This is a genomic window from Paenibacillus sp. Soil766 (assembly GCF_001428105.1).
Lineage (GTDB): Bacteria > Bacillota > Bacilli > Paenibacillales > NBRC-103111 > Paenibacillus_E.
Genome location: NZ_LMSJ01000012.1, coordinates 184436 through 242106 on the forward strand (window position 1 = coordinate 184436; position 57671 = coordinate 242106).

General features: G+C 46.4%; 38 protein-coding genes and 1 pseudogene (1 of these 39 cut by a window edge). 30 read left to right on the forward strand and 9 right to left on the reverse strand.

Annotation, left to right across the window (positions count from 1 at the left end):
- Window positions 1-563 precede the first annotated feature (563 nt).
- The 6 genes from ASG89_RS10225 to ASG89_RS10250 all read left to right on the forward strand — a co-directional run bounded on the left by ASG89_RS10225 (window position 564) and on the right by ASG89_RS10250 (window position 8311).
- On the forward strand, window positions 564-1931 hold the full coding sequence (locus ASG89_RS10225) for an ABC transporter substrate-binding protein (protein ID WP_235549696.1): 1368 nt from the start codon (window positions 564-566) through the stop codon (window positions 1929-1931).
- An 88-nt stretch (window positions 1932-2019) separates the two neighbouring features.
- Entirely contained in the window at window positions 2020-2886 is an 867-nt protein-coding gene (locus tag ASG89_RS10230) for a carbohydrate ABC transporter permease (protein WP_057310480.1), read from the forward strand.
- Window positions 2883-3710, forward strand: coding sequence for a carbohydrate ABC transporter permease (locus ASG89_RS10235; protein ID WP_057310481.1), 828 nt, complete (start codon window positions 2883-2885; stop codon window positions 3708-3710). Before ASG89_RS10230 ends, ASG89_RS10235 begins: the two co-directional genes overlap by 4 nt.
- A gap of 17 nt (window positions 3711-3727) precedes the next feature.
- Window positions 3728-5287 carry a family 78 glycoside hydrolase catalytic domain gene (locus ASG89_RS10240; RefSeq protein ID WP_057310482.1) on the forward strand — a complete coding sequence of 520 codons (1560 nt, stop codon included), beginning with the start codon at window positions 3728-3730 and terminating at the stop codon, window positions 5285-5287.
- Between the two features lie 234 nt (window positions 5288-5521).
- Window positions 5522-6868 carry a 4-aminobutyrate--2-oxoglutarate transaminase gene (gabT, locus tag ASG89_RS10245; protein WP_057310734.1) on the forward strand — a complete coding sequence of 449 codons (1347 nt, stop codon included), beginning with the start codon at window positions 5522-5524 and terminating at the stop codon, window positions 6866-6868.
- Window positions 6869-6886: 18 nt separating this feature from the next.
- A complete protein-coding gene (locus ASG89_RS10250; RefSeq protein ID WP_057310483.1) occupies window positions 6887-8311 on the forward strand; it encodes an aldehyde dehydrogenase family protein in 1425 nt (474 codons plus the stop codon).
- A gap of 117 nt (window positions 8312-8428) precedes the next feature.
- Here the strand turns inward: ASG89_RS10250 and ASG89_RS10255 are convergent, their stop codons facing one another.
- From ASG89_RS10255 to ASG89_RS38195, 5 genes and pseudogenes are all read right to left on the reverse strand, one after another.
- Window positions 8429-9775: an LLM class flavin-dependent oxidoreductase gene (locus ASG89_RS10255; protein ID WP_057310484.1), complete on the reverse strand. Its 1347-nt coding sequence runs from the start codon at window positions 9773-9775 to the stop codon at window positions 8429-8431.
- A gap of 40 nt (window positions 9776-9815) precedes the next feature.
- Window positions 9816-10904 (reverse strand): aliphatic sulfonate ABC transporter substrate-binding protein, encoded by a 1089-nt coding sequence (locus ASG89_RS10260; RefSeq protein ID WP_057310485.1) that lies wholly within the window; start codon window positions 10902-10904, stop codon window positions 9816-9818.
- A gap of 37 nt (window positions 10905-10941) precedes the next feature.
- Window positions 10942-12294, reverse strand: coding sequence for an LLM class flavin-dependent oxidoreductase (locus ASG89_RS10265; protein WP_057310486.1), 1353 nt, complete (start codon window positions 12292-12294; stop codon window positions 10942-10944).
- A gap of 25 nt (window positions 12295-12319) precedes the next feature.
- A pseudogene (locus ASG89_RS10270) lies at window positions 12320-13674 on the reverse strand (LLM class flavin-dependent oxidoreductase).
- A 56-nt stretch (window positions 13675-13730) separates the two neighbouring features.
- Entirely contained in the window at window positions 13731-13865 is a 135-nt protein-coding gene (locus ASG89_RS38195; protein WP_268795608.1) for a hypothetical protein, read from the reverse strand.
- A gap of 204 nt (window positions 13866-14069) precedes the next feature.
- Between ASG89_RS38195 and ASG89_RS10275 the strand changes: the two genes are divergently transcribed.
- The 10 genes from ASG89_RS10275 to ASG89_RS10320 all read left to right on the forward strand — a co-directional run bounded on the left by ASG89_RS10275 (window position 14070) and on the right by ASG89_RS10320 (window position 22590).
- The gene (locus tag ASG89_RS10275; protein WP_057310487.1) at window positions 14070-14849 is read left to right on the forward strand and encodes an ABC transporter ATP-binding protein; all 780 of its coding nucleotides are present in this window, start codon (window positions 14070-14072) and stop codon (window positions 14847-14849) included.
- A 28-nt stretch (window positions 14850-14877) separates the two neighbouring features.
- Window positions 14878-15756, forward strand: coding sequence for an ABC transporter permease (locus ASG89_RS10280; protein ID WP_057310488.1), 879 nt, complete (start codon window positions 14878-14880; stop codon window positions 15754-15756).
- 53 nt (window positions 15757-15809) lie between these two features.
- Complete coding sequence (locus ASG89_RS10285) at window positions 15810-16811, forward strand: aldo/keto reductase (protein ID WP_057310489.1); 1002 nt, start codon at window positions 15810-15812, stop codon at window positions 16809-16811.
- Window positions 16808-18118 carry an LLM class flavin-dependent oxidoreductase gene (locus ASG89_RS10290; protein WP_057310490.1) on the forward strand — a complete coding sequence of 437 codons (1311 nt, stop codon included), beginning with the start codon at window positions 16808-16810 and terminating at the stop codon, window positions 18116-18118. Before ASG89_RS10285 ends, ASG89_RS10290 begins: the two co-directional genes overlap by 4 nt.
- Before the next feature lie 262 nt (window positions 18119-18380).
- On the forward strand, window positions 18381-19019 hold the full coding sequence (locus tag ASG89_RS10295; RefSeq protein ID WP_235549697.1) for an FHA domain-containing protein: 639 nt from the start codon (window positions 18381-18383) through the stop codon (window positions 19017-19019).
- A 19-nt stretch (window positions 19020-19038) separates the two neighbouring features.
- Window positions 19039-20331 carry a UDP-N-acetylglucosamine 1-carboxyvinyltransferase gene (gene murA, locus ASG89_RS10300; protein WP_057310492.1) on the forward strand — a complete coding sequence of 431 codons (1293 nt, stop codon included), beginning with the start codon at window positions 19039-19041 and terminating at the stop codon, window positions 20329-20331.
- 58 nt (window positions 20332-20389) lie between these two features.
- A complete protein-coding gene (locus ASG89_RS10305) occupies window positions 20390-21160 on the forward strand; it encodes an arylamine N-acetyltransferase family protein (protein ID WP_057310493.1) in 771 nt (256 codons plus the stop codon).
- Between the two features lie 77 nt (window positions 21161-21237).
- Complete coding sequence (locus tag ASG89_RS10310) at window positions 21238-21747, forward strand: shikimate kinase (RefSeq protein ID WP_235549698.1); 510 nt, start codon at window positions 21238-21240, stop codon at window positions 21745-21747.
- A gap of 56 nt (window positions 21748-21803) precedes the next feature.
- Window positions 21804-22106 carry a hypothetical protein gene (locus ASG89_RS10315; protein WP_057310494.1) on the forward strand — a complete coding sequence of 101 codons (303 nt, stop codon included), beginning with the start codon at window positions 21804-21806 and terminating at the stop codon, window positions 22104-22106.
- Between the two features lie 13 nt (window positions 22107-22119).
- Window positions 22120-22590 carry a hypothetical protein gene (locus ASG89_RS10320; protein WP_057310495.1) on the forward strand — a complete coding sequence of 157 codons (471 nt, stop codon included), beginning with the start codon at window positions 22120-22122 and terminating at the stop codon, window positions 22588-22590.
- On the opposite strand, the gene ASG89_RS10325 is transcribed toward ASG89_RS10320, so the two are convergent.
- Window positions 22587-24200 carry a glycoside hydrolase family 26 protein gene (locus ASG89_RS10325; protein ID WP_057310496.1) on the reverse strand — a complete coding sequence of 538 codons (1614 nt, stop codon included), beginning with the start codon at window positions 24198-24200 and terminating at the stop codon, window positions 22587-22589. The two genes, ASG89_RS10320 and ASG89_RS10325, sit on opposite strands and share 4 nt — an antisense overlap.
- Window positions 24201-24365: 165 nt before the next feature.
- Window positions 24366-25877, reverse strand: coding sequence for an alpha-N-arabinofuranosidase (locus tag ASG89_RS10330; RefSeq protein ID WP_057310497.1), 1512 nt, complete (start codon window positions 25875-25877; stop codon window positions 24366-24368).
- 147 nt (window positions 25878-26024) lie between these two features.
- Between ASG89_RS10330 and ASG89_RS10335 the strand changes: the two genes are divergently transcribed.
- A complete protein-coding gene (locus ASG89_RS10335) occupies window positions 26025-26927 on the forward strand; it encodes an ArsR/SmtB family transcription factor (RefSeq protein ID WP_057310498.1) in 903 nt (300 codons plus the stop codon).
- A gap of 61 nt (window positions 26928-26988) precedes the next feature.
- Here the strand turns inward: ASG89_RS10335 and ASG89_RS10340 are convergent, their stop codons facing one another.
- A complete protein-coding gene (locus tag ASG89_RS10340; protein WP_235549699.1) occupies window positions 26989-28599 on the reverse strand; it encodes a response regulator in 1611 nt (536 codons plus the stop codon).
- A complete protein-coding gene (locus tag ASG89_RS10345; protein WP_057310500.1) occupies window positions 28583-30424 on the reverse strand; it encodes a sensor histidine kinase in 1842 nt (613 codons plus the stop codon). The genes ASG89_RS10340 and ASG89_RS10345 overlap by 17 nt, the downstream gene beginning before the upstream one ends.
- Window positions 30425-30487: 63 nt before the next feature.
- Here ASG89_RS10345 and ASG89_RS10350 point away from each other — a divergent pair, with 63 nt between their 5' ends.
- The 13 genes from ASG89_RS10350 to ASG89_RS10410 all read left to right on the forward strand — a co-directional run.
- Window positions 30488-31930, forward strand: coding sequence for an ABC transporter substrate-binding protein (locus ASG89_RS10350; protein ID WP_057310501.1), 1443 nt, complete (start codon window positions 30488-30490; stop codon window positions 31928-31930).
- Window positions 31931-32039: 109 nt separating this feature from the next.
- Window positions 32040-33575 carry an ABC transporter substrate-binding protein gene (locus ASG89_RS10355; RefSeq protein WP_057310502.1) on the forward strand — a complete coding sequence of 512 codons (1536 nt, stop codon included), beginning with the start codon at window positions 32040-32042 and terminating at the stop codon, window positions 33573-33575.
- A gap of 169 nt (window positions 33576-33744) precedes the next feature.
- Window positions 33745-34668 (forward strand): ABC transporter permease, encoded by a 924-nt coding sequence (locus ASG89_RS10360; protein ID WP_057310503.1) that lies wholly within the window; start codon window positions 33745-33747, stop codon window positions 34666-34668.
- A gap of 12 nt (window positions 34669-34680) precedes the next feature.
- Window positions 34681-35646, forward strand: coding sequence for a carbohydrate ABC transporter permease (locus tag ASG89_RS10365; protein WP_235549700.1), 966 nt, complete (start codon window positions 34681-34683; stop codon window positions 35644-35646).
- A gap of 36 nt (window positions 35647-35682) precedes the next feature.
- Window positions 35683-37698, forward strand: coding sequence for a hypothetical protein (locus ASG89_RS10370; RefSeq protein ID WP_057310504.1), 2016 nt, complete (start codon window positions 35683-35685; stop codon window positions 37696-37698).
- A 235-nt stretch (window positions 37699-37933) separates the two neighbouring features.
- Window positions 37934-38593 carry a prolyl oligopeptidase family serine peptidase gene (locus ASG89_RS10375; RefSeq protein ID WP_057310505.1) on the forward strand — a complete coding sequence of 220 codons (660 nt, stop codon included), beginning with the start codon at window positions 37934-37936 and terminating at the stop codon, window positions 38591-38593.
- Window positions 38594-38734: 141 nt separating this feature from the next.
- Window positions 38735-44605, forward strand: coding sequence for a sugar-binding protein (locus ASG89_RS10380; RefSeq protein WP_057310506.1), 5871 nt, complete (start codon window positions 38735-38737; stop codon window positions 44603-44605).
- 65 nt (window positions 44606-44670) lie between these two features.
- A complete protein-coding gene (locus ASG89_RS10385) occupies window positions 44671-46458 on the forward strand; it encodes an S-layer homology domain-containing protein (RefSeq protein ID WP_057310507.1) in 1788 nt (595 codons plus the stop codon).
- A 349-nt stretch (window positions 46459-46807) separates the two neighbouring features.
- Entirely contained in the window at window positions 46808-48241 is a 1434-nt protein-coding gene (locus ASG89_RS10390; RefSeq protein ID WP_057310508.1) for a DHA2 family efflux MFS transporter permease subunit, read from the forward strand.
- A gap of 98 nt (window positions 48242-48339) precedes the next feature.
- Window positions 48340-48957: a GNAT family N-acetyltransferase gene (locus ASG89_RS10395; RefSeq protein ID WP_057310509.1), complete on the forward strand. Its 618-nt coding sequence runs from the start codon at window positions 48340-48342 to the stop codon at window positions 48955-48957.
- Between the two features lie 380 nt (window positions 48958-49337).
- Complete coding sequence (locus ASG89_RS10400) at window positions 49338-55751, forward strand: Ig-like domain-containing protein (RefSeq protein WP_057310510.1); 6414 nt, start codon at window positions 49338-49340, stop codon at window positions 55749-55751.
- Window positions 55752-55842: 91 nt separating this feature from the next.
- Complete coding sequence (locus ASG89_RS10405; RefSeq protein WP_057310511.1) at window positions 55843-57279, forward strand: sulfatase; 1437 nt, start codon at window positions 55843-55845, stop codon at window positions 57277-57279.
- A 32-nt stretch (window positions 57280-57311) separates the two neighbouring features.
- Window positions 57312-57671, forward strand: the 5' end (the start) of a protein-coding gene (locus tag ASG89_RS10410; protein WP_057310512.1) for a sulfatase-like hydrolase/transferase. The gene runs 1122 nt beyond the window's last position; 360 of the gene's 1482 nt are visible here — the first part of the coding sequence; it begins with the start codon at window positions 57312-57314; its stop codon lies beyond the right edge, outside the window.

Sequence of the window (57671 nt, forward strand, 5' to 3'; positions counted from 1 at the left end):
ATAATGTGCGCAAGGAAGGTCACTCGGCCGGCCGTCGCACGCTAGCGCACAAATAATGTGCGCAAGGAATGTCACTCGGCCGGCCGTCGCACGSTAGCGCACAAATAATGTGCGCAAGGAATGTCACCCGGCSGGCCGTCGCACGCTAGCGCACAAATAATGTGCGCAAGGAAGGTCACTCGGCCGGCCGTCGCACGCTAGCGCACAAATAATGTGCGCAAGGAAGGTCACTCGGCGGGCCGTCGCAAGCTAGCGCACAAATAATGTGCGCAAGGAATGTCACCCGGCCGGCCGTCTCAAGCTAGCGCACAAATAATGTGCGCAAGGAAGGTCACCTGGCCAGCCGTCGCACGCTAGCGCACAAATAATGTGCGCAAGGAAAGTCACCCGGGCCCGCGTATCAACGCGGGCTTCGAGTCGTTCACCACAGATTTCAACCTAAAAAAAGCCGACATCACCAAAGAATGCGGCAATTGTCGGGATTTACGAAAACGCTTACGATACAAACAGAAAGCAAATATAACAAGAAAAGGGATGAAGACAGAATGGTCAAAGGGCAAAAGATGTTACAAACAATTGGAGCTACAACAACAACAGCTTTACTAATAGGAGTTCTAGCAGGTTGCAGTAACGGAAGCACTACAGCAAGCAGTTCGGCAAGCCCAGCAGCAACCGCAGCAGCAACTGCAGCATCAAGCACTGTACCAGCTTCCGAGGCGCCAGCTAAGAAAGTAACGATTTCACTTCTCGTTGATAATGCGCAGGATACGGTCACGAGTGCCAAGGCGTTAATTGAAGCTTTTGAGAAGAAGAACCCGAACATTCACGTTGAACTAGAGACGCGTCCTGGTGGTGGCGAAGGTGATAACTTGGTTAAGACGCGTCTTGCTACTGCTGAGATGACCGATGTATTCTTCTATAATTCCGGATCGCTATTACAAGCATTGAATCCCGATCAGAACATTCTTGATGTAACCAATGAGCCTTTTATGCAAACGGTTATCGATTCCTTCAAACCAACGGTCACTTACAAAGGGAAATTATACGGGGCACCAAACGGAGCTACGATGGGCGGCGGTTGGTTCTATAACAAAAAAGTGTATGCTGATCTTGGTCTTAAAGTACCTAAGACTTGGGCTGAATTGATTGCTAACAATGAGAAGATAAAAGCGGCAAATATCACGCCAGTAATTGCACCGTATAAAGATGATTGGACATCCCAACTAGTCGTTCTAGCTGACTTCTATAATGTGCAGGCACTTGATCCTAAATTTGCTGATAACTATACAGCTAACAAAACAAGCTTTGCGAAGTCACCTGCAGCACTCAGAAGTTTCGAGAAATTGGAGGAATTAGCGAAGAAAGGGTATATGAACAAAGACTTGACGGCAACCAACTATGATACAGGTTTGAAAATGCTGGCAGAGGGTAAAGGCGCGCAATTGCCGATGCTGACATTTGCTATCCCGACACTTGAACAGAATTATCCGGACAAAATGAAAGATATCGGTTTCTTCGCACAACCTGGTGATAGCGCAGATAGTAATGGTTTGACCGTTTGGATGCCAGGCGGCGCGTATATTTACAACAAAAGCAAACATATTCCTGAGGCTAAAAAGCTCGTTGAATTCTCCATTTCCCAAGATGGGTTGGCGGCGACTGCAGCGGTATCCAAACCAACAGGTCCTTATGTTGTGAAAGGTGTTAAACTTCCAGACAACGTAGCTCAAGTTGTGAAAGATATGATTCCTTACTTCGATTCAGGCAAAACAGCACCAGCGCTCGAGTTCGTATCTCCCGTTAAAGGGCCTAGCCTTCCGCAAATTACGGTTGAAGTAGGAGCAGGGTTCAAAACGGCGAAAGAGAATGCGACTGTGTATGATAAAGACGTTGAGAAGCAAGCGAAGCAGCTGGGACTTCAAGGTTGGTAATCGTCACATAGAGATAGACAAATAAATAGTGTCGGCCTTGCGATTTCCCTAGCAGGGCCGGCCTAATTTGTGGAGAGGTGGGAATGCGATGACCAAAATAATGAAGCGGACGTATACTTACGCATTCATTTTGCCCGCAGCAATCATATATTTCGTTATTTTTATAATACCTACTGTGATGTCATTCTTCTTCAGTTTAACTAGATGGACTTTACTGGATTGGGAATTTATAGGACTTAATAATTTCATCAGCTTTTTTCAGGAGCCGGCACTTACCATTGGGTTCAAAAATACGCTTATCTATGCGGTAGTAACGTGCGTGTTGAAGGTTGTAATTGGGTTGCTGTTAGGTGTTTTCTTAACTTCAAAAATAAGAGCTAAAGGCTATTTAAGATCGGTGATTTTTTTTCCGACACTATTAAGTACCATTGCCGTTGGAATTACCTTCAGCATGATGATGCACCCAACAGAAGGAATTATTAATGCAGCGCTTCAAGCGGTAGGGATGTCAGGACCTGATTGGTTAGGAAATAAGAGCTTTGCGCTACTATCTGTTGCTTTAGTTGATGTGTGGAAAGGTGTAGGGTTCGCAACGGTCATCTATATTGCCGGCATCCTTTCTATTCCGGAAGAATATTACGAAGCGCTTCAGATTGATGGAGGGCATGCGTTTCATAAATTTTGGAACATTATCGTTCCGCTGAGTCGGCCAGCAACAAATTCCGTTATTATTTTATCCTTCATCGGTGGTTTAAGATCTTTCGATCTTGTGTGGGCGATGACGAAGGGGGGGCCTGGGTTTACAACGGATCTGATCGCTTCCATTATATACAAGCAATATCAAGGTGGATTCTATGGACTTGCTACAGCGGGTAACGTGATTTTGTTCCTTGTTGTATCCGCGCTCGCATTCCCCCTTTACATGTATCTGAATCGTTCAGAGGTGAATTTATGAAAACAAGAAAATCCTTTTGGCTGGAGGCCCTATCGATTGGTGCGACCGTTATCCTATTTTGGGTGCCTTTTTACTTTGTGATTGTCAATGCGCTCAAAGATAAGCAAGAGGCATCGCTATTAAATTTAAAATGGCCTACCTCCATTCATTTCCTCGAGAATATGCGAGAGGTCATCACAGCAAGGGATTACATGCTGCTTCGTGCCTTTTATAACAGCTCCCTGTTGACGATTTTATCGATTGCGGTTCTCATTCTGGTGTGTTCCACGGCGGGATTTGTGATGCAGCGCAGGGTAGATAAAGCGTCCCCTTGGCTTAACTTTTTTGTATTATCGGGCCTAATTATTCCGCCTGCCATCGTGCCGACAATTTGGGTGTTAGATGGTCTAGGATTGTTCAAAACGATGACAGGGCTTGTCCTTGTTGAAGTTGCGCTAGGGTTCCCATTCTGCGTATTGCTCTACAAAGGTTTCATGGCGGCCATTCCGAGAGAGATCGATGAAGCAGCGATTGTAGATGGTTGTGGTGGCGGGCAATTGTTTTTCAAAATGATTCTGCCACTTCTTCAACCGGTAACGGCTACGATCGTCGTTACGTCATCTGTAGGTATTTTCAATGATTTTACGAACCCTTTGTATTTCTTCCCTGGGTCCAAAAATGCCACGGTACAATTGACCTTATATAACTTTCAAAGTCAGTTTGTCACACAGTGGAATCTGCTTTTCATGAATATTTTACTTATTACAATTCCACCGCTGTTGTTGTTCATTTTCTTCAATAAGAAAATTGTAGCCGGCATGACGGCAGGTTCAGTTAAGGGATAAGGGGCGTGTATGGCCAAATGAATGTGAATCGAAAATTTGTAGAAGCTGCAGAAGCATTACGACCTTCGCTTCATGAAGCGATTATTATGCCAGAAATGGCGGTCGAGGTGTATGCTGACGACCAAGCGTTCCATGGTTGGGGCGTTCGCCAAGAACATCGTTTTGAAGAGATCAAAGAAATGTCATTTGGCAAAGATGACAGCTTTACTTTAGATTTTGGCGACCACCGTGTGGGGTATATCACCTTGGGAATTACACCTGTTGGAAGCCCGCCGGACGCTCCGCTTGGATTGAAACTCATCTTTGGCGAAATGCCTTGTGAGGTTGCCGAACCATTTGACCAGTATCAAGGGTGGTTAAGCCGTTCGTGGCTGCAAGAGGAAACCATATACGTGGATGTTTTACCAACGGTAATTAAGCTGCCCAGACGATATTGTTTTCGATATATGAAGGTGATCGTGCTGGATACTTCGCGCAAATATAAGGTGGCATTCACCGATATTTCGTGTACGACTGTGACTTCGGCGGATCCTTCTGTGCTGCGTCGACTGCCAGATCATGTGTCTCCTGAATTGCAGAAATTGGATCAGATTGGGGTTAGGACTTTAGCGGATTGTATGCAAACCGTCTTTGAAGATGGTCCTAAGCGTGATCGCAGGCTTTGGATTGGGGATTTGAGGCTCCAAGCATTAGCTAGTTATTATACATTTAAAAATCATGATCTTGTCAAGCGCTGCCTGTATTTATTTGCCGGGATGAGGCTGGATGGCGGGGAAGTAGGCGCTTGTGTGTTCGAGAAGCCTCATCCACACGTGGATGATACACTTCTGTATGATTATTCACTGCTATTTGTAGCCACACTCTATGACTACTATATCGAAAGTCGTGATCACGAAGCGTTAACTGAGTTATGGCCAGTAGCGTGGGAGCAGCTGCAAATCGGATTGCGTCGTTTGGATGAGAATAACATTGTGAGGGATGATCCTTCGTGGTGGTGCTTTATTGATTGGCATCCTGATTTGAATAAACAAACATCTGCTCAAGCGGTGCTGATCTACTGTCTGAAGCGAGGTCTCCTTTTAGCTAGTGCGCTCAATCTGAGTGATGAACAAGCGCAATTAGTACATGCCATAGAGGCCGCATCGACGGCGGCATTCACGTATTTGTGGGATGTGGATCGAGGCGTGTTTATCAGTGGAGCGGACGCGCAAGTCTCGTGGGCATCTCAGATTTGGATGGTCCTTGCTGAAGTCAGAAACCAGGATGAGAATGCGACCTTATTGGAGCACATGCTTCATTATCCCAATCCGATTTCAATGAATACACCTTATATGTACCACCATCTGATTGAGGCGTTGATTCTGAGCGGCAGCAAAGAACGTGCTGTAGAGCAACTACATTATTATTGGGGCGGTATGATCGAAGATGGTGCAGACTGCTTCTGGGAGTTGTATAACCCGCAGGATAAATCGTATTCACCTTATGGAAGCAATTTGATCAATAGCTATTGCCATGCTTGGAGCTGTACGCCAACTTATTTTGTGCGTAAATATTTAAGCGAATCCAAAGCGAATTGAAGCCATCTGGAGTAAAGAAAGCGAAGCTCTTGCCAGTTATGGCCAGGGCTTTGCTTTCTATTATTTTGCAAGAATCAATCGCCTAACAAATGGATAGGAATATCACATCATATTCTAATTCCGACGTATTTCTTAAAATATTTATCTTTTCCTCAATAGTATTCCAATCGTGACCGTCATAAAATGTAGGAGAACGTAGTGGAAGTTATCCAACATGCAAAGGGGAAGATGAACATGCAAAGCGCACGTAAATTTGCTTCAGTACCCTCCAAGCTTCAGGGCGGTCGGACCCAAGAACTCATGGATAAAAGACAAACATTCGTACCCAGAGGTGTTGGTAACAATACGCCTATTTTTGTTGAAAAGGCAGAAGGGTCTCTGATTTATGATGTGGATGGGAATGTCTTCATTGATTTTGCCGGTGCGATCGGCACGATGAATGTTGGTCATTGTCCGCCTGAGGTCGTTAAGGCTGTTCAAGAGCAACTTGAAAACTATATTCATCCATGCTTCCATGTCGCTATGTATGAACCTTATCTGAAGCTAGCTGAGAAATTGGCGCACATTACCCCAGGCAGCTTCCCGAAGAAAACCATCTTTCTGAATAGTGGTGCAGAAGCGGTTGAGAATGCGGTGAAAATTGCAAGGAAATATACAGGGAAATCAGGTATTGTGTCTTTCTCTCGCGGATTTCATGGTCGGACACTCTTGGGCATGTCGCTTACAAGCAAGGTCAGACCTTATAAGTTCAAGATGGGGCCGTTTGCTCCTGCCACATACAAAGCACAATACCCGTATCCGCTGAATCGCCCGCAAGGCATGTCGGAGACAGCGTATGCGCTCTTTTGTGTTCAGCAATTTGAAGATTTCCTCCTCACGGAGGTTGCACCAGAAGAGTTGGCAGCGGTCATTATGGAACCGATCCAAGGCGAAGGCGGCTTCATCATTCCTCCGAAGGCATGGGTTCAAGGTGTATATGAGATTTGCAAACGTAACCGTATTTTGTTCATTGCCGATGAAATTCAAACAGGTTTCGGACGTACGGGAGAAATGTTCGCGTCAACCCATTTTGGGATTGAACCTGATTTAATGACGATGTCGAAATCCATTGCGGCAGGCTTGCCGATATCAGCTGTTACGGGACGTTCGGAGATTATGGATGCACCTGCACCTGGTGAAATCGGTGGGACGTATGGTGGAAGCCCGCTTGGTTGTGTGGCGGCATTGGCGGTTATCGAGAAGATGGAGCGCGAGAACCTCGTTGAACGATCACGTGTTATCGGTGAGGCCATCCGCGGATTCTTTACGGACTTGCAGAAGACAGTTCCACATATTGCGGAGGTACGAGGACTTGGAGCGATGTGTGCGATCGAATTCGTTCATCCCGATAAGAAAGAACCGGATAAAGCGAGTGCAGCTGCGATTCAAAAAGGCTGCTATGAAGCAGGAGTGATCCTATTAAGCGCTGGGGTGCACAGCAACGTAATTCGTTTTCTGACCCCGCTCGTCATCACGGATGAAGAGCTTGCTGAAGGTCTTGATATCATCCAACAGGTTATCCTTGACCAATTTGCCCAATAAGGAAAGTAGGGATGGAAGATGATAAGGCATTTGTTTATTAACGGACAATGGAAAGAAGCTGCTCGATATGAAGCACTTTATTCACCTTCTTCAGGGGAATGGATTGCAGACGTGGGGTACGCGAACGAAGCAGAAACGGATGAAGCGATCCAAGCTGCTCAATCGGCTGTAGAGATTATGGGAACAATGCCAGCTCATGAGCGTACGGCTATTTTAAATAAAGTCGCTGAATTGTTAGAAAAAAGGAAAGAGGATCTTTCCCGTCTCGTGGCTTTAGAAGCGGCGAAACCACTCAAGACCGCACGAGGCGAACTCGCCCGGACGATTCAAACGTATAAATTCGCTGCGATGGAAGCTAGTCGAATCCATGGTGAAACCGTACCTCTGGATGCAGCTCCTGGTGGAGAGGGACGCATTGCCTTTACGCTGCGCAAACCGCTGGGTGTGATAGCGGCAATAACGCCTTTTAACTTTCCTTTTAATTTGGTAGCGCATAAAGTCGGTCCTGCGATCGCAGCGGGCAACACAATTGTACTCAAACCTGCAGGGCAAACGCCACTATCCGCATTGGCGCTTGCTGAAATTTTCCAAGAAGCGGGACTTCCGAATGGGGCTCTGAATGTTATTCCTGGACCTGGTTCGGTTGTAGGAGAGAAGCTCGTGATCGATCCGCGTGTGAAGGCTGTTACATTCACAGGTAGTCCAGCAGTCGGGATTGCGATGAAAAACAAAGCTGGTTTAAAGCGAGTTACCTTAGAGTTAGGCTCGAACTCAGCGCTAATTATAGACAAAGCATACGAGATAACAGATGAGTTAATCAGTCGCTGTGTGCTTGGTGCATTTTCATATAGTGGTCAAGTATGTATTTCCATTCAGCGGATTTTCGTCCATGAGCTTCATCATGATGATTTTATGAATAGATTCAAAGAGCAAGTAGAGAAATTGGTTATTGGTGATCCGCTGGAAGAGACAACAGATATATCCGCTTTGATTAATGAGAGAGAAGTTCGTCGGATGCAGGATTGGGTAGATCATGCGGTGTCCAAAGGAGCCGTTGTGATCACAGGCGGCAAAGAGCTGAATGCTCGGATATATCCGCCGACCATTTTGACGCATGTCGCTGCGGATGATCCCGTTTCCTGTGAAGAGGTGTTCGGACCGATCGTTACGGTTTCCTCTTTCACCTCGCTGGATCAAGCCATTAAAGAAGTGAATGATTCTCGTTATGGGCTGCAAGCAGGCATTTATACGAATGACATCCGTGCCGCGATGCGTGCTGCCCAGCAATTGGAAGTAGGAGGCGTCATGATTAATGATTTTCCTACATTTCGTGTGGATAACATGCCCTATGGTGGTGTGAAGGAAAGTGGCTTCGGACGGGAAGGTGTCCGATATGCGGTTGAGGAATTGACGGAGTTAAAGTTAATTTCGATTAAGTTATAAGTTAGGTTCGCAAGCGAAACGTATGTAAATACAAATGACCGGTAAGAGGGCATTTTGTTCAAAATGTCCATCTTAACGGTCACTGTTCACGATCGTCTGGAAAGATGCTTTCTTTCGTTAGACTGGCGTTGATTCTTTGGCATAGCGGTTTACTGGCCTCGATAAGCCGAGATTTTCACGCAGTGTCGTACCCTCATACTCGTTGCGGAACAGCCCGCGTTTTCTTAATTCAGGAAGAACGAGATCGACAAATTCCTCAAGTCCTCCTGGGAAATAAGGAGCCATGATATTGAAACCATCGCAGCCTCCACCAACAAACCATGCTTCGAGTTGATCTGCAATAGAGGAAGGGGTGCCAAAAATGGTCCAGTGTCCCCGAGCGCCTGCGATTCTTCTGCTTACTTCTAGAATGCTGAGCTCATCTCTTTTGGCAATATCTTTGATCAAATGCAGCCTGCCTTTCACACCGTTCGATGTATCGGGAAGATCGGGGAATGGCTCATTCGGATCGTAGGAAGTGAGGTCATAACCGATCATGCCAGAAAGTAGAGTAATCGCAGCCTCCGGATGTATGAGGCTCTGGAAATGTTCATATTTCCGCAGTGCTTCGTTCTCTGTTGCCCCGATGATGGGAAGAACACCAGGTAAGACTAAGAGATCAGCGTGAGAACGCCCGTACGCTACTGCTCGACTTTTCACATCTTGATAAAAAGCACGTGCTTCTTCAAGTGTTTGCCATGCTGTGAAAATAACTTCCGCAGTTTGAGCAGCGAAATCCCGTCCATCCGTCGAGGAGCCCGCTTGGATGACGACAGGCCTCCCTTGTGCCGAACGGGGGATCGTAAGAGGTCCTTTAACGGAAAACCAAGTACCATTGTGATTGGCAGGGTGGACTTTGTCCTTATTGGCAAATATTCCGTTCTCTTTATCAAGGATCAGCGCATCATCTTCCCAGCTATCCCACAGCTTGGTTACGACATCCAAGTATTCTTTGGCCCGCTCATATCGACGATGGTGCTCCATATGAGGCGTTTCACCAAAGTTGCCGGCAGCTCCTTGGTTAGACGTTGTGACTACATTCCATGCGGCGCGTCCGTTGCTTAAATGGTCCAACATAGCGAATTGTCTGGCTACGTTATAGGGCTCACTGAAGGTGGAGGACAGTGTTCCGGTCAAGCCAATTCGCTCAGTGACCACTGAAAGAGCCGAAAGTAAGGTGATTGGCTCAGGACGAATGGCGGCCATACGTGTAATTGCAGTGTCGAAATGATCGGAAACAGCTAGAATGTCGGCGAAAAAAATCATGTCAAACTTACCACGTTCGGCCAGCTGAGCTAAGTATTTGTAATGGTTGAAATCTAGAATACCTTGTTCATTTGCACCTGGATACCGCCATGCGGCCAGATGATGTCCTGCTCCGCTGAGAAATGCTCCGAGTCGCATTTGTCGTTTCGTTTCTGTCATCGTCATCTCTCCTTCTAGGATTTAAATAACCCAGGTTGCCTTACTTCTGGGCGCTTAATTCTTTAAGCGCTTGTTCGACGAATTTACCTTCTAACACTTGTGATGTGTCCAGCTTCTTATTAATCGCACCTTGCGAATACAGGAAATCGGCTTGCTCTTGATGGGCTTTGGCGAACTCAGGTGTGATCGGAGATAGCAATGGGAATGTATTTTTCAGTACAGTCTCAATAATTGGTTTATCTAGTTTCTGTGTTTTGACAAAGCCATTAGCCACTTCATCTTGATGATCCAGGTAATATTTACGAGCTTGTTCATAGGTTTTGAGGAATAGCACGGTGAGATCAGGGTGATCTTGCGTGAATTTTGTTCTGGCAATTAGGAAGCCTGGCGCATTAATATTCAGTTCTTCCCCGGATACTAACACTTTGGCACCTGCTTGGAACACAGCGATAGTCGCATAGGGATCCCAGATGGACCAAGCATCGATAGCGCCGCTGTCCAGTGCTGGTCTAGCATCATCAGGCTGCAGTTGAATAACCTTAATATCGTCGTCTTTTAGACCTGCTTTAGCGATGGCCATGTACAGGAAGTTATATGCGCTGCTTCCTTTAGCAACGGCTATTTTCTTGCCTTTTAGATCTTTCAGCTCTTTGATAGGACTATTTTTCGGAATGATAATCATATTACCTTTTCTTCCATCACTGGTGACGCCGATGGCTTTGAAATCGACGCCACCAACTTGGCCTGAGATTACAGGAGTTCCGCCGACGCTTCCAAAATCAAGTCTGCCTGAAGCCAACGCTTCAAAGTGGGGAGGGCCGCTGGCGAACTCATTCCAAGTTACTTCAGCGCCTACGGCAGCGAAGGCTTTCTCGAAGAAGTTATTCTCACGTGCATAAACTAGGATGCCTGTTTTACCTTGTACACCGATGTTGATCTTCACCTTTTCCTTCGGCTTCGCTGCTTCTGTGGCGGTAGCCGCTTCAGGTGTTGCTGCGGTGGCAGGTGTTGCTGCATTTGCTCCTGTTGTCGTTGTGCTGCTTCCTTGGCCGCAAGCTGTTAATGTAAGTGTAAAAATTAGAAATAGGAAGACAGATAAGTGCTTGAATGACCCTATTTGGTTAGACATAGTTAAAAACTCCTTTATACTGGTTTATTGTTGAATCTCATAATGGCAAGGCTAACTTCGTATAGCGATTCTTCGGTTGGGCAAGTCCGAGATGTTCACGTAGGGTTCGGCCCGTATAAGCGGTGCGATATAGTCCGCGTCGCTGAAGCTCAGGGACAACGAGGTCGACAAATTGCTCTAAACCTTCTGGCAAATAGGGTGGCATGATATTGAAACCATCGCAGGCTTCTTTAACAAACCACTCTTCGAGCATGTCTGCGATTTGGACAGGTGTTCCTGCTATCGTGCGGTGTCCGCGTGCGCCGGTTACTCTAGCAATGAGCTGGCGAATGGTTAACTTCTCTCTTCTTGCCATATCGAGAATAAGCTGATACCTGCTCTTGCCTCCGTTGATATCGGTAGAATCCGGAAGATCTGGCAGTGGACCATCTAGCGGATAGGTCGATAGATCATGCCGCAGTATGCCTGAGACCATGGAGAGGCCAACGGCTGGGTGAACGAGCTCTTGGAGAGCAGCTTCCTTCTCACGCGCTTCTTCTTCGGTAACTCCGATGATTGGAAGGACACCAGGCAATATCTTTAGCTCATCTGGTGAGCGACCATACTCAGGCAGTTGGCCTTTCAAGCTAGCATAGAAGCTTTGTGCTTCTCCAAGGGTTTGCCAAGCTGTGAACACGACTTCAGCGGTTTGCGCTGCAAACGCTTGACCCGTAGTGGACGAGCCAGCTTGAACGATGACAGGTCTTCCTTGCGGAGTACGCGGGATATTGAGGGGACCTCGCACAGCGAAATGAGTACCTTGATGAGCCGTTGTATGCACCTTGTCCGGGTCAGCAAAAACGCCGGAAGCTTTATCGATTATAAGCGCATCCTCTTCCCAGCTGTCCCAGAGTGCGGTGACCACATCGACGAATTCCTTAGCTCGCTCGTAGCGAAGCGAATGGTCCAAGTGATGATCCCTGCCAAAGTTCTGTGCGGTGATTTCCATGCTTGTTGTCACCGCGTTCCATGCCGCTCGGCCGCCGCTAATATGATCGAGTGAAGCGAACTTTCGTGCTACATGAAAGGGTTCGCTGTATGTCGTGGAAACAGTACCGGCAAGGCCAATATGCTTGGTGACCGATGCAAGTGCAGAGAGCAGCGTAAGCGGCTCTGCCCGAACAGGCACGGTATGCCGAACAGCCGTGTCCAGACGCTCTGGTAATGTAGGGATATCCTCCACGAAAATCATGTCGAATTTACCTCGTTCTGCGATTTGCGCAAACTTCCGATAGAAATCGAACGTCAGCAGGCCGTTAGTTTCGGTATGCGGATGTCGCCATGCGGCTACATGATGACCGACACCAAATATAAATGCCCCCAGATGAAGCTGTTTTTTCGTATTCCCCATAATGGTTGCCTCCTTGAATGAATATTTAAATGGCTGAGGAGCTGTTGGCAAATTGGCTCACGGGACGAGTGAGACCGAGGTGTTCTCGCAAGGTTGTTCCCGTATATTCCGTACGGAACAATCCTCTTCGCTGAAGCTCAGGAATGACGAGCTGGGTAAATTCTTCGAGGTCGCCTGGCAGCGTGGGCGGCATAATATTGAAGCCATCGCACGCACCTTGTCTGAACCATTCTTCGAGCTGATCAGCGATCTGAGTTGGAGTGCCGGCGATTGTGCGATGTCCGCGAGCCCCAGTCACACGATAGATGAGCTGACGAATCGTTAATCCTTCCCGTCGAGCCATTTCGGAGACGAGCTGGAATCGGCTTTTGCCGCCGTTGATTGCTGCAAGCTCGGGGAGATCCGGCAAGGGGCCATCGAGCGGGAAGCTGGTCAGATCGACGTTAAGTGAAGCGGAGAGCATGGAAAGTCCAACAGCTGGCAGCACTTGTTCCTGGAGAAGCGCCTCCTTGACCTTCGCTTCTTCCTCTGTCGCTCCGATGACAGCATAAATGCCTGGCATGATTTTGATATCTTCCGGTGAGCGACCATTCGCAACAGCAAGCGATTTGACATCACGGTAAAAACGCTGCGCTTCTTCTAATGTCTGCCATGCTGTGAAGACGACTTCAGCGGTTTCGGCAGCTAGCCTCCGCCCGGTTTCCGAAGCACCAGCTTGGATAATCACGGGTCTGCCCTGCGGGGAACGCGGGAGGTTAAGCGGGCCACGGACCGAGAAACTCTGACCTCGGTGGTGAAGCTCGTGTACTTTGTCAGGATCAGCGAATTGTCCACTTACTTGGTCAGCGATGATCGCATCATCTTCCCAGCTGTCCCAGAGCTTATTTACGACTTCGACGAATTCGCGCGCTCGTTCGTATCGCTCCTCGTGACCAGGGTGAGCAGCAAGGCCGAAGTTCTGCGCTTCCTCATCACGGCCGGATGTCACTACGTTCCATGCGGAGCGACCTCCACTGAGATGATCGAGTGTGGAAAATTCGCGAGCTAAATTGTAAGGCTCGTTAAAGTCGTTGAGACCGTAGCCGCGAGTCCAATCCGTTTCGTCACGCCGGATAAATAGGCGAGGAGGGTTAAAGGCTCGGGTCGAACGGAAACTGTATGTTTGATACCTGTCTGATGGGGATCTACAACGGCCAGTGTATCAGCCAAAAAGATCATATCGAATTTGCCGCGTTCCGCAATTTGAGCAAACCTTTCATAGAAGGCATGATTCAGAATACCGTTCGCATCTGTTTCCGGATATCGCCAGGCGGCTACATGGTGACCAACCTGAAATAAAAATGCGCCAAGATGCATGTGTCTCTGATTGTGATGACTCATAATGACTGCCTCCATTTCGTGGGATCCATCTAAATTAATAAAAAAAGACTCCTTAATCAGATTACGTCGTAGACGCTGTCCGTTAGGGAGCCTTTGGATGACCAATCGGCTATATTTGGTGTTGGAGTCATGTTATCAGGTTTAATCCGATTATTCAAGTGGGTTTTATGAGAAATAATGATTGACCCCATGAAAATGCGGTGTTATGATCGTTTACATCCAAACTTTGACAGCTTGGCGGTATTCATACAAAGAAGTCCACCGGACAACTGGAGGCTTCCAATTCGATTCTTGCTTAGAATCGGGTCGGGAGTCTTTGTGTTTCTAAGATTCCTGAAGGAGTGATGTGTTATGCAAAGTTTTCATTCGCAGAAGCAAGTAAGGAGGAGTCTACAATGAGTGTAGTTACATTAGATATCGATCTGCCCCACAAATGGTTTCATACGCCGCAAGGTACTCGCGTTGAAGCGCTGAACAACATCCAACTAACGATTAAGCAAGGTGAATTTATTACAATTATCGGACCTAGCGGTTGCGGTAAGAGCACATTACTGAAGATAATTGCAGGACTAGATACGGATCATGAGGGAAAAGTGTCGTTGGATGGGCAGCAAGTGGTTAAGCCAGGCATTGATAAAGGATTTATTTTTCAGGAGCATCGCTTATTTCCTTGGTTAACTGTTGAGAAAAACATAGCCGCCGATCTTTCATTAAAGGAGCCTACGGTACGCAAAAGAGTCGATGAGTTAATTGAATTAGTTAAGTTGAAGGGATTCGAGAAAGCTTACCCGCGAGAATTGTCCGGAGGCATGTCGCAACGTGTGGCGATTGCTAGAGCCTTGCTGCGTGATCCCAAAGTATTGCTGTTGGATGAACCGTTCGGAGCGCTGGATGCATTTACAAGATCACATCTGCAAGAGGTTGCCCTGAACATTTGGGAAACGAAGCGAACGACAATGGTGCTGGTAACCCATGATATCGATGAGGCTGTATTTCTTGCGACTCGAGTTGTTGTGATGAATGCAAGGCCTGGCACAATCCGAAACATTATTCCGGTTGATTTGCCCTATCCGAGGAAGAAAGCATCTGTTTCATTTCTCGAATTGCGCAAAATCGTTATGAGTGAATTCGAGCGAGTAGAGGAATTAGAGCTTATTGATAGCTCAGGAATTTAATGAAGAATATGAGAAGGGGTGAATCCGTATGAGCCAAGCAGAAGTAGTATCTGGAGTCGGAAAGGGACTTGTGCAATCGAAGTCTCCGAAAGAATCGAAGTCTCCTGAGCAAAGTCAAAGCACACTGATAATAGCTAAAAAGGATCCCAAGTGGCTGCTCGTTGTAAGAGGATTGATTTTGCCACTAACCGTTCTAATCATTTGGCAAATTGTCGGATCACTAGGCATTATTTCCAAAACACTGCTGCCAACACCAGCTGAAATCGGGGTTGCTTTCTATGACCTGTTAATTACTGGGGAGTTGTTTAAGCATTTGAAGATTAGTATTTGGCGCGCAGCGGTAGGGTTTTTGGTAGGAGGAAGTTTGGGGTTGCTATTCGGTCTATTAGTCGGCTTATTCCGCAAGTTTGAGCAGTCGGTAGACCCTTCGGTACAAATGCTGAGGACGATTCCCCACTTAGCAATTACCCCGTTATTCATACTATGGTTCGGCTTTGGTGAGTTTTCGAAAATTTTGCTTATTGCCAAAGGCGCCTTTTTTCCACTCTATGTACAGACTTTTCTAGGAATTCGCAATGTGGACTCCAGATTGTTTGATGTAGCGCGTGTGTTGGAATTTAATCGATTCAAACAAATCACGAAGTTGGTGCTTCCTGCAGCGCTGCCGAATATTTTGTTAGGCTTGCGCTTATCCATTGGGGTGGCATGGCTCGGTTTGGTTGTAGCAGAAATCATGGGATCAAGTGAAGGCGTAGGGTATTTGATCATGGATGCCAGACAGTTCTCGCAGACGGCGGTTGTATTTGTCGGTATTTTAATCTTTGCTTTTGTCGGAAAAGGTTCGGATTCACTGGTCCGAATTTTAGAGAAAAAGCTGTTGAAATGGCGAGATAGCTTTAATGGATGAGTAAGGGACGTCCAAAGAGCACAAATGTAACCTATAATAAGGAGTTGTTGAGTATGGGGATCGGACAAAGAAGATTAGGCAAAACAGGGTTAAAAGTATCGGAAGTGAGTCTCGGCACGATGGCTTTCGGTCGTTGGATTGATGAGAAGGCTTCGGCAGAAGTGCTTGATACCGCGTTAGCATCGGGGATTACCTTGATTGATACAGCCGACGTGTACGGCTCAGGAATGGATAAAGGGAACCCGCTCCAGACTGGGGAATCCGAGACGATTCTTGGCAACCTATTAGGTGCACGCAGACATCAAATTGTGCTTGCGACCAAGGTACATGGCAGAGTGGGGCTAGGACCCAATGATGCGGGTCAGAGCAGATATCATATTGAACGCGCGATAGACAATAGCTTAAGCAGATTGAAAACGGACTATATTGATCTCTATCAGGTGCATCGTTTCGACGAAGAGACGCCGCTGGAAGAAACTCTGCGAGCGCTTGACGATCTTGTACGTAAAGGAAAAGTTCGCTATATCGGTGCCTCTAATTATGCAGCTTGGCAGATCGCCAAGGCGCACGGTATTTCGGCTCGGCTTGGATTGGAAAGGTACGAAAGCATCCAACCGGAATTCAGCCTCATCTCTCGAGGGATTGAGCAGGAATTGCTGCCACTAGCAGCCTCGGAAGGCGTCGGCGTCATTGTATATAGCCCACTTGGTCGTGGTCTGTTAACAGGGAAGTACAGCTACGGTGGACAGCCACCGGCCGGAACACGCGGAGCAGCAGGCGAGCAGCGTCTCAAGGTGCTGCTAGAGCAAGAACGCAATTTCCACATCGTGGAACAGTTGAAGCCAGTTGCTGAACGGCGAGGCTGGACACTGGGTCAGCTAGCACTGAACTGGGTCCTTAGTCAACCAGCAATAACATCAGCTATACTAGGTGTTTCTAAGCCTCAGCATATTACCGATGTGCTGCCTGTTCTAGGTGAGAAGCTGAGTAGTGAGGAGCTTCAGCTGATTGACGCCATCACAAGCGGCACGAACTTGGAGTTGATTGCTCGATGAGTGAAACGAAGCGGAAGTTGCATTTGAACGTGTTCTTAAGAGCAGCCGGTCATCATGAAGCAGCTTGGCGTCATCCAGAGGTGCATCCAGAAGGTGATCTCGACATTCATTATTTGGCTAAAATGGCGCTGATCGCCGAAGGCGGGCTCATGGATTCGGTCTTTCTGGCTGATGGCTATGCGGGACGTACGGCGAAGCTTGAACCTTTTACCCAATTGGCTGCCTTGGCTGCGGTTACCCGTCATATTGGTTTAATTGCTACTGTTGGGACCGTCTACAATGAGCCGTTCCATGTGGCCAGACAATTTGCTTCGCTAGATCACATTAGTGGAGGGCGGGCAGGATGGAACATCGTGACGGGTGCTGGAGATGCTTCACATAACTTCGGCCGATCCGCACATCCTGAGCTTACAGAGCGCTACATAAACGCAGAGGAATTCGTTGAAGTGGTCAAGCAGTTGTGGGATAGCTGGGAGGATGACGCGCTTGTGTACGATAAGGGTGCCGGTATTCTAATAGCGGAGAACAAAATTCGAGAGATCAACTTTAAGGGCAATAGGTATACCGTCAAAGGACCGCTCAACATTCCACGTCCACCTCAAGGTTACCCCGTGCTTGTACAGGCCGGCTCATCCGAGCAAGGACGAGAGCTGGCTGCACGGACTGCAGAGGTCATCTTCACTGCACAACAGACGTTCGGCGCCGGGCAGGCGTTCTACACGGATGTCAAAGCAAGACTGAAGAAGTACGGACGCTCAGCGGATGAATTGCATATTTTACCTGGACTCAGCCCGATCGTGGCGGATACAGAAGCGGAAGCTCGAGACATTGAAGCTGAGTTGAATGGGTTGATGGATTTGCCCAAAGCACTGCAGGCCATGTCGGAGCGATTCGATGTTGATTTGGCTGCGTACCCGTTGGACGGTCCAGTACCACTGGACAAAGCCAAATCGGCTGAAGCGTTTAACGGTATTCGCAGCCGTCAGGAAGTTATTCTCGATGCTGCTCGCCGTGAAGGGATGACGATCCGACAGTTGATTTATCGCCATGCTGGCGGCCATGGACATATAACGTTCACCGGATCAACCTTGCAGGTTGCTGATTTTATCGAGAAATGGTTCCGTGAAGGTGCGTCCGATGGGTTTAATATTTTGCCTCAGACGTTTCCCGGCGGGTTGGATGCTTTTGTGAAGAAGGTCATACCTGAGCTTCAGAACCGGGGCATTTTTCGAACGGCATACGAAGGCAGGACCCTTCGTGACAATCTGGGGCTGGTGCGCCCAAGTAATGTGCGCAGCGTAGTCTAGGTGTGGGGTTAAAAAAGTACCGTCAGGATGCCCTGACGGTACTTTTTTATTTTCATTTTAGAAAACTTCAAAGTGTTACTGAAAAATGAGCGATCCGTCAGTGTGGAGGGGTTTTATTCAAGTACAGTTTGAGGTACGATGAGTACTGGGGCTATTTCCCAAGGAATATGAAAAGCTGCATGAACAAACGGAGGGGACACAACTGGAAAACTTTGCATGCTTATATGTTGTGCGCGGTGAGCCCTACCGAGCGGGCACTTGCGTGAATTTGAGCGAAGATGAAACAAAGGTTGGCCGGGTATCCAATGAATTAACACCGGATTTGGCTTTTACGAACGCTTTTATTTCCCGAAAGCATTTCATCATCCGGAAGGAGCAAGACAAGGCGGTGCTCTATGATTTAGGTAGTCGCCATGGAACTGAAATTAACGGCGTACGGCTAACGCCGCATACCCCGTATCCTTTGAATAATTTTGATATTATTAGGCTTGCCAAAGGGATGACCGTCATCCATTTCTCATATATGTTTGCTGATCATACCCTTGAATTCGAACCGCTCAGCATCACCAGACAACTAGAAATCCCCAAACTTCCGATGGAAATATGTTGGGAGAAAAGGGAGTGTATGGTGGAAGGCAAGCGAATCCTTATGTCAGAGAAAGAATATCTATTGATCCGTGTGCTGCATGAGCATACAAACCGACTCGTTCCACTTGAAGAACTTAAATCCAAGGTATGGCCCGAAAGATCTCCGGGAGCAGAAGGTTTACCGGATGTGACTCTCGACGAACTGAACGCCCTGGTCTACCGGGTGCGCAAAAAATACGGTAAAGATACCTTTCTAATTAGCGCCGTACGCGGCGGCGGTTATATGCTCGAATCCGAATTGAAATCGTCATAACGAAAGTTGGGATCCCTTCATGAAGTATATACAAGCGGAGTACTCAGGTCCACTGAACGGAACGGTGCGCATACCAGGTGCGAAGAATAGTTCTCTTACCTTACTTGCAGCTGCTTGTCTGGCGGATAATATTGTCACGCTAGAAGGCATTCCACACATCGACGATGTGCGTCTTATCGCGGATATTGGCCGGGATATCGGCCTGAAGCTCACTCAGAATGCCGGACAAGTCATTATTGATCCACGCTGGATTCACAGTTCCGTCATTGATCCCGGCAAAGCATCGAGCTATCGAGCATCTTATTATTTTGTCGGCGCGTTACTATCCAAATTCGGTCGAGTCACGATCGGCTTACCTGGCGGTGACGATTTTGTTGCAAGACCAATGGATCAGCATATCAAGGTGTTCAAAGCACTTGGCGCTCAGGTGCGGATGTACAAGGATTATTACGAAGTCGAAGCGGCTGAATTGAAAGGGGCGGACATTTATTTCGACACCATCACTTCGGGTGCGACGATGAATGCGATGCTATTGGCTGTATTGGCAAAAGGGCGGACTCAGCTGCTGGGCGCGGCCGTGGATCCAGAGGTATGCGATACGGCAAGGTTCCTGAATCAGCTCGGAGCACGAATTTACGGAGCGGGTACGGATCGTATTCGTATAGAAGGTGTTCCTTACTTGAACGGCGGCATCCACACGGTAATTCCAGACAGACTAATCGCCGGAGCTTTCTTGATGGCAGCTGGGCTCAATGGCGGGCAAGTTACCGTCAAGGATGTCATTCCTGAGCATCTTGGTTCTTGCTTAGCTAAGCTAGAGGAAGTCGGGATGCATGTGGAATGCGGCGAAAACAGTATTACTGCTTATGGTACTGGTTATCTGAAAGCAACGCGAATTCGCACCGGCATGTATCCAAGCTTCGCCACCGATTTACAGCAACCCATGACTGCACTCCTCTTACAGGCTGAGGGTAAGAGTATCATTACGGATCGCGTGTATCCCAAACGTTTCGCACATGTTCCGCAGTTACGACGGCTTGGCGCGGAAATAGAGATGCGGCAAGAGTCTGCGTTTATTCGCGGCGGACTTCCCTTGCGAGGCGGCTGGGTGCATGCGACGGATGTGCGTGCAGGTATTTGCTTGCTGATGGCCGGTTTCACGGCTGAGGGCAGCACGTGTATAACAGGCGTCGAGCACATCGATCGCGGCTATGAGGATGTTATCGGCAGCTTCCGATCCATCGGAGCTAAGCTCTCAATGCGTGAGTTGGATGCGCAGGAGCTATCCAGCCGAATCCACATGCAAGGGTAATTATTATTTTCTTTACCTAGTAGTGATTAACTCACTTAAGGAAGGTGTCTTCCCCTTGATGAATACAAATAATCAAATTGAGAAATATTTGGATCGCATCGGTTTTACTGGTTCGCTCGATGGCAGCGCTAAGACATTAGCTCACCTGCAGGAACAACATCTGCACACAGTTCCCTATGAGAATTTGGATATTCTCGAAGGCAGAGCATTATCTCTTGACCCGCAGGAACTGTATCAGAAGATTGTCATACGCCAGCGTGGTGGGTATTGTTTTGAAACCAATGCCCTATTCGGTTGGCTGCTTCGTGAACTTGGCTATACGGTGACGGATTTGGTCGCCAGATTCTGGCGTGATGAGCCGAATTTACCGCCCAAAAGGCGTCATCATGTCCTGAAGGTAGAAGCCGAAGGCGTCAATTACTTGTGCGATGTCGGTGTAGGCGGGATCGTCCCCCGCAGACCCCTTACTTTCATCGAAGGTCTTGCTCAGGAGCAAGGTGAGGAGAGTTACCGCCTGGAGAAAGATCCTTATGATGGCTGGGTGCTTTGTGAGCAGAAAAATAAGGCATGGCAGCGTATCTACTCTTTCACGGAAGAGCCTCAGCTGCCGAAAGACTATCTCTTTGCGAGTTTCTGGTGCGAAAATGCGCCGGATTCAATTTTCAACAAATACCCGATTGTGGCAATACGCACGCCTGAGGGAAGGCATACGCTTGCTGACAAGGAGTTCCGTATTTTCAGTGCAACAGACGTAAGGACCTATACCCCTGAGACAGATGAAGGGTATAAAGAAGCTTTATTAACGTATTTTGGCATTCGTCTTAGCTAAATAGAAGCATGTAAAGGCAGCGGACCTCGTGGTCTGGTTGCCTTTTTCAATGAGGGAAAGAATGGAGGCGTTTTATCGTGGAAAAGGGTAGGAATATTGTACTTATCGGTATGTCGGGCGCCGGCAAAAGCACGCTTGGTGTATTACTAGCTAAAGCTTTGGGAATGGATTTCGTGGATACAGATATCGTGATACAACAACAGGACGGTCGTTTGTTACAAGAAATATTGGACTCGGATGGAATTGATGTATTCATGAAAGTTGAAGAAAGAATCGTGTCAGGACTACAACTGAATAATTGCATGATATCTACAGGCGGCAGTGTTGTGTATTCAGATAAAACTATGAATGACCTTCGTCAAAGTGGGCGGATTATTTATTTGCATGTTTCCTATGAAGAAATTGAACGGAGACTAACGAATGTAACAACGAGAGGTATCGTTAGGAGGAAAGGAAATAGCCTTAAAGACGTTTACGATGAAAGAATGCCATTATATATGAAGTATAGTGATTTCACGGTTGATTGCACGAATAAGGGGATTGAACATTGCGTAAGTGAAATAATTGGCTATGTAAACACCCCCTGAAATCGACGAAATTCGACGAATTGTTATAGAAGTTATTGCATAAGGAGTGAATCACGATGGCGAATAATTACAAACGCTTCATTCATAATCAATTCGAAAAAGCGAAGTCTACCGCATCCGAGTTCATTTCTTCAAGAAGTGTGGAACAAGAAGAAGACATGATAGAGCTCGACCCACGATATGTTGATCAGCTGAAAGAAATCGCCGATCTGCAGCATACGACTGTACAATCCATCGTCAATGGACTCATTGCACAATATCTGGCAAGCGCCTCTTACGAATTAACCCCCATCTCTGTGGATCAGAAGGAAGCAAATCCGCTGCTATATTTGGATGGTATTTGCAAACAAGAGGATTAAGGAGGTCTGATCAATGGATAATCAGTTGAATATTCAGGATGCCATTTTCCTGGATGAAACAGCTCTAGCGGCTTTAATGAACCCTGAAGACCCTCGATATACCAAAGCTCGTTCTATGTTTCTAGATTTACATGATCTTGAACGTAACTACATGACGACGAACTCCATCGTATTCGATCTCCACGAATGGCTTCGGAATGAATACAGCTACGAGCAGGCGGAATATTTTCTGAAGGCGATTGAGAAAGCAGTCAGTAAAGGTAAACTAGCGGTCATCTCGAGCGGTCCGGAATTCGAGGGGGAATCGCGCAGATTGCTAATGGACAGGCCCGAGCTCCGCTTCTCGCTTAGCGAAGCCCTTACGGCTGTGACCATGTCGTATTACCAGGTGAAACGGATTTTCACATTTAATCGTAATTTCATGATGCTAGCCAATTTGGATAAGGATATTCGCATTATTCCATCCTATCACTTTGGAAACTAAGGTGTAACGGAATTAGCACGCGTGAGAGGATCAACGACTGAATTGACAGCAGTCACTTCCATTTTGTCATTGTAAGCAACGACGTACCAAGGTTCTGATGCCGATTCAGCCGGAACTTGCAAGTCGATTTCCCAAGGAGCTTCATAACTGACGCCAAGGAATTGACTGCCTTGGTAAATGGCGACGGCAAAGGGTGGTTTACCCTGTTCATTCGTAAGCTTGGGATAAACAAGAACGGTCTGTTGGCCTGTAGGAAGAGAACGGTCTAAGACGGGGGAATAGCTGTATGGAACGGGATCTACCCCTGGCTCTACCTTACTTAGAAACCAATCCGATGCGATCAGCCTTTGATAATACCCATCCATAAATGGATTTTCCCCGATGTCATAGACATAACTCCCATTCGTTCGAATCGCCTGTGCTCGGCTGAAATTAAAGTAGGTAATGGCTTTAACTTGTGGAAATAATCGCGGGAGAAGACCGTACATGTAACCCAACTGGCTTTCTGCCCAGCTCCAATAGGCTTGGTTAGTCGGCAAATACGTATGAGCAACGGCACCCTCAGAAATCATAATAGGTTTATGGCTATATCGTTTATACAGAGGAGCGAAGGTATCGATCACGGTACCTTTTAGCTGCTCTTTTTCTGCTGAGAAAGGGGTGCTATATAAGGAGAAGCCGACCCAATCCACGTACGCGTCACCTGGATAGTAGCTATCGATCGTATCGGGCGGCCAGAAATTAGGCGACCACACCATGGCAACATTTGGCGCTTCTTCAGCCATGATATCGTGAATAAGACGGAATTTCTCAATATATAGTTGGGGCTCTCCGTGCCATGGCACCCAAGCTCCATTCATCTCTGAGGCATAGCGCAGGAATATAGGGATTCCTGAGGCTTTGGCTTCACGAGCGAAACGACGAACATATTCATCATCCTGTACGTCATTTAAGCCAAATCGCGGCTCCCACCCGATCTGGAGTGCACCGTCGAGACCCTTCACTCTTTCGGCAGTCCGCGCAGGGAAATAAGTATTGGTATCGGTTTGCACCTTGCGCCACCCAACATAGGACAAATATAGCGCGTGCTTGCGGCCGTAGACGTCTTCAATCTTTGTAACATCGTAGCCAACTCTGCGATCTGCTCCGAGCATGCCGATATAAACCCCTGACGCAGGCTCATGTTTGGCTAACGTGGAAGCTATGGGGATAGCTGATTCTGTTGGTTTAAGTTGAGCGGATACAGGAACGCGGAGATAGAGCTCCATATTGGTTGATGGTGTCGGGATGATAGGCCAATTAGGTGTAAATTGTGGCGCTGCAGGAAGTCCGGTTGTGTATACATCGATCCGATTGCGATAGGCTGCTGCGGTCTCCGTATGTCCTTCTTGCTCGGATTTCTTCTCTTGGTTGACCCAATACGTTACTATATCTGGCTGTTTCGCACGTGAAGGAGGAACCGCGGCAGGGGGATGATCCAGCCTGGCAACGGCATCAAGTGAATTATGCTCCTGCGAATCGCCGTCGGTTTTCATGATAAGTAAGGGAAGCGTGATACAGCTAGCCAAGCCGAGAAGGGCTGTAAGTGCCCAGACAACTTTATTTCGCATGATACAGGTTCCTCTCAAAGGGGATTCCTCTTATTGTATGCCCTAACCGGAGAGTCGGTCAATGGAGCATAATCGCCTGTCCGCGTAAATTAAAACGAGGGTTCCCCCGCCACTTGCAACCGCATGGCTTTTGGGAAACCCTCGTTAATGACGTCTAGGATCGGCTTATCCTTTTTTGGTTTGAAGACGAATAACATTCCAAGATGCTTTAGTAAGATTGCTTTTGACGTGGCCATTGTCAAGAACGGATAGACCACCATGATGTGGCGTCACATGGTGTGGGTTAGCCTTTGTGTTCACGGCTTTCAGGTCTTCGTGTTCTAGCACGATGTGCTCGATCAAGCTGACTTCTCCGAAGCTGCGGATATCCAGATCAAGTTCCATAGCTTCTGAAAGATGGCGATTGACAGCAAAGACAGTAATGTGACCCTGTTCCTCGTCGTAAACGCAAATCGATTCCAGATAGGGGACATCTGTATAATCTTTGGAATCATATTTGGGTGAAGAATTGACGGTATGAAGGACCGTTCCTCTGCCGTAGATGGAAGCATGAAGGAATGGATAATAGGTCGTTTGCAGCCACAGCGGACCGCCAGTTTCTGTCGTAATCGGTGCAATAACGTTAATTAATTGCGCCATGCAAGCCATTTTGACACGATCAGCATGCTTGAGCAACGTAATAAGGAAACAGCCAACGGCTAGTGCATCTTCATGGGTGTACACATCTTCAAATTCTGGTGGAGCAATCTGCCAACGCTCTTCAGCGCGACTTGATCCAATGGTATGCCAGACATTCCATTCATCTAAGGAGAGCATAAGCTTCTTCTTACTGCGCTTCTTGGCTTTCACATAATCACAGATGGCTGCGACACTGCTAATGAAACTATCTAAATTAAGTGATGAGGCAAGGAAATTGGCTGTATCGTTGCTATTATTATTGTAATAAGCGTGCAGCGACAAATAGTCAACATTCTCATAGCTCAAATCCAGGACAGTAGCTTCCCAATCTGCAAAAGTACTCATACCGCTTGAAGAGCTGCCGCATGCCACTAACTCGATGGTAGGATCTACCCAACGCATCACTTTTGCGGTTTCATTCGCGAGGCGGCCATACTCCACAGCTGTCTTGGTGCCGATCTGCCAAGGCCCGTCCATTTCGTTGCCAAGGCACCAGGTTTTGAAACGATGAGGTTCCTTGTAGCCATGCGAAATGCGCAGATCACTATAGTAAGAGCCAGATGGATGATTACAGTACTCGATCAAATTTCTAGCGTCATCGATGCCGCGTGTACCGAGATTAACAGCCATCATAACCTCTGAACCAACTAATTTCGCCCAATCAGCGAATTCATTCGTGCCCACTTCATTCGTCTCCGTTGTCCACCAAGCAAGCTCAAGCAGTCGCTTACGGTCTTTCTTAGGTCCAACACCATCCTCCCAATTATAACCAGAAACAAAGTTGCCTCCCGGGTAGCGAATAATCGGAACTTGCAGCGCGCGGATAGCTTCAATCGCATCTTGTCGGAAGCCATTCGCATCCGCAGTAGGGTGATCTGGTTCGTATATACCACCATAAACAGCGCGGCCTAGGTGTTCAATAAAGGATCCATATAGGCGAGGGTCAATTTGAGCTTTAACAAAATTTTTGTCGATGAGCATTTGTGAACGTAAAGACATGATCTATCGCTCCTTATATTTAGAATTAGCTTATTCGTGAATTCATTGCTTGTTGATTTCATCTTTATTATGAACGATAATAGAGTTAATCTTCAATATTTATTTTTAAGGATTAACAAAATTACGTATTCTAAAGGGTGTGAACGGATGTATCTAAAGACGGATGCTGCGTCGCTTCAAGTATATGAAGCTTTGGCGAGTGAAGTTCGCCTGAAAATCATAGATAAACTATTCATCAAGGAAATGCATATTAAGGAACTCGCTGCCGAGCTCTATCTCAGTAATGCGATTGTCAGCAGTCATGTTAACAAACTCGAGCAAGCAGGACTCGTAGGGAGTAAGATGAGGCGTGTTAACGGCGGTACCTATAAATATTGCTATGTGAATACGTCCTATTTGCAAATTAAGCTCTCGCCAGAAAGAACCGCCTTGCACAAATGTAAGGAAGTGTCCGTTCCTATTGGCCATTACACCGATTATGAAGCATGGCCGACATGTGGACTTGCCACTACCGAGAAGGTAATTGGCAATTATGATAATCCGACCTATTTTATGGATCCAGAAAGGGTACATGCAGGCATTCTTTGGTTTGCGAAGGGGTTCGTCGAGTATAAAGTGCCCAATTATTTGTTAAAAGATGACAGCTTGAGGGAAATTGAAATTTCGCTGGAAATTGGATCGGAAGCTCCGCAAGTGAATGAAAATTGGCCCTCAGATATTTGTTTTACTCTGAATGAAACACAGCTGGGTACCTGGACAAGCCCTGGCGATTATGGGGAGACAAGAGGGAAGCTGACCCCAGAGTGGTGGCACTCTGACGTGAATCAATACGGGCTGCTGAAGGTTCTTCGCATCACGGAGAGTGGAACGTATATGGATGGTCAACGACTTTCAGATATCTGCATCACGGACCTGCGAATGGATCCGAAATACTGGGTATTTCGAATTAGCGCGAAGGATACCAAGCGTGGTCGCGGTGGTTTAACACTATTCGGTAAGGGATTTGGGAACTACGATCAGGATATCTGGATGAGATGTTATTATGAGTGAAAAACGCTATAACTCGAACGGATCGAAATCATAGCGTTTTGTCGGACTTGATTACATGTACTCAGGTTATGTGAAAAAGTGCACGATATTTCTGCGGATGCACGCCTGTATACTTTTTAAATACGGTGCTGAAATAGGTGGAATTCTCGTAGCCGACCATGTCGGAAACATCTAATATCTTGAGATCAGGATCTTTTAATAATTCCTTGGCAGCCTCCATCCGAACTTTGGTCACATACTCTGTGACGCTTTCACCTGTTTCCTGCTTGAAAATAAGGCTGATATAGTTCGGTGATAAGTAGACTTCTTCGGATAGTCTGGCAACTGTGAGGTTTTCCATGTAGCTTTGCGAGATAATTTCTTTGATCTTTTGAATAGTTCTGCTGTTTTTGTTCGTCTGCTTCTGAGCAAAGTAATGCGTCAGCTGTTCGAAAAGAGTTAACATCGTATCCCGAAGCTCAGAGGCTTCTCGCTTGCTGTAAATTATACTGAACAAATCGGAATAGTCTGGAATAATGAGTTGAATATTTTCCCCAAACTCGTAGAGCGTTCTAGACGCCATATGAATAAGCTCGATACAAATACTTTGCACATAATCGACAGGCAGATTGTGATTGGCACAAAGGGTTTGGAAGATGTCATCGACTATGCTAGATACTTCATCTTTATTGCCTAATTTCATAAAGTTAATCAATTTGGTTTCGATTTCGTAGAGTTTCGGGTATTCGATATTATTTTTATTCGTTTGGAAATCGCTGATCTGAAGAACGGAATCTTTTCCTGTATAGAATTTGTATGCGATCGCAAGTTGAGCTTCCTGATAGGAGCAATGTAAGTCATACACTTTCTGAATGGGGTTGCCGACACCGACGGAGATGGACATTTTCAGATACGTATTAATGCAATCAATCATCTCTTGGCAAATGGCTAGATGACGATTATCGCGCTGGGCAGCCTGGTTAAAGATAATGACATATTCATTCTCGTTCATGTAAAAGGCAATGCCTGCCCGGTTTCGTTCGGCGATTTCTTCCAAAATATTAATTACGGAGAAGTTAAGAAGCTGTTTATGCTCTTCTGTGTACCTCTCGATCGCTTTGTCATATTCGTCAATTTGGATCACGGCTACAACGAGAAGACTTTTGATTTCTAAGGGAATCTCAAAAAAATCAATTTTATTCCGTGCATCTTTTTCGCTTTTGTACATGCCCTGTGTTAAGTTAGCTAGAAATTTCTCGCGCAGCACCGGCATGTTTTCATGCAATTGCTGTTGTAATTGCTGGCTCTTCTCCTCTCGGTTGCGTTCCAAGGAAATAGAAGAAACGACCTTTCTTACCGTGTCTTCCAGCTCATTAATTTTAATTGGCTTTAAAATGTAACCGTCTGCATGCAAGCTCAATGCCGTTTTCGCATAATTGAAATCCTGCGCACCGCTGATAATGATGATCCGAACAGGGTCTTCAAGCTCTTTCAATTTCATGGCAGCTTCCAGACCATCCATCATCGGCATTCGAATATCAGTAAGCAGTATGTCTGGTTTTAATTGCTGGCAAAGCTCGAACGCTTCTTGGCCATCGGCTGCATCAGCAATGATTTCGATACCTAAGGCGTCCCATTGGACGACTTCCTTCAGTCCTTCTCTGACATTGTATTCATCATCGGCTAAGATCATCTTGAGCATCTTCATCCAACCCTTCCAGTGAGAAAATCGCCGGGAACGTCACTGTGACCGTAAGGCCAGGACCATCTTCCTGTTCCTTGTAGTGAATCCCCCAACCATCCCCGAACACTTGTATAATCCGTTGATCTACATTTATCATGCCAAACGATTTGCCTGAACCATAGTCGCCTTGAAGCATTGCGTTGAGTTCAGACACATTGGCACCTATCCCGTTGTCGCTGATTTCAATGACAATTTGCTCTTGCGATTTATAAGCTCGAATAGTGATCCTTCCTCTACCACGCCTTTTTTCGATCCCGTGAAGGAGCGAATTTTCTACTAATGGCTGAAGAATAAGTTTAACTGTAAAATGCCCATACACTTCAGGCTCTACTTCAATTGCATATTCGAGCCGCTCTTTGAACCGAACCTGCTGAATGGATAAGTAGCTCTCGACCTGCCTCAGTTCATCTTCAATGGGAATGATGCTGCGTCCTTTACTTAAGCTGTAACGGAAAAAGTCAGATAAAGAGGTGACCATATGGCTGATATCCGGCACATTATTGCGCAGTGCGATCCAATTGATGGAATCCAGCGTGTTGTACAAGAAATGGGGATTAATCTGTGCTTGCAGCGCCTTTAGCTCCGCTTCTTTCTTCTTAATCTCACTGACGTACAATTTATTGATCAATTCTTTGATCTGAAGTATCATTTTGTTATATTCGCTGAACAGGTAGGTAAACTCATCTTTGCGCTTGTATTGAATTTGAATATCGAAGTTGCCTTCCTGTGCATAAGACATCGATTTGATAAATTTGCGGATCGGGTTCGTAATATTACCTGAGAGCAGCAGAGCAATGACAAAGGCGAGAACCATGCATAGCGCCAATACCGCATACATCACTTTTCTGAAAGAGATAAGCTTGGCATTCAGGTCGGTGATCGGAGAGACAGATACGACAGTCCAACCTAGTGAACCGATTTGTCTGTAGGACACAAGCATAGACTCACCTTGAATCTTCTCCCCGAAAGAGCCTGTACGCTCTTGCTTCTTCCTCATATTTTGAATATAAGGGGCTGTGGCAAGACTTTGATTTAGCAAGGTTAAGTCCGGGCTTACGATGACGGTAGCATGACTGTCCATGATGAGAATTGAGCTGTTCTTAGAAGGCTTAAGCTTAACAAGTATGTCGTTAAAATCATCAATATCGGCATCAATTGTCAGCAGACCTACATAAGGAATGATCACGTTGTTCAAGCCGAATAATCTTTTGGCAAGCTTGATCGTATAGGAGGTTCCAGTCGCTGATGAATGCGCATACAACCCTGCGATCGAGTATGGCGCTTTCGGAGGCAGCTTCGTGTACCAGGTCTCTTGCTCAATCTGGCTAATAGTAGAAACGTTTCTGGAAAAGTTGTACTGCAAGTATTCGGGCCTGTCCAGCATATACAGTTTCGGTGCGAATTGGGTCTGAGGTCCGCCAGTTACACGGTAACCATCAATGATTTTATTTAAATTTGCCAATTCATTAACGGTAGAAACTTGATCGGTAGGATGTTCGGCAGATAAGATTTCAAGCATGTCTGGATTCAAATAGATCGATTCCGCAATGCCGTCCATTTCTTCAAATTTCTTCAGCAAAATGGTCTCTACCATGTTAAGGTTTTTTTGCACGGAGACGTTAATGTTTTCCGTAATCGTTTGATAGGATTCATTGTATATCGTAACCGAAATAATGGATGTAGGCAGAATTACCAGAATTAAGAAGTAGAGCAAAAGTCGATATTTTAAGCTTGTCTGGGTTAATGAAACATAAGCGGCAACTTTCCGGAGCATGGCAATCGCCTCCTTAGGGCCCGAAATGACCTGCTTTAACCAACATTATAAGGGGAATTATTTATGAAGAAAAGCTTTAGTTTGGCGTTGACAAAACGACTGATTATTGGAATTGTTACTATCGTTTTAGTCCTAACGGCGGGTTGCAGCTTCAAGGATGCACAATTTCCAGGTGAAGAGGAAGAGACTTCTACCGATCAGAGAGCCAAACTTACACTAGCTGTCCAGTCTTCGGAGGAACTGAAAGTTATCGAAAGTTTAATTGAGCAATTCAATTCCTCACATCCAGCAACCTATGTGGAAGTGGTCAATCTTCCCCGTGATCGCTATGACCAGACGCTGAATATGCAAATGACTTCCGACGAAGGGCCTGACGTCTTTCAAATCGGTACGGGGTGGTTAACACCATATATCTACAAGAACTGGCTGTTAGATTTATCGGAGTTCATTTCCCAGAAGGAGCTGCAGGCATTTCCAGGATGGACACTCGACTATACGAAGGATAACGATCACTTCTACGCGATTCCATCTGGCATGATGACCTTACGGCTCATTTATAACAAAGAATTGTTAGCGAGAGCAGGCTACGATCCGGAACATCCCCCATCAACCTTGCAAGAATTGAAATCATATGCGAATAAGATCTCCCAAGCGGGCACAGGCTACCAAAAATACGGCTTTGCACTCCCTGCTGGTGAGGATTGGGCAGGGTTTCAACAGGCATTAGAAATTGCGAACACATACAGTGGCGTCAATTACTATGATTTTGCCAAAGGAAAATACGACTTCATGGTGTATCGGACTTGGTTTCAAGCGATGTTGGACATGAAGCAGCAAGGAGGCTTATTTCCAGGGGAAACGTCGCTCAAGAGCGACACGGCGTTAACACAATTTGCCGAAGGTAATATCGGGATGATGTATGTGACCAACCGTGATTTTGTCATGCTCAGCCAAATGAAGTCTTTTCAATTTCCTTGGGGGCTTGCTATGCCCCCGCTGCTGACGCCATCGGATACGGGACAAGGAGCATTGATGATCTATCCGGAGTCTCCTTTCGCCATTAATGCGTATACCAAACATAAGCCCGAAGCGGTGGAATTGTGGAAATTCCTCCATTCCGCCGAATATCTTGGGACTTTGTACAAGCTGGGCGGCGCGATACCTACGCTTGAAGGGATTACCAACGATCCGCAATACCAACCGGTACAGCCGCAGTTTAATGCTTTTCTTCCAAGCAAGGAAGAATCAGCATATCCGAAGGAACCAAAATTCATTTTGCAAAATATCCAAACCCCTTTTTCACCGAAAGATTTAGGAGACACGTCGCGCATGAAGGCTTATCGAGACATTATGCAAGGAATCCTTTCACCCGCAGAAATACTCAATAACTTGACTATGCAGTATAACATTTCGCTCGACGATGCCGTTCTTAGGAATCTCATCAACTACAATGATTACGTGAAACCGCAGTTTGACCCTCGGAACCCGTTAAAGAAAAGGCAATAGATTTTTGAAGGTTGTCATAGATAATTTTATTCAGTTCCACAATCGAAGCGTCTACAATGGGGACAGAAAGCAAATTACTTTAGCGTTCAACCAATAAGGAGGGTTTTACATGCAAGTTAGATCAAAGAAAATCGGGGCAACACTTCTCGCTTCTGTCACTGTTTTATCCATGGCGTTGGCGGGTTGCGCGAAAAGCGATATTGCAAGTGAGAGTCCTGCACCGAGTGCGCAAGCAGCTTCTGCAGCATCAGCAGCACCCAGCAGCAAGCCAGCACTTGAGCCTGTAGAATTATCGATCTATTATCCAGGAACGGAACAAAAGGATAAAGCTGTTGTAGAAGCGGAATTAAACAAGCTGCTTAAGGATAAAATTAATGCTACTGTCAAGATCAATGCGGTTGACTGGGGGAATTGGGCACAGAAAATTAATTTGATGTCAGCTTCCGGGGAGCCATTCGATCTCCTTTTCACAGCGGGCTGGGACAACTTCAGCGGTAACGTTGCGAAAGGTGCATTTCTAGAGCTGACTCCTTTACTCGATAAATTTGCGAAAGAGACCAAAAGCCAGATGAATCCGCTCCTATTATCAGGAACAGCTGTTGGTGGCAAGCTGTATGCGATTCCAGTAGAGAAAGAAATGGCGAGTCAATTCGGCATTGTGTTGAATAAAGAACTCGTCGACAAATATAAGTTCGATATCAGCACGATCAAATCATATGCGGATTTGGAGCCAATGTTGAAAACAATTAAGGAGAAAGAAACAACCGTTACACCGTTCTGGGGCGGCAAAAACAACGTTTCCTTAATTCCATTCGAACAAATCGGCAACGGGGCAGTACCAGGTGCAATCAAAATGGACGGCACAACCAAAGTGGTTAACCAATGGGAATCGCCAGAAATGCAGCAAACGTTGAAATTGTTGAAAGACTGGAATCAAAAAGGGTACTTCCAGAAGGATCCTGCAACACAAAAAGACGCAGGACCTTCTAACAAAGCGGGTACAACATTTGCGCAGTGGCAACAGCTGACACCAGGTAAGGATGCGGTGCTGAGCCAACAATGGGGTCACCCTATGGTGCAAGTTGAGCTGACGAAGCCGTACACATCAAGCGGTGATTTGAGCGGTGCCATGACGGCAATCTCACGTACATCCAAAAATGCAGATCGCGCGATGATGTTGATCAACTTAATGCATACGGATGAGAAAATCCTAAATACACTTGTATTTGGTGTAGAAGGGAAGCATTATGTGAAGAAAAGCGGTAATATCATTTCTGTACCTGATGGCATGAAAGCCGGTCAAACGGGTTACTCACCAGGGAATAACTACATGTTTGGTAAGCAATTCATCAACTATCTGTGGGATAACGAAGATGCGCAGAAATGGGAGAAATACAAGAAGTTCAATGAGTCAGCAACGCCATCCAAAATTGTAGGTTTCAGTTACGACGCAGAGCCAGTGAAAAATGAAGAAGCGGCTATCGTCAACATTTACAATGCTTATATCGATGGACTTAGCACGGGCGTATTAGATTATGAGAAGGAGCTTCCTGCATTCATTGATAAGATGAAGAAGGCAGGTCTGGATAAAATTATTGCGGAAAAACAAAAGCAGCTTGATGGGTTTTTGAGTACAAAAAAATAATCTCTTTAGGGAAACGCTGGCGATCTTTAGGATCGTTAGCGTTTTTTTGCATGTTTTCGGTACCTTAAGAAATGCATAGAAATTTTAATGTTTTCTTAGATAATTTTATTCAGCAAATTAGGGTGCTCTCTTACAATAGAAGAAACCTAGAAAAAGAGGAGTGGACCCCATGAGTCGACGCACAGGATTTCTTTTCAACATTGTCAAACACCGAGCCTTATTCCTGATGCTGCTGTTACCGCTATTGGTTTTGATTTTCAATAATTATATTCCAATGTTTGGTGTGATCGTTGCTTTCAAGAACTACAACTTTGTGGACGGTATCCTGCACAGTCCTTGGGAGGGGATTGGCAACTTTAAGTACTTGTTCCAGACAGAGGATGCTTGGGTGGCCACGAGAAATACGGTGCTGTACAATGCGTTGTTTATTGTTTTGAATACGGCATGTGCAATTTTCCTTGCGATTGCTCTGAATGAGTTGAGGAGCAAAAAACTGACCAAGTTTTTTCAAAGCAGCTTACTGTTTCCGTACTTTCTGTCATTCGTAGTAGTCAGTTATCTAGCTTATGCCTTCCTCGGCGGGTATGGGTATATCAATAAAGCGATTCTTGAACCACTTGGTTATTCCGAGATTTCCTGGTATACAGAGTCGAAGTATTGGACCGTAATCTTGCCGTTGGTTAATCTCTGGAAAAATATCGGTTATAGCATGGTCGTTTATTTGGCGGCTATCGTCGGGATTGATCAAGAGTATTATGAAGCGGCTGTCATAGACGGGGCATCCAAATGGCAGCAGATCCGAAAGATTACGATTCCATTAATGTCGCCAGTTATTATTGTACTGGTCATCCTGCAGATCGGTAGAATCTTTAATGCAGACTTCGGCTTGTTTTTCCAAGTGCCACTAAATACAGGCGCATTATACGATACAACGAATGTCATTGATACGTTTGTCTACCGGTCCTTACTCGTCAGCGGAAATGTGGGCATGTCGGCGGCAGCCGGATTGTATCAGTCGGCAGTGGGTATTGTTCTCGTGCTGTTGACCAATTTCGTCGTGCGTAAAGTAAGCAAGGAAAATGCTTTGTTCTAGGGGGGAAGAGACATGAATACTCACATAGATACACATATGGAAACAAAATCTATAGATACAGCGCAGCGTGCTAAGGTGGATACACATAGTTACAGCAATCGGATATCTCCTCTAGCAAATACTTTACTAGTTATCATGTTCACACTGCTCAGTATTGTCTGCTTATACCCGCTGTTGTTAGTCATTTCGGTTTCATTTACGGACGAGCAAGCAATTCTAACACACGGATACAATATATTTCCGAAGGTTTTTTCCTTAGATTCGTATCGTTATTTATTCCAAGATGCAGATAAAATATGGCGAGGATACGGGGTTACGATTACCGTCACAGTCGTGGGAACCATTGGCAGTCTACTCTTGACTTCATTGCTTGCCTTTCCTATATCTCGCCAGGATATGCCGTATCGGAACTTCCTTGCCTTTGCCGTTTTCTTCACCATGCTCTTCAGCGGGGGACTGGTTCCTTGGTATTTGACGTATTCGACAGCAGGATTGAAAAACACCTTATGGGCGCTCATTATTCCGCATTTGGTTGCGCCGTTTAATGTTATTATTATGCGTACTTTTTTCGCCAATACGATTCCAGTCTCCTTGATCGAATCAGCGAAAATTGACGGAGCCGGCGAGTTCCGCATTTTCGGTCGGATCGTCCTGCCGCTTTCTCTGCCGGTTATGGCCACGATCGGACTCTTTCAGACGCTGAGCTATTGGAATGACTGGTTTCCGAGCTCAGTGTTCATCTCCAACAACAATTTGGTGAGCTTACAGTATTTAATGTACAAGGTCATTTATAATATTCAATATTTGAATTCAGGCATGGTCGATGCAACAGTAGCAGGGAGTGCGGCTGCTTCAATTCCGACGGAAACGGTACGGATGGCGATGGCGATTATCGGGGTTGGTCCTATTATTTTCGTGTATCCATTCTTGCAGAAATATTTTGTGAAAGGCTTAACTGTAGGTGCAGTGAAAGGGTAGTTCAACTAGATAAAAATTTCAGGATGGTGAACGAATATGACAGGTTTATTAGATAAATATGCATTCGATCTTCGCAAAAGTGTGGCTCCTCCGGGCCATATTGGGGTCACAAGTTTATATAGTGTGACGGCTCCGCAGTACGGCACGGTGACTGGTGTAAAAGGTTTCTTTTCCCCTCCTTATGCGGCTAGCGAGCTGCTCATGCAGCTGCAATTTACGGCTGACGGCATGCCAGTTGAGGATACGGGAAACTTGGGCAAGGAAGATTGCGGTTTGCTCCTTGCCGGTGCGGTTTGGCAGCCAGATCGAATTCTTCGCCGTGGTACCTATCATTGGCTGAAGGAAGGGAAGATGTATTCCCTGGATGTCAACAGTGATCTCGTGCCTTTAACAGGGCGAGCAGGCTATGTCCTCGCTGTGCGGGTCACGAATCGTTGCGGAAGAACAATACCACTATCGATCGTTCCGCAGTTGAATCCAGGCCTGGTGAATCAGGTGCCACTTGGTGAGTGGGGGTTCTGTCCACCTCGAGGCGGCGTGGCTGCGACGAACATCGATCATCATATATGGAAAACGGATACGGTACGTATCATGATGCTTCATGAGCAGCTTACAGCCGAAATGCTGCCAGGTGAGGAAGTTGTTTTCCGCTTTGCTGTCGTATTTACAGCAGCAGGGTGCGACGTTACGATGCCTGGAAGCTTGGCAGAGTGGGAGCAAGAGACATCGGATAGCTGGACAAAGCGTATTGCGCATGCGGAAGCGACAGTACCTCAGCTGCAAAGCGACATCCCAGGTCTTGAAGCTTACTACCGTAGGTCGCTAATCAGCGGGCTCATCTGTATGTGGGAGCATCCTGATTTTAAAATTCAACCCTTTCTGGCTGTCTCAGGGATTGATGGCGGCGGAATTAGCTGCTACCCGTGGGATACGGCAGGGTATGTTGGGCAAACGCTCACGATGCTGCTTGGCCCTGAGAAGTCAGCGGACTTCTTGACATTCATGTACGAAGGCGGCATCGATCGGCATATTTGTTTCTTCCCTGATGGCACGGGGGATCAACCTTTTCCTTACTCCTACAGCTTATGGTCATTTTTCCATTTTGCTTGGTCGACATTCTGCCAGCATGGTGCGGTGAAAGAGCTATATCCGATGTTGGAAAGAATTCTGGAAGTGGATGAAGAGCGGCTGATGCATCATGGCGAACTGCTCGATTATGGCAATCATCATCACCTGCTAGAAATGCGCAGCAGCGGTTTCGAGCATGCCGTAGCTAGTCCGAATGCAGAACGTGCTTGGTGTTATGACCGCATGGGCGAGTTGGCGGATCATTTTGGATTCGAGGGAGCTTCCGCATGGCGGGAGAAGGCGGCAGGCATACGTAAGGGAATCCAAGAGCAGCTGTGGGACAGGTCGCAAGCGTGGTTCGGCAGTCTATATCCAGATGGGCATAAGGAGTACATCTATTCGATTCAGTACTACGACTCCCTTCGTATGGGGGTTTGCACGCCAGAGATGGAGCAGGCACTTCTGTCTCATTTGCGTGACGGCGCGTTTTTAGGCGAATATGGGGTATCCAGTATATCTGCAGAGGATTCTCTGCACTACGAGTTGAACGACCCAGATTGGTCGGGAGGCGGCAGCTTTGCTGGAGAAGGCGCGATTCTGGCACAGACGTTATGGGAGATTGGGCAGTCTGAGCTGGCGTGGGATGTGATGAAGCGTCATATCTGGATGGGCAAGCATCTGCCATACTTTCCGCAGGAGCATTATTGTGATCGTCCGCAGACGCCGGCACATAAGCGTGCCAATAACATTGCGGGTATGGCGGGGGCTCAAGCGCTCATCATGGGGATGGCGGGAATCCGTCCGCAGTTGGATGGCAGTCTTCTTGTGCACCCGCAGCCCCTAGCTGAAGGGCACGTATCTATCATTGGATACCTGCATCGTGGGAAACGTATTGATGTGCATGTGGAACCAGGTTCCTGTCGCATCGTTTGCGCTGGGGAGGACATATACAGCGGTGTCCCGTCGCTGCAACGGGTAGTTTAACTAGCAGGTGCGAAGATGCAAGCAAAGCAGTAAAACGGAGGAAGATAAGCTAATCTTATCTTCCTCTTTTCCTGATTACCGATAGTAAGTATATGGTTTCGGATTCCGTAAACGTCTTACTATTTGGTGATATTAGCTTTCTTGAGAAACACGATCGTCCAAGCAGGACGGTGTAGATGCTTTTTTCATCGTCGATAGACGTTTTAAAGATAAATGAACTGAAAGGATGAGCATTGTGAGAAGAGTGATAGCTAAAAGAAGATTTGCGTTAAATCGTGAGATTGAAGCTAATTATCGCGTCTATTTGCCTCATGATTATGAGGAAGAAGGGACACAAGAATGGCCGCTTGTGGTTTTTCTCCACGGAGCGGGTGAGCGAGGAGACGATTCCGCACGACTTGAAATGCATGGTCCTCCGAAGGAAGTGGCAGCGGGCAGGTCTTTTCCATTCTTGCTTGTTGCGCCGCAATGCCCAGAAGGTTCCGTATGGATCATGCAAAAGGATCGCGTATTGGAAATATTGCATGCAGTTCAGCGGCAATATCGCGTGGACCCACGGCGGGTCTATTTGACTGGAATCAGCATGGGCGGTTTTGGAACTTGGGAAATCGCAATGGAGCACCAGCAGCTGTTTGCAGCAATTATGCCGATTTGCGGCGGCGGCATGTCTTGGAGAGCAAGCCAACTGACCCAGATGCCGATATGGACCTTTCATGGCAGCCGGGATGATGTTGTTCCGATTATGTATACAGAGGAGATGGTTCGAGCCGTGAAGGCGATAGGAAATCCGATTCGCTATACGGTTATTACCGATGCAGGTCATGATTGCTGGACGGAAGTTTATCAAAGAAAGGACGTGTATGAGTGGCTGTTGGCTCAACGTCTTCCCAGGTAAGCTAGATCAACTAGGAAGCTCTTTATCGCCTGCAAAGTCGGATAGAAATTTGAAGGTTGGCATAGATTATTTTATTTTTCCCTAGCATGTAAGCGCTTATAATTAAGAGGGAAAAACAAAATAGAAATGAGGTCGATATTAATGAATAAGCTGATCTTCAGGACGCTCAGTATAGCACTCACCTTAATGATGTTGCTGTCCGGCGTTCCCGTTTTTCATGCAAGTGCCGCCACGCAGGCGGTATATGACTTAAACATATCAGATGTTGATCAACAAACAGTCAAGGGCTGGGGGATTTTCCCATCATGGAATCGTGCAGACTGGAACCGGGATTTCATGGGTAAAACGGGGGCTCATCAAGCGCTGTTCAACGACTTGGGCGCCACGATGTTTAGAGTTTTACTCCCAACGGTCTCCGGCGATGGAGACGGCAACTTGATTGATGCCAAGATGCAAGAAGTTTATAATCTTATCCATGTTGCTGAAGATAGAGGGATGCATGATTACATGATATCAGTATGGTCCCCTCCCGTCGGAATGAAAACGCATCCAACCGTCAATGGCTGGACAGGATCAGAGCACGTTAGGCTTCGACCTGAGAAAGAAAATGCATATACAGATTACCTTGTAAAAGCCATTCAATGGCTTGTGGCTCATGGAGCGAGTGCGCCTAAAGTACTTAGCTTCCAAAATGAGCCTCTATCGCAAATTATTAGCGAATGGTGTTATTGGGGAGGAGATAACGGTACCCAATATCAACGTGTCGCCAAGCAGCTGCGTTCCAAGCTGGATGCTGCCGGATTAACGGAAGTACAATTACTGGGTCCTGAGGGTGCGGCTTATTATGAGAATGAGCTGCTTCTCGGTCAAAATTTTTCTGCACTTAGCAATGACACAGAGCTGTATAATGCCATTGGCGGGTTGGCTTCACATAGTTATTTCGCCAAAGGATATGACAACAATGACTCGTATAAGGCTTATAAGCAAGTTGTGAGTTTATTCCCAGAGAAGGACAAATGGCAAACAGAATACAGCACATTGATCGCCGGTGTATCGGAGATGGATATGGCAATTAATGCCGCACGGCGACTAACCAGCGATATGGCGTTAATTCAAAATAATTACTGGTTCTGGTGGCTAGGCTGGGCAAATGGCAGGCATCCGAGCGATGTCGGTGAGGTGCTGCTAGACGGTGACGGAGTTACCGTTACCAAATCAAAGGCGTTCTATGTGCTAAGCCATATTTTCAACAACGTTTCTGTTGGGTCCAAAGTTAGAAGGATCAGCGCAGACCCTGCCTCCGGACTTGTTACTACGGATGCGGTATGGATGGATGCAGTCGCGTTCGTCGATGGAACCAAAACTGTTGCGCTCCTTGTCAACTCAACAGATCAGGCCAAAACGGTAAATGTGAATGGATTAACGGGAACGACGGCGAACGTTAGTCAACTGACTTCGAGCATCCCATTGGGAGCAGATATGACGCTTGCCGCATCGAGGAATATTCAAGGAGGTACAGCCTCTGATATCAATCTGCCAGCGAAGAGCGTGTCTGTAATCGTGACATCCGATACGGATACGGCGCCACCTCATGTTACGTTTGATCAATTGGGCAGCTCATCTACGAGCGATGCCGGATATGCAGTGAGAGATTCGCAATTTACGATTTCCGGCCATCTAGATGAGGCGGGAACGCTGCAAATTAACGGGCAATCGGTAACTGTCGCAAGTGATCTTAGTTTCAGTTCAACGGTAACACTTCAGCTAGGTAATAATACAATTTCGGCTGTTGCAACGGACACATTAGGTAATCAGGGGGACCCTGTTCCACTGTTTATTCGATACAATCCGGCTTATTTAGGCGTGACACTGGACCAAAGCAACCTGAATTATGTGAGGCAAAGTGCCTATACGGTTTCGGGCAGAACAAATGGCAGTGGTACAGTGAAAATTAAGCAAGAGGCCGGTGGACAGACGGTGTCAGAAGCTACCTATCAGGTTGGCGCTCCTGAGGTACCAGTAGATCATCCGGCTGGCGAATTAATTCGGAAAGTTTTTGACGATAACTATGTCTCCTCTGTCTACAATTTGACCGAAGCAAATGGCGGCTTCAGCACGCTTAGCACAGGTTCGCAGGCCGTTAGAGATAGCACCACAGTTTTAGTGCCTGCAGAAGGCAGTACTTCGTTGAGATTAAAGATGCAGAATGTATTTTCACGTATAGGTTTTACTTTCACCGATGCTTCGAGCCATGCTGTGTTGGAGGATTATTCATCATCTCATCATTCAGCAGGACTTCAGTTCTGGGTTTACACCAAGTCCAAAGAAAACAGCTTCTCTGCCGTTTTGGAATCGGTGAATAATGGAACTGTTGTGGAAGCTCGTGTACCGTTGACGAACTATCTCGCTGCAAGCGATTACGGGAATAAATGGGTGCAGGTGACAATTCCGTTTAACGATTTCGATGCCGCCGTGCATTATGATGCAGTTGGAGCGATAAGCAATTTACCGATTATGTGGAACACCATTAAGGGTGTTGGATTTTCAAAGGATGCAACAGCTAATTTGTACTCACCCAATGTAGATGATGTCAAAATCGTATATACCGGGGGTTCAGACTCTGGTTTAGATTCAGAATCAGGCTCTAGCTCTGACTCGGGTTCACCTTCAACGTTGAATTTCAGCACAGAATTGAATTTGCAAGTAGGTGATAACACAGTTACTGCCTCGGCATATAACATTTTGAATCAACAAGCAGTGCCAGCGACGATTCATGTCATTTACGACCCTAACGCGCCGGTATTGACTGTGCCGACCGATGGAGCAACGGCAGGAACGAGTTATGTATTGAATGGTAGTGTCAATGAGGATGCGGTAATTACAGTAAATGGTATACCAACGACCCTGAAGCCTGACCATACATTTACTTCTGTTGTACGTGTCAACAAAGGTTCGAATTCGATAACGGTTATTGCCACAGATGCTGCAGGCAATTCTTCACAGGCAGTTGTAAATGTGGTATCTAATCCGGTAGATGATGGCGCATTAACGCCAGGTGTAACTGCAGCAAAGCCCGCGTTGTCCGCCCCAGCTATTGATGGAGATTTAACGGAGAATGGCTGGACCGTCAACAACAGAGTTGAAAAAATGCTTACAGGAACTTCCGACAACAATCTTACATTTGGAACGATGTGGGATGCGCAAAATCTCTATGTTGCGGTCAAGGTGCTGGATGCTAATTTGAAGAACGACTCTGGTTCAACAACAACGTATCAGGATGATTCTGTTGAAATTTATATCGACGGCGATAACAGTAGAAGTGGTGTTTATGGAACAGATGATCACCAGATCACCTTGGGCTGGCATGATGCTGCGCTCTCCGTGGGTGGAAACATAACCGGTATTCAATTCGCGCAGAAAGATATCGCTGGCGGGTTTACTGTAGAAATGTCCATTCCTTGGAGCGGAATTGGCATTCAACCTCCGACAGCCAATTCTGTTATAGGCTTCGACGTCGCCTATAACGACGATGACGGTAACAATGGCGGAAATCGTGAAAGTCAATTAATGTGGCGAGGGAATGGGGATAACTGGCGCAGCACAGTCGCTTTCGGAAGCCTGATCTTGAACGATGGCAAGAATGTGGCAGTGGCCCTTGAACCTTCAGGCACCTTAACGGTGGATGGGGCGCTTGATGAGCCGTACTGGGCGCTTAGAAGCAATGTAACCAAGCGTATTACAGGTACATCGAATAATAGTGTCAGCTTCGGAACGCTCAGCGATACGCAGAATTTGTACGTGGGAGTCAGGGTGCTTGACGCAGACTTGAAGAAGGATTCTACTCAACCTTACCAAGATGACTCGGTTGAAATCTATCTGGATGCCGACCATAATCAAGGCGCAACCTATGATGCGAAGGATCATCAGATCACATTGCGCTGGCATGACGGCGTAATGAGCATGATTGGTGCCATGGGCAACGTTCAATTTGCGCAAAAGGATATAAATGGCGGATTTTCAGTTGAATTGGCTATTCCATGGGCAAGTCTTGGAATTACGCCTGCTCGCGACATTACGCTTGGGCTGGATATCGGGAACAATGACGATGATGGGCAAAACAGTGGAAACCGTGAAAATCAGTTGATGTGGAATGGAACCGCTGATAACTGGCGGAATACATCCGCGTTCGGAAATTTATTGATCCACAACTTAAGCTTAGCATTGCCAGTTAACTCCGAGCCTGAACCAGAAGGATTGTTGGAGTTTACCGACAATGCCGCTGACCTGACCAAGCTTTACGCGAAGTCGGCTCATATTGTTAATTCTCCTGGGCATCCTGAAAACTTTGCAGACGACGCTGGTAGAATGACGCACAATGTCGACAATCCGACAGATCCTGAATATGTCGTCTATAAATCACCAGTAAGAGATATCTATTCTTTTGACATTACGACAGGTTTGTTCTCGAATGTGCCGCAATTTTCCTTTTATGGCTCTGCAGATGGTGTAAATTTCACGAAAATTACGGCTGGATCCAAACTCATTGGAGGTGCAAACGGCTACTCCGTATTCAGCAACACAGCTAGAGATTTGCCGGCAGGAACCAAGTATTTGAAGATCGTATTCCCTGGATTGGAGAATTGGAAGGAACAGTTTATGGGTATATCTTTCAAATATTATGGTGAGGTCACCCCTCCACCAGTCGGCCCAAGTGCACAGTTCACGGATGACGCCATTGATTTAAGCCAGTTATTTGATAAAACCTCCCATATCAGGAACGTGGTTGGTGGAACATTGGGTAATTATGCTGGAGACGGTAACCGATTTATCCACAACAATGACGACCTTATGGAGCCGGAATATGTGACCTACAAGTCTCCGGATGGCGACATACGTTCTTTCGACATTAATGTCACCAATTGGACCGGATTACCTGCTTCCGTCAGCTTCGCCGTGTATGGTTCGACGGATGGAACTAGCTTCACGCAGCTTCCTGCTGCTCAGACGCAGCTCAGCACTTCAGGCGGCTATAATACGCTAAGCGTTAAGCTGGACAGTATGGCAAGCGGGAACAAGTATTTGAGGGTTGTATTCCCTTATGGGAACCTTGCAAACGACAACTGGACCAGTACGATCAATAAGGTGACGTTCACTTATGGCGTAACTGAGCCAGTTGAGATTGGACCCGTATCCGCAACGGCAACATTGACAGGACAGCCAACCGTTGCTGCCGGTCAACCTTATGATCTTACTTTCGGTCTTACCAATGTTGAAGGCTTCATTGTAGCTGAGGATTTGAAAGTAACCTACGACCCTGCCGTATTTGATTTAGTTTCGGTGGATGACTTGAAGGATGGGTATTTAGTTGTAGGTCAGTCCTTGAATGAGGGGGTTGTACATCTTATCTTAGCGAGCCCTGAAGTGGAGGATGCCGTGAAGAGTGACGGAGATTTGCTGAAATTGAGCTTTATAGTGAAGTCGACAGCACAAGCTGGAGCTTCCTCGTTCTCGATTACGGGCAACACCATTACCAACATTAGCGGCTTCGTATCACAGGTTCAGGAAATAACACAAAACGTACAAATAACAGTTGTTGATAAATTTGCTTTGATAGCTGCAATCCAGGGCGCACAAAGTCTTTATAGTTCATCTGTTGAAGGAGTGGACGAAGGTCAATACCCGATCGGTTCTAAGGTCATACTGCAGGCAGCAATTGATGCAGCGCAAGCTGTCATGGACAATACTTCAGCTACTCAACTGGAAGTCGATCAAGCAGTAAGCACCTTGCAAGGCGCAGCATTAACCTTCACAGAGTCGATCATTGCATTCCCACCCTTTGATATTAATAAAAGTGGAGCTTTTGACATCGGGGACTTAGGCAGTTTGATTGGATTCTTTGGTAAAACATCAACAGATGTCAACTGGAGCAATATCCAGCGAGCAGACCTGAATGATGATTTAGTGATCGACATCTTAGATTTGGCCATATTGGCAAGTGAATTGTTGAATTAACATGCTCTGACTGGGGGGAAGGCGTAGCCTTCCTCCTATCATTCATCGGATGGAGGCATAATGAATTGAATCGAAAAAAGCACTGGATCGTACTAACGATGATTATATTATTGACTATGCTTCCACAAGCGGTGCTTGCAAAGTCAGATCCAAGATTCTCAATATCGGGTACCGAGGAACATCGAGCAATTGGCCAGGAATTTGAAGTATATATTCATGGAGAGAACCTAAGCGATCTGTATGCCTATGAGTTCACCATTTTATTTAATCCGAACTTATGGAAAGTCAAGAGAGCAAGAGCGGACATAATGGGATATTTCCAAAAGTCACATGAAGAATTGCAGAGTGAAGGCATCTTTCAATTTGCTTTTACGAAGACGGGGCATAAGGATGGGGAAAATGGAGACTTGCTCTTGGGTACATTAGCTTTCGAAGCTACAAATAGCGGGAACAGTACGTTCGAATTCGCAAGGATTGAGATGGTAGACTCTCATTTTGTGAAGTCGATAGCAGCGCCGAAGACAAGCATCTCGGTTGCGATTGACAGTGGGCAAGGAACAGGCGACACCAGCAACCACCCGGATAACGCGGATAAACCGGATAAACCAGATAAACCAGATAAACCAGATAAACCAGATAAACCAGATAAACCAGATAAACCAGATAAACCAGATAAACCCGAACCAGTCGATATCGTATTGGATACTCCGGTTTTGGTTAATCAACTAACGAAAACCGCATCATCTTCCATTGATTCGGATACATGGCATAAAGCGTTAAGCCAAATTCCATTGGCAAATAAAAATAAAATCAATGTTCACTTGAAGCTTGAGGAAGCAGAAGAAACAAATACCTATGAGATGAAGCTGCCTGTTGCTGCCTTATCCACTCCGAAGGATAATATCAACGTTATTATTAATACCCCGCTGGCAACAGTTTCCGCACCGAGCGGCATGTTCAAGAATGGTGCTTTGTCCGGCGACAATATCGGGATTCGCATTGGGAAAGTCGATGTTAGCAAGCTGGACCCTGCTGCACAACAGCGAATCGGCAAACATCCGATCATCGATCTGGCTGTCGTTTCGGATGATAAAACAGTAGCATGGAGCAACCCGAAGGCGCCTGTTACAATCAGCATGGATTACTCACCAACAGAAGAGGAGCTGAAAGATCCGGAACACATTGTCGTATGGTACGTGGATGGACAGGGGAAGGTGACGCCAGTCCCAAGCGGCAAATATGATCAAACAACCCATAAAGTAAATTTTACGACAACCCACTTCAGCACCTATGCTCTCACTTATGTTATCCGTACCTTCGCAGATATGACTGGTATAGAATGGGCACAGCATCCGATTGAAGTATTGGCAGCAAAGGGAATCGTCAATGGTGCTTCTGACGAGCATTTCCAACCAATGAGCCAAGTAAGCAGGGCGGATTTCTTATTGCTTCTTTTACGCACACTTGGCCTAGAGGGTGAAGCAGGTGAGAGATTTGCAGATGTGTCAGAGGGAGCGTATTATGACGATGCATTACGCAGTGCACGCGGGCTAGGAATTGTGGAGGGAATCGAGGGCAATGAATATCATCCCAATGAGCCAATCACACGTGAGGACATGGCTGTACTTACAGTGAGGGCATTGAAAGCTGCTGAGAAAATGCCAGTTGTTCAAAGCGAAGCAACGCTCCAGGATTACGTAGATACAGCGCTGATCGCTAATTATGCACGAAACAATGTTGAAGAGCTTGTGAAGTCCGGACTTATTACAGGATATGCCCAAGGCATTCATCCGAAAGAGAACACAACCCGAGTGCAAGCAGCCGTATTAATGTATAGGATCTACAATAATTAACCAATTAGTAAAGTATAGAGAAGGCTGTTGCTTCCTTGAGGAGACTGACAGCCTTTTTTCGTTTAACATTCATTTTAGCTGGCAAATACGATCCCCACAGATATAAAGAGGAATAACTTGCTGGGTAGTTCAAAAATACATCTATACATGAGAACATATATTCTGTATTATTATATGAGATTAGAATTTCTTACAGTAGATACCCAAATTGTTATCTACCTCAGAGGTAGAAAATGGTTTAATTTGTTTTTGGGGCATGTGAAAGTGCATATTCTAATGTATTTTATAGCGCAACCAAAAAGATAGAGAACTATTCAAAATAGTTTTCAGGAGAAGGAGTGAAATTCATATGAAGCAATATAATACGCGGGCTATCATGGCATCGCTGCTCATTTGCGGCTTTGTGGGCATGTTCAGCGAGACGGCACTCAACATAGCTATTAGTAATTTAATGGACGTGTTTCAGATTTCGGCCGCTACTGCCCAATGGTTAACGACAGGCTTTTTGCTAACTCTCGGTATACTAATGCCGATGACAGGTTTACTGTTGCAATGGTTGACAACTAGACAGCTTTTCATTGTTTCGCTTGCAAGTTCAATTGTTGGGACATTGATTGCAGCGCTTGCTCTTAAATTCGAAATGCTGATGGTCGCTCGCGTTCTTCAGGCAGCCGGCATGGGCTTATTAATTCCGCTGATGTTTAATACAATTCTCGTCGTTTACCCTCCGGAGCAGCGCGGGGCAGCGATGGGCTTCGTTGGCCTAGTTATCATGTTCGCACCGGCGACTGGCCCTACTGTGGCGGGTCTTTTAATCGAATATTTAACATGGCATTATATTTTCTGGTTGTCTCTTCCATTTTTAGTCATAGGGCTTTTGATAGGATTGAAATACCTGGACAACGTCACCGAGGTCACGAGACCGCGCATTGATCCATTGTCCATTATATTGTCAACAATAGGCTTCGGCGGTGTCGTATTTGGCTTCAGTAAGGCAGGCGAAGGGGAGGGAGGCTGGACTAGTGTAGTTGTGCTCACCTCGATCGTCATAGGCCTCATTGCGCTTGTATTGTTCACATTGCGTCAGATGTTAATGCGCGAGCCGATGTTAAACTTGCGCGTCTTCAAGTACCCTATGTTTATCGTGGGGCTGCTTCTTGTGCTGTCGTGTATGATGATCATCTTATCGAGTATGATTATCTTGCCAATGTATCTCCAGAACGGGATGAAACTATCTGCGTTCACTACCGGTCTCATGATGCTGCCAGGCAGCGCGTTAAACGGTATCTTGTCGCCGCGTATGGGACGCTTGTTCGATAAGTATGGGCCTAAGTGGCTCGTAATCCCTGGACTCTTCCTCGTAGCGGTGATATTGTGGTTTTTCTCCAGTATTTCTGTTGCATCTTCTGTCGCGTTTATCGTAGCTTTGCATATTGGTCTCATGATTGGTATCTCTATGGTATGGATGCCGGCGCAAACGAATGGACTAAACCAACTGCCGCCGGAACTTTACCCGCACGGAACTGCAGTCATGAACACGCTGCAACAGGTTGCGGGTGCGATCGGTACGGCAATAGCAATTAGCATCCTTACAAGTGGCATGGAGAAGTATTTGATCAAATCTTCAGTGCCGAGTGAACCGGTTGAGATGGCTAATGCCATGATGTTCGGTTCCCAAAATGTGTTTGTTTTCGCGATGACTGTAACACTCATTGGGCTAGCTGTTGCGTTCTTTATCCGCCGCGTCAACATTAAGCATGCGCCGATGAATTCGATGCACTGATTTTTCTTTTAGGTGGACTGGATTTTCTAAAAAAAGCATAAGGAGGAGCTGGCTTAGTCGCGGCTCCTTTTTTGCTCATAGTGAAAAGAGGTTAATAGATGCAGGTTATTTTACGTAAAAGTAAAGCAACAGATGAAAATGACATCGTAAAGATTATATTGGCTTGCCATTGGGGGAAGTCACCAGTAGCAGATCATGAAATGCTTGCGCTTCGTTGGATTAGGCAGTTTCTGGTGACAGAGCCGCAAAACTGTTATGTTCTCGAGCATCCTACTTCCACCAAGGTTGTAGGGTATATCACTTGTGCTTCTGATACGAATGCATACGAGAATGAATTTGAGAAAACATATCTTCCAAAGTTAAAAGAACGTTTTGAAGTGCTCACCAAACAATCCTTTGAGTACCTAGAGGAGAATCGCAGACTTTTATTCTTCAGACGCAATCTGGATATAGGATTGGATGTCACCGATTATCCTGCACATTTACACATAAATATACTACCTGAATATCAGCGTTCTGGTTATGGAGGACTGCTTTTATCTGCATATGAAGAAAACCTTCGTTCGCGAGGTGTACATGGATATCATTTAGCCACTGGGGCTAATAATACGAAGGGCATCTTGTTTTACAATAAACATTCACTTGAATTACTTCACACGGTGTATAAAGATGGGAAACCAATTACGTCTATATTGGGGAAAAGTTTGGATAGTTAGTGTCTAGGTTCTGGATAATCGACCTAGATGTATGTGAATAAGATACGAATATGAACCCGGGCAGCTTAGCAGGCAAGCCCGGGTTTGTTTTGTCTGAAAGTTAGAAAACCTAAATTCACTTCGCCATGAAAAAAGCTAGTCTGTATTTTTGTAGTTTTTTCATTGAAATTTAGAGTTTTTGGGGAAACCGTTTACATTACAATGAATGGGTAGCATTTAAAAACAACCTGAGGGGGAGAAAGAGATGGTGAAATTCCCGAGAAGTCTGATGCTCGCTTGAAAGATGAAAGCGGCAACAAAGATAACTCGACCAACAAAGGAAATTCGAACGTTGATGGATCGGTTCAAATCATAAAATCATATAAAGGGGATACAGATATATGGTTAAAAGAATGTTATTGCTCTTTCTCATACTAACCTTCATAATTACGCCATTTGGAGGAACGCGCGCGACTGCCACCGAGTTGGTTATGCCGAACATGCTAGCCTGGTATAAGCTCGATACGCCGAATGCGGAAGACTCTTCTGGCAATGGTCAACATGCTGTGGGTACGAGTGGAACATGGATTGCGGATTCCGGCGTTTATGGAGGCGCACTCTCCTTTAACGGAGAAAATGATATTGTGAAATTGAATGAATCAGGATCGGGTACGACTTTCCTTAAGGATTCGTTCACCGAGCATTCAGCCTCTCTCTGGTTCAAGGCGAATGATACCGTAAAAAGGCAAGTTCTGTACGAACGCGGCGGGGATACAGCGGGATTTGCCATTCAAATAGCTGACAACAAGTTGGAAGCGGCTGTTGCAAATACAAATCTCATGCAAAAGCTTTCAACAGATTTTACAGACACGAATGCTTGGCATCAGGTGCATGTATCCTTTGATAAGGGGCAATTCAAGCTATATCTGGATGGTGTGCTTGTCGATTCGTTGACTGCTCCCTATCCGCAGGTGTCTAGCGCGCTTAATGCAGGGGCAATCGGTGCGAGAAATGCCGTCGATGCGTTCGGCGGCAAAGGAGGGGGCGCATGGTTCAATGGAATGATTGACGATGTTCGTCTCTATAGCGTCGCAACTACGCCGGTGATTCATGCAACGGGAGTAAGTTTGAATAAGAGCAAATTAACGCTTGGTGTTCATTCTACCTATGAGCTGTCGGCTGCATTGGAACCATTATTCACAACAAACAGAAATTTGATGTGGACCTCGAGCGATCATGCAGTAGTGAGTATTTCATCAGTTAATGGGGATAAAGCAGTGATAGAAGCGATGTCATCTGGGAACGCAACCATAACTGTAACTTCAGAGGACGGTAATTTCACAGCTACTTGTGACATAACCGTGATACCATCTATTGTAGCCCTTGGCGATGAAGGACTAGTTGCCTGGTATAAGCTGGATAGTGCATATAAGAATAATGAAGATGTCCAGTTCGCCAAGGATTCTAGCGGGTACGACAATGATTCTGTAAAAGCAATTGGAACTTATGTCGGGAATGGTTTGGTGAATGGAGCGTTCTCTTTTAACGGAACGGACAACATCATTCAGCTTAATAAGGTGGGCTCTGATTTCATGATAGGTGATTCTTCGACATTTTCGCAATTTACGGCGGGGCTTTGGTTCAAAGCGAATGTTACGGATCATCCCCAACAGGTATTATTCGAGCGTGGTGGCGATACAGCAGGACTTGCCATTCAATTGAACGCAAATAAGCTTGAAGCGGCTGTCGTCAATGGGAAAGAAAGACATACACTTTCAACTAATTTTACGGATACAGCTGCCTGGCATCATGTCACGGTATCCTTCGACAATGGGTTGTTTAAGCTTTATCTGGATGGATCGCTTGTTCAGTCTGATACTGCGACATACCTAACAATCGGAGCTTCGCCTAATCAAGCGGCAATTGGCGCTCGATTTGCAGTCGATGCTTTCGGCGGCAAAGGAGGGGGCGCATGGTTCAATGGGATGATCGATGATGTGAAGCTTTATTCGGCAGCAGTATCGCCAATCGTGGGTCCAGTTGCTGTTAGCGGAGTCAGCCTGAATAAAGGGAACGAAACGCTGGCGGTTGGAGATGTACTTGAGCTTCAGGCAATCATTGCGCCAAGCTATGCTACGAACAAGACTATTCTATGGTCCTCGAGTGACGAAGCTGTTGCGACTGTTACATCGAATGTCTACCCGGGTGCTGCCGTAGAAGCAGTCGGGGAAGGAATTGCAACGATCACGGCGCAGACAGAGGACGGCAACTACATAGCGTCCTGTGTCATTACCGTCGAGCAATCGGCAGTGGAGAGGATCTCACTGGATGAAACCAATCTCAGCTTGAAGGTGAATGACACGCATACGTTAACAGGAGTCATCACGCCTTCCTATGCATCTAATCAAAATGTTGTCTGGACAACGAGTAACCCCGAGGTAGTGACGGTGGATGGAACGGGACACATCATAGCTCTGCAGGTAGGAACTGCTGTTATTACGGTTACGACGGAAGATGGAGGCTTTACGGCATCCAGCACAGTAACTGTAGAGCCCATCCATGTTACAGGTGTTAACATGAATCATTCCAGCATAACCTTATCTCCCGGGATGAAGAAGCTGCTTATAGCGGCTGTCGAACCGGCCGAGGCGACGAATCAGAAAGTGATCTGGTCCTCGAGTAATAAAGCGGTCGCGACTGTGGATGAGCAAGGCAGGGTGACTGCGATCGCGCCAGGTGTAGCAAGCATGAGTGCCATGACAGAGGATGGCGGCTTTATCGCAACTTGTGAAGTAACGGTCAATTTGTTTGCTATCAAGGAAGTAGGGAATTTAATGACCGTAGATTCGGGTCCTAATCAGGGGCAGAAAATGACCGTATATGATGGGACCATCGAACAATATAATGGCTATTATTATTTGATGGGCACTGGAACGAACGGCAATGTGTACCGATCGAAGGATATGGTTCATTGGGAAAGTCCGTATGAACTGATCTCAGACGACCCCGCAACCTTGCCGCCCGCGTCAAGTGCGGACCCGTTATATAGTCGGTATGGAGCTTCAGACCTGTTGTTCCATAATGGCGTCATGTTCTACGCATTTAATGGGACGGCGCTGATCAACGGCGATCCAAGTACGATGAACGATACGCCAGACTTTCAACACAGCTTCTGGGACACTAGATTCGATCTGGGGATCGATCCGCAAATGTTCGTTGGAGCCAACGGAGATCTCATCTATCTTCGCAAAGTTAACCCGGATGAGCCTGATCCGAATACAGGCGCTGACAAACCGAAGAGAGCGGGCGCCTGGGTATGGAAAGTACAATCTTTCTTCAACGAGATGGGCAATCCGGGAAGAAGTCCTGCGACAGAGACGGTTCATACGCAGCCGGGCCATTGGGGGAACATGAATTTCTACAATTTCGAAGGACCAGAGTTGGCTTACCACAACGGCGAATATTACATGCTATATGTAGGGAACCAATTCTATCCGGAGACAGGTCTGTATGAAACGGGCGTTGCTCAAGCAACCAACTATGACGAAATTACGAATGTAGACAAATATCCAGGCAAGCTGCTTGCTCGCAATGTAGAGCAGCTCATACTGAAATATAACGTGCTGCTTCCAACAGCAGAGCATGGTTCACAGCCATACGCCTATACCTTCTCGCAACCTGAATCGGGCTGGGCAGCTTCTGGTTATGATGATTCAACGTGGAAAACCGGCGAAGGCGGATTCGGCTGGCCAGAAGTTAACAGGACGAAAATTCCAAGCGTATACAACAACAGCGAGACGGATAATAGTAAAATTTGGGGCAACCCGAGCGGTCCTTCTACAATGTGGGCGAGAAGAACAATTGAGCTTAATCAAGTGCCAGAAAAAACGGCATTGCGTTACCGCTTGGAAGGCTACGGAAAAGTCTACGTGAATGGTCAAGAGTTGGTATCCTTCGGTGGTCAGCAACGTGCTTACATCATGACCGAAGTTCCAAGCGCAATGCTTCATGTTGGGACGAATGTCATTTCCATAGAAATCAGCCGTCTCGGCGGACCAGATCTGACGGCGTATCATTTGGATTTCGGGCTTTATGATACGAAGGGAAGCGCGATTGAGCCGGATATTGTAGGACCGTCTCAGCCAAATGTAATCAAAGGGCCGAATGGATTTGAAACCTGGATTACGTATAAAGCCTTCTGGAACAATGATAATGGTCAAGGCAAGGATCGCCTCTACTTCTGGGACCAAGAAATGGTTGCCGATGGTCCGACATCTGAGGCTACACCAGGCTTGCATCCCGACGCTTGGGCGCCAACCTTCCAAGATCGTTTTGACACAGCGGACAGTCTGAGTCAGTATAGTGGCTTGCAGTCTGATGTGACATTCGATGAAACATCGCTTCGCATTCAAGCACCGAGCGAAACAAGAGAGCTTTTGATTAAAGATGCGGCCCTAGGAAATTTCTTCTTCGAATCGAATATTCGCTTTGACGATAATGATTTTGGTGATAAGGGGCAAGCCGGGATTACCGTTTGGCATAAGGATGAGGATAACGATGTGAAGGTTATGATTGACCGAAATGATCATCAACTCCTTATTCCATACCGCATAAATGGCGTACTGAACACATTAAGCTACGAGTTGCCCGCTACATTCCAGTTCCATCATGACGATGCAAGAACGGCAGATTACGGCGAACAGTTCCATACGCTGAAAATATACAAGAATGGATCGAAGGTATTCGCTCAGCTAGATCACTATACCCTGAATGATGACAAACCGGTTCTGGAGCTAGATGCTATTGCTTCGCAGGGGGAAATCGGATTGGTTAGTGATGGATCTAACATAAGAATTGACAATGTGACCGTAACAGAAGGATGGAGCGAATATGGCTCATATTTCAATGGTTGGGATGCAGATTGGACGACTTCAGAGAAGGGCTTGCAGTCACCGGTTGGTGGGGAAGCTATCACGGTAAAAGGCGATCCGCTGCTTGAGAATGAGATGTCCGTTAATATCCATTCAGATCATTTGCCGGATTCGGGTAAATCAGGCGTGGTACTTACGTATAAAGATGCGCAAAACTATGTGATAGCATCTACCAATTATGAAACACATAACTATGAGCTTTCGAGCGTCGTTAACGGCGTGAGCACAATCATAGCAACAGCGCCTACGGCAAGAGAGACGATATATGGGCATTCGAATTACGAAGGTACGAAACAGAGTGAATATGAATACAAATTGCGAGGTGAATCAGAGATCTCTATGGCTAAGATGCTATGGTTCTCTGGACCGTTCGATTATCTTAACCAGAACTTTGAGCTGCCGGACGCAAGCTCGTCGAATTTCGGATTCGACAGTTGGTCAGATGGCTGGGTGAATGAACAATTCTCTTATGAAGATAAGGGGAAGGGAGCTTACAGCATTGCTGATTTCTCCGAGCGTGTCACAACGGATAAACTGCGACTTAGAGTTCCGTCTGACAATAACAGACCTTTCTCTTTCGTTGTTCGAGAAGAGATAAGCGCACAGAACTTTTATAAAACTGTTCGTTCTAAAGGACGCCTATATGTATGGGTCAACAATGAGCTGATCTTCAATGAAGCGGACCCGTTTGCCGGCCAGCCTGCGCAAATGGGACTGTATACGGACGAAGTTCAGGCGACCTATAACTCCTTTACTGGATTTGATGTTTCGGGCCAATTCATGGAAGTGGGCACGCAACCTGGTGAAGAAGGTTCGGGCGATGATGGGAATAACGATCCTTCTGACGGCAGTGGTCAGCATGATTCGGGGATAGGAAATGAGCATTCACAGGGCAATGTGGATGGGGAAAATGGCATTAAGAATGAAACGAAGCAAATGGATCTTAATCCGTTAGAAGAAGGACATCTGGAACTTAAGGGGCATCTGAAATTGATAGTTCCTGCTGGAGCGGTTGGTTCGAAGAGCTCGATAACCGTTGCAATCGCAGGTGAAAATGAAAGCCCTCCGAATGGCGTCCAGCAGCAGCTCAGCTCAACTTATGTGTTGAACGACACGAGCGGCAATCGTTTCAGTAAGAAGCTGGAGCTAACGCTTGCATTCGATAGTAAGCAATTGAAAGAAGGTCAGCAGCCTGCTGTCTATTATTACAATGAAACGCAGAAGAAATGGATTTATGTTGGAGGCAGTATGAATCCAGATGGAACTATTAGTGTCGCTATCAATCACTTTACGAAATTTGCAGTTTTTGCCTATAACGACGTGAAATTGAAGGATGAAAGCCAACCTTGGGCAACGGAAAGCATCAATCGTCTTAAAGGGATGAATGCCATTTCTGGCTTTCCAGACGGCAACTTTCACGGAAGGGACAGTCTAACGCGTGCTCAGTTTGCCAAACTTCTTGTATCTGCGCTCGGTTTGGAGCTTTCCGAAACCAAGACGAATTTTGCCGATAACCAGGTTATCCCTGAATGGGCGAAGTCCTTTGTGCAAACTGCGGCAGAGATGGGCATTATAACGGGTGTGGGCAGTGAAGGCAATGCACGTTTCGAAGGCGATCGATCGATAACGCGCGCTGAGATGGCGGTTATGATCGGAAGAGTACTAGAAAAGTTTAATGCTGTAAAACTGGAAGAAAACACTGATTTGACCTCATTCCAAGATGCCTATCAGATTCCTAACTGGGCGTTAGAGGGGATGAAGCGGGTTGTGTCCGCAAGTATCATGTTAGGCTATGAAGATCGTACATTACGGCATGAAGATGTTGTAACAAGAGAAGAAGCTGCTGTCATGGTTTGCAGATTGTTAGAGCTATTGTATCTATAACGACATAATGGCAGTGGCCATTCCCTTTCAAGGGAATGGCCTTTGGCTTCCTCCTAATAGGTATATCCCCAATAACTAAGGAGTGAGAGCAATGAAGAAACCAAATATATTGTGGATTTGCACGGATCAGCAGCGTTACGACACGTTAGGGTGTTATGGTAATACGTATGTCCAAACGCCTAATATTGATCGGTTGGCCGAGAAAGGGACCTTGTTTGAGCAAAGCTATTGTCAGAGTCCCGTCTGTTCGCCGAGCCGGGCCAGTTTCCTGACAGGCCGTTATCCAAGAACGACTAAAATTAGACAGAACGGTCAATCGATTTCTACGGAGGAGGTATTGGTGACGCGGTTGTTGGCTGAGAATGGTTACACCTGTGGTTTGGCAGGCAAGCTGCATATTTCTGCTTGTCATCCATCGATTGCTCCTTCCATGGAAGCACGCATCAACGACGGTTATTCCGAATTCCGATGGTCCCATCATCCCATGCCGGACTGGCAGACAAATGAATACACCCAGTGGCTGCAAAGCAGAGGGAAGATTTATGGCGTATCGCCGATTGAAGATTGCAAATATGTTCAAATTGGACCGGATGCTGAGGATCAACAGACAACTTGGTGTGCTGAGATGGCCATTAATTTTATTGAAACAAGCGCTTCCTTCGACCGTCCATGGCTGTATTCTGTCAATATGTATGATCCGCATCATGCCTTCACACCAGATGAAAAACGTTTAGCCAGATACGTTAAACAACTGGAGTCTCTGCCAAGCCCTTCTTATAAGGAAGGCGAATTGGACAGTAAGCCTGAGTTCCAGAAGAGAGACTCGTTAGCCGCTTACGGGAAGAAGAATTTTTATCCATTTGCAGAAATGACGGAGAGGGATCATCTTTATTTGCGGGCGGCGTATTGGGCGATGGTTGATCTTATTGATGAGCAAGTCGGTAGAATGATAGAAGCGCTGGAGCGCAGTGGTCAGTTGGATAATACCATGATCATATTCATGTCCGATCATGGCGAGTTGCTTGGCGATCATGGCATCTATCTGAAAGGCCCTCATTTCTATGATCCATCCGTTAGAGTTCCTCTTCTTATATCTTGGCCAGGGAAAGTCCTTGAAGCTCGCAGGTTAAAGGCCATGGTAGAGTTGGTAGATCTTGCTCCCACATTGCTGGATGCTGCTGGGCTGCCGATCTACGCGGGAATGCAGGGCCGTTCCCTATGGCCGTTATTGACGGGAAGTGTAACACAAGACAAGCACAGGGATGATGTATACTGCGAATTCTACAATTCTCAGAGAAGGAAGGATCCTGCTTATGCAACAATGATCCGCACCCAAGCGTTTAAACTGGTCGCCTGTCATGGTCACAAATTGGGAGAGTTGTATGATCTAAGTAAGGATCCGGGAGAGACGGTCAATCTTTGGAACGATGCTGCCTACACTTCCGTCAAACTGGAGCTGTACCAGCGACTGTGCGACCGTATGGCAGAAACTGCGGATCCACTTCCTGTGCGAACAACGAATTTCTAGCAAGCATACAGAAGAACAAAGGAGGTACTTTGGTGAATAAGAAGAATATTGTGGTTATCATGACAGATCAACAGCGGGCTGATTTGAGAGCGCTTGAGGGATATTCATTGAATACGACCCCTTATCTAGACGAGTTGGCGAGAAAAGGCTGCTGGTTTGACCATGCTTATACAACGATGCCCGTATGCGGTCCAGCCCGCTCAAGCTTAATTACTGGACGCTGGCCAAGCTCTCATCGCGTGAACAGCAATGATTGCTTGAAACTGGCTGAATATGAGAAGGATCTGTTCGCTGTCGCCAAAGACAGTCAATATGCTACTGCTTTGATAGGGAAGAATCATAGTCCGCTCATCCCCGATCAGGCTGTCGACTATCATTATCTACAAGGGCAT

What these genes read in the sequence shown, in the direction of transcription:
- ASG89_RS10225 (WP_235549696.1), top strand. Translation starts at nt 564, where the DNA reads ATGTTACAAACAATTGGAGCTACAACAACAACAGCTTTACTAATAGGA.
- ASG89_RS10230 (WP_057310480.1), top strand. Translation starts at nt 2,020, where the DNA reads ATGACCAAAATAATGAAGCGGACGTATACTTACGCATTCATTTTGCCC.
- ASG89_RS10235 (WP_057310481.1), top strand. Translation starts at nt 2,883, where the DNA reads ATGAAAACAAGAAAATCCTTTTGGCTGGAGGCCCTATCGATTGGTGCG.
- ASG89_RS10240 (WP_057310482.1), top strand. Translation starts at nt 3,728, where the DNA reads ATGAATGTGAATCGAAAATTTGTAGAAGCTGCAGAAGCATTACGACCT.
- gabT (WP_057310734.1), top strand. Translation starts at nt 5,522, where the DNA reads ATGCAAAGCGCACGTAAATTTGCTTCAGTACCCTCCAAGCTTCAGGGC.
- ASG89_RS10250 (WP_057310483.1), top strand. Translation starts at nt 6,887, where the DNA reads ATGATAAGGCATTTGTTTATTAACGGACAATGGAAAGAAGCTGCTCGA.
- ASG89_RS10255 (WP_057310484.1), bottom strand. Translation starts at nt 9,775, where the DNA reads ATGACAGAAACGAAACGACAAATGCGACTCGGAGCATTTCTCAGCGGA.
- ASG89_RS10260 (WP_057310485.1), bottom strand. Translation starts at nt 10,904, where the DNA reads ATGTCTAACCAAATAGGGTCATTCAAGCACTTATCTGTCTTCCTATTT.
- ASG89_RS10265 (WP_057310486.1), bottom strand. Translation starts at nt 12,294, where the DNA reads ATGGGGAATACGAAAAAACAGCTTCATCTGGGGGCATTTATATTTGGT.
- ASG89_RS38195 (WP_268795608.1), bottom strand. Translation starts at nt 13,865, where the DNA reads ATGGGGTCAATCATTATTTCTCATAAAACCCACTTGAATAATCGGATT.
- ASG89_RS10275 (WP_057310487.1), top strand. Translation starts at nt 14,070, where the DNA reads ATGAGTGTAGTTACATTAGATATCGATCTGCCCCACAAATGGTTTCAT.
- ASG89_RS10280 (WP_057310488.1), top strand. Translation starts at nt 14,878, where the DNA reads ATGAGCCAAGCAGAAGTAGTATCTGGAGTCGGAAAGGGACTTGTGCAA.
- ASG89_RS10285 (WP_057310489.1), top strand. Translation starts at nt 15,810, where the DNA reads ATGGGGATCGGACAAAGAAGATTAGGCAAAACAGGGTTAAAAGTATCG.
- ASG89_RS10290 (WP_057310490.1), top strand. Translation starts at nt 16,808, where the DNA reads ATGAGTGAAACGAAGCGGAAGTTGCATTTGAACGTGTTCTTAAGAGCA.
- murA (WP_057310492.1), top strand. Translation starts at nt 19,039, where the DNA reads ATGAAGTATATACAAGCGGAGTACTCAGGTCCACTGAACGGAACGGTG.
- ASG89_RS10305 (WP_057310493.1), top strand. Translation starts at nt 20,390, where the DNA reads ATGAATACAAATAATCAAATTGAGAAATATTTGGATCGCATCGGTTTT.
- ASG89_RS10315 (WP_057310494.1), top strand. Translation starts at nt 21,804, where the DNA reads ATGGCGAATAATTACAAACGCTTCATTCATAATCAATTCGAAAAAGCG.
- ASG89_RS10320 (WP_057310495.1), top strand. Translation starts at nt 22,120, where the DNA reads ATGGATAATCAGTTGAATATTCAGGATGCCATTTTCCTGGATGAAACA.
- ASG89_RS10325 (WP_057310496.1), bottom strand. Translation starts at nt 24,200, where the DNA reads ATGCGAAATAAAGTTGTCTGGGCACTTACAGCCCTTCTCGGCTTGGCT.
- ASG89_RS10330 (WP_057310497.1), bottom strand. Translation starts at nt 25,877, where the DNA reads ATGTCTTTACGTTCACAAATGCTCATCGACAAAAATTTTGTTAAAGCT.
- ASG89_RS10335 (WP_057310498.1), top strand. Translation starts at nt 26,025, where the DNA reads ATGTATCTAAAGACGGATGCTGCGTCGCTTCAAGTATATGAAGCTTTG.
- ASG89_RS10340 (WP_235549699.1), bottom strand. Translation starts at nt 28,599, where the DNA reads ATGATCTTAGCCGATGATGAATACAATGTCAGAGAAGGACTGAAGGAA.
- ASG89_RS10345 (WP_057310500.1), bottom strand. Translation starts at nt 30,424, where the DNA reads ATGCTCCGGAAAGTTGCCGCTTATGTTTCATTAACCCAGACAAGCTTA.
- ASG89_RS10350 (WP_057310501.1), top strand. Translation starts at nt 30,488, where the DNA reads ATGAAGAAAAGCTTTAGTTTGGCGTTGACAAAACGACTGATTATTGGA.
- ASG89_RS10355 (WP_057310502.1), top strand. Translation starts at nt 32,040, where the DNA reads ATGCAAGTTAGATCAAAGAAAATCGGGGCAACACTTCTCGCTTCTGTC.
- ASG89_RS10360 (WP_057310503.1), top strand. Translation starts at nt 33,745, where the DNA reads ATGAGTCGACGCACAGGATTTCTTTTCAACATTGTCAAACACCGAGCC.
- ASG89_RS10365 (WP_235549700.1), top strand. Translation starts at nt 34,681, where the DNA reads ATGAATACTCACATAGATACACATATGGAAACAAAATCTATAGATACA.
- ASG89_RS10370 (WP_057310504.1), top strand. Translation starts at nt 35,683, where the DNA reads ATGACAGGTTTATTAGATAAATATGCATTCGATCTTCGCAAAAGTGTG.
- ASG89_RS10380 (WP_057310506.1), top strand. Translation starts at nt 38,735, where the DNA reads ATGAATAAGCTGATCTTCAGGACGCTCAGTATAGCACTCACCTTAATG.
- ASG89_RS10390 (WP_057310508.1), top strand. Translation starts at nt 46,808, where the DNA reads ATGAAGCAATATAATACGCGGGCTATCATGGCATCGCTGCTCATTTGC.
- ASG89_RS10395 (WP_057310509.1), top strand. Translation starts at nt 48,340, where the DNA reads ATGCAGGTTATTTTACGTAAAAGTAAAGCAACAGATGAAAATGACATC.
- ASG89_RS10400 (WP_057310510.1), top strand. Translation starts at nt 49,338, where the DNA reads ATGGTTAAAAGAATGTTATTGCTCTTTCTCATACTAACCTTCATAATT.
- ASG89_RS10405 (WP_057310511.1), top strand. Translation starts at nt 55,843, where the DNA reads ATGAAGAAACCAAATATATTGTGGATTTGCACGGATCAGCAGCGTTAC.